Annotated in this window: 58 protein-coding genes and 2 pseudogenes (1 of these 60 cut by a window edge); 35 read left to right on the top strand and 25 right to left on the bottom strand. The window is 71.9% G+C overall.

Going from position 1 to position 54,439, the window contains the following annotated elements:
* A protein-coding gene (locus tag AB0M16_RS11570) for a hypothetical protein (protein ID WP_365341425.1) crosses the window boundary here: on the top strand, positions 1-298 show its end. The gene continues 995 nt to the left of window position 1, outside the view; the window shows 298 of its 1,293 coding nt (coding positions 996-1,293); its start codon lies beyond the left edge, outside the window; it ends in the stop codon at positions 296-298.
* A gap of 77 nt (positions 299-375) precedes the next feature.
* On the opposite strand, the gene AB0M16_RS11565 is transcribed toward AB0M16_RS11570, so the two are convergent.
* Positions 376-777 carry a VOC family protein gene (locus AB0M16_RS11565; RefSeq protein ID WP_365341423.1) on the bottom strand — a complete coding sequence of 134 codons (402 nt, stop codon included), beginning with the start codon at positions 775-777 and terminating at the stop codon, positions 376-378.
* Between the two features lie 105 nt (positions 778-882).
* Entirely contained in the window at positions 883-1,773 is an 891-nt protein-coding gene (locus tag AB0M16_RS11560) for a neutral zinc metallopeptidase (RefSeq protein WP_365341421.1), read from the bottom strand.
* 268 nt (positions 1,774-2,041) lie between these two features.
* On the opposite strand from AB0M16_RS11560, the gene AB0M16_RS11555 reads away from it, so the two are divergent.
* From AB0M16_RS11555 to AB0M16_RS11545, 3 genes are all read left to right on the top strand, one after another.
* Positions 2,042-3,640: an ABC-F family ATP-binding cassette domain-containing protein gene (locus AB0M16_RS11555; protein ID WP_365341420.1), complete on the top strand. Its 1,599-nt coding sequence runs from the start codon at positions 2,042-2,044 to the stop codon at positions 3,638-3,640.
* Positions 3,641-3,983: 343 nt separating this feature from the next.
* A complete protein-coding gene (locus AB0M16_RS11550) occupies positions 3,984-4,205 on the top strand; it encodes a helix-turn-helix domain-containing protein (protein ID WP_006123601.1) in 222 nt (73 codons plus the stop codon).
* A 129-nt stretch (positions 4,206-4,334) separates the two neighbouring features.
* Complete coding sequence (locus tag AB0M16_RS11545; RefSeq protein ID WP_365341418.1) at positions 4,335-5,144, top strand: enoyl-CoA hydratase/isomerase family protein; 810 nt, start codon at positions 4,335-4,337, stop codon at positions 5,142-5,144.
* Between the two features lie 77 nt (positions 5,145-5,221).
* Here AB0M16_RS11545 and AB0M16_RS11540 read toward each other — a convergent pair whose 3' ends face one another.
* Positions 5,222-5,869, bottom strand: a complete 648-nt coding sequence (locus AB0M16_RS11540; RefSeq protein ID WP_365341416.1) for a hypothetical protein — start codon at positions 5,867-5,869, stop codon at positions 5,222-5,224.
* A gap of 89 nt (positions 5,870-5,958) precedes the next feature.
* Between AB0M16_RS11540 and AB0M16_RS11535 the strand changes: the two genes are divergently transcribed.
* The 5 genes from AB0M16_RS11535 to amaP are packed head-to-tail and all read left to right on the top strand — an operon-like array spanning position 5,959 to position 8,190.
* A complete protein-coding gene (locus AB0M16_RS11535; RefSeq protein WP_365341414.1) occupies positions 5,959-6,417 on the top strand; it encodes an Asp23/Gls24 family envelope stress response protein in 459 nt (152 codons plus the stop codon).
* Between the two features lie 30 nt (positions 6,418-6,447).
* A complete protein-coding gene (locus tag AB0M16_RS11530) occupies positions 6,448-6,639 on the top strand; it encodes a hypothetical protein (RefSeq protein WP_365341412.1) in 192 nt (63 codons plus the stop codon).
* Between the two features lie 15 nt (positions 6,640-6,654).
* Positions 6,655-7,005: a hypothetical protein gene (locus tag AB0M16_RS11525; RefSeq protein WP_365341808.1), complete on the top strand. Its 351-nt coding sequence runs from the start codon at positions 6,655-6,657 to the stop codon at positions 7,003-7,005.
* A complete protein-coding gene (locus AB0M16_RS11520; protein WP_365341410.1) occupies positions 7,002-7,598 on the top strand; it encodes a DUF6286 domain-containing protein in 597 nt (198 codons plus the stop codon). The genes AB0M16_RS11525 and AB0M16_RS11520 overlap by 4 nt, the downstream gene beginning before the upstream one ends.
* Before the next feature lie 4 nt (positions 7,599-7,602).
* Entirely contained in the window at positions 7,603-8,190 is a 588-nt protein-coding gene (gene amaP, locus AB0M16_RS11515) for an alkaline shock response membrane anchor protein AmaP (protein WP_365341407.1), read from the top strand.
* Between the two features lie 45 nt (positions 8,191-8,235).
* Here the strand turns inward: amaP and AB0M16_RS11510 are convergent, their stop codons facing one another.
* From AB0M16_RS11510 to AB0M16_RS11485, 6 genes are all read right to left on the bottom strand, one after another.
* The gene (locus AB0M16_RS11510; RefSeq protein WP_365341406.1) at positions 8,236-8,991 is read right to left on the bottom strand and encodes an SDR family oxidoreductase; all 756 of its coding nucleotides are present in this window, start codon (positions 8,989-8,991) and stop codon (positions 8,236-8,238) included.
* 140 nt (positions 8,992-9,131) lie between these two features.
* On the bottom strand, positions 9,132-10,910 hold the full coding sequence (locus AB0M16_RS11505) for a glycoside hydrolase family 15 protein (RefSeq protein ID WP_365341404.1): 1,779 nt from the start codon (positions 10,908-10,910) through the stop codon (positions 9,132-9,134).
* A 62-nt stretch (positions 10,911-10,972) separates the two neighbouring features.
* Positions 10,973-11,776, bottom strand: coding sequence for an SURF1 family protein (locus AB0M16_RS11500; RefSeq protein WP_365341402.1), 804 nt, complete (start codon positions 11,774-11,776; stop codon positions 10,973-10,975).
* An 81-nt stretch (positions 11,777-11,857) separates the two neighbouring features.
* On the bottom strand, positions 11,858-12,091 hold the full coding sequence (locus tag AB0M16_RS11495; protein ID WP_078489738.1) for a hypothetical protein: 234 nt from the start codon (positions 12,089-12,091) through the stop codon (positions 11,858-11,860).
* A gap of 70 nt (positions 12,092-12,161) precedes the next feature.
* The gene (locus AB0M16_RS11490; protein WP_365341400.1) at positions 12,162-13,136 is read right to left on the bottom strand and encodes a DEDDh family exonuclease; all 975 of its coding nucleotides are present in this window, start codon (positions 13,134-13,136) and stop codon (positions 12,162-12,164) included.
* 61 nt (positions 13,137-13,197) lie between these two features.
* Positions 13,198-13,854, bottom strand: a complete 657-nt coding sequence (locus AB0M16_RS11485) for a TetR family transcriptional regulator (RefSeq protein ID WP_365341398.1) — start codon at positions 13,852-13,854, stop codon at positions 13,198-13,200.
* Between the two features lie 103 nt (positions 13,855-13,957).
* Between AB0M16_RS11485 and AB0M16_RS11480 the strand changes: the two genes are divergently transcribed.
* From AB0M16_RS11480 to AB0M16_RS11450, 7 genes and pseudogenes are all read left to right on the top strand, one after another.
* Positions 13,958-14,758 carry an acetoacetate decarboxylase family protein gene (locus AB0M16_RS11480; protein WP_365341397.1) on the top strand — a complete coding sequence of 267 codons (801 nt, stop codon included), beginning with the start codon at positions 13,958-13,960 and terminating at the stop codon, positions 14,756-14,758.
* Entirely contained in the window at positions 14,758-15,642 is an 885-nt protein-coding gene (locus AB0M16_RS11475; protein ID WP_365341395.1) for an SDR family NAD(P)-dependent oxidoreductase, read from the top strand. The genes AB0M16_RS11480 and AB0M16_RS11475 overlap by 1 nt, the downstream gene beginning before the upstream one ends.
* Before the next feature lie 12 nt (positions 15,643-15,654).
* Positions 15,655-16,938: an amidohydrolase family protein gene (locus AB0M16_RS11470; RefSeq protein WP_365341393.1), complete on the top strand. Its 1,284-nt coding sequence runs from the start codon at positions 15,655-15,657 to the stop codon at positions 16,936-16,938.
* Complete coding sequence (locus AB0M16_RS11465) at positions 16,935-18,173, top strand: amidohydrolase family protein (protein WP_365341391.1); 1,239 nt, start codon at positions 16,935-16,937, stop codon at positions 18,171-18,173. The genes AB0M16_RS11470 and AB0M16_RS11465 overlap by 4 nt, the downstream gene beginning before the upstream one ends.
* Before the next feature lie 24 nt (positions 18,174-18,197).
* Positions 18,198-18,911 (top strand): VIT family protein, encoded by a 714-nt coding sequence (locus tag AB0M16_RS11460; RefSeq protein ID WP_365341389.1) that lies wholly within the window; start codon positions 18,198-18,200, stop codon positions 18,909-18,911.
* A 107-nt stretch (positions 18,912-19,018) separates the two neighbouring features.
* Positions 19,019-19,159 (top strand): annotated as a pseudogene (locus tag AB0M16_RS11455) (lysoplasmalogenase); the annotation flags it as partial.
* A 30-nt stretch (positions 19,160-19,189) separates the two neighbouring features.
* Complete coding sequence (locus AB0M16_RS11450; protein WP_365341387.1) at positions 19,190-20,233, top strand: zinc-dependent alcohol dehydrogenase family protein; 1,044 nt, start codon at positions 19,190-19,192, stop codon at positions 20,231-20,233.
* Here AB0M16_RS11450 and AB0M16_RS11445 read toward each other — a convergent pair.
* Both AB0M16_RS11445 and AB0M16_RS11440 read right to left on the bottom strand, forming a co-directional pair.
* Entirely contained in the window at positions 20,223-21,524 is a 1,302-nt protein-coding gene (locus AB0M16_RS11445) for a CoA transferase (RefSeq protein ID WP_365341385.1), read from the bottom strand. The genes AB0M16_RS11450 and AB0M16_RS11445 overlap by 11 nt on opposite strands.
* A 64-nt stretch (positions 21,525-21,588) precedes the next feature.
* Positions 21,589-23,130, bottom strand: coding sequence for a S8 family serine peptidase (locus AB0M16_RS11440; RefSeq protein WP_365341383.1), 1,542 nt, complete (start codon positions 23,128-23,130; stop codon positions 21,589-21,591).
* A 274-nt stretch (positions 23,131-23,404) separates the two neighbouring features.
* On the opposite strand from AB0M16_RS11440, the gene AB0M16_RS11435 reads away from it, so the two are divergent.
* The 3 genes from AB0M16_RS11435 (at position 23,405) to moaA (ending at position 26,557) form a co-directional block, all read left to right on the top strand.
* Positions 23,405-23,779, top strand: coding sequence for a DUF485 domain-containing protein (locus AB0M16_RS11435; RefSeq protein ID WP_365341381.1), 375 nt, complete (start codon positions 23,405-23,407; stop codon positions 23,777-23,779).
* Positions 23,776-25,416 carry a cation acetate symporter gene (locus tag AB0M16_RS11430; RefSeq protein WP_365341379.1) on the top strand — a complete coding sequence of 547 codons (1,641 nt, stop codon included), beginning with the start codon at positions 23,776-23,778 and terminating at the stop codon, positions 25,414-25,416. Before AB0M16_RS11435 ends, AB0M16_RS11430 begins: the two co-directional genes overlap by 4 nt.
* 151 nt (positions 25,417-25,567) lie before the next feature.
* Positions 25,568-26,557: a GTP 3',8-cyclase MoaA gene (gene moaA, locus AB0M16_RS11425; protein ID WP_365341377.1), complete on the top strand. Its 990-nt coding sequence runs from the start codon at positions 25,568-25,570 to the stop codon at positions 26,555-26,557.
* Here the strand turns inward: moaA and AB0M16_RS11420 are convergent.
* The 5 genes from AB0M16_RS11420 to AB0M16_RS11400 form a co-directional block, all read right to left on the bottom strand.
* The gene (locus AB0M16_RS11420; RefSeq protein ID WP_365341375.1) at positions 26,540-26,758 is read right to left on the bottom strand and encodes a hypothetical protein; all 219 of its coding nucleotides are present in this window, start codon (positions 26,756-26,758) and stop codon (positions 26,540-26,542) included. The genes moaA and AB0M16_RS11420 overlap by 18 nt on opposite strands.
* Before the next feature lie 169 nt (positions 26,759-26,927).
* Positions 26,928-27,263, bottom strand: coding sequence for a DUF3099 domain-containing protein (locus AB0M16_RS11415; protein ID WP_365341373.1), 336 nt, complete (start codon positions 27,261-27,263; stop codon positions 26,928-26,930).
* Positions 27,264-27,525: 262 nt separating this feature from the next.
* Positions 27,526-28,794 (bottom strand): tyrosine--tRNA ligase, encoded by a 1,269-nt coding sequence (gene tyrS / locus AB0M16_RS11410; protein ID WP_365341371.1) that lies wholly within the window; start codon positions 28,792-28,794, stop codon positions 27,526-27,528.
* A gap of 68 nt (positions 28,795-28,862) precedes the next feature.
* The gene (locus AB0M16_RS11405; protein ID WP_365341369.1) at positions 28,863-30,254 is read right to left on the bottom strand and encodes a TldD/PmbA family protein; all 1,392 of its coding nucleotides are present in this window, start codon (positions 30,252-30,254) and stop codon (positions 28,863-28,865) included.
* Positions 30,251-31,810 (bottom strand): TldD/PmbA family protein, encoded by a 1,560-nt coding sequence (locus tag AB0M16_RS11400; RefSeq protein WP_365341367.1) that lies wholly within the window; start codon positions 31,808-31,810, stop codon positions 30,251-30,253. The genes AB0M16_RS11405 and AB0M16_RS11400 overlap by 4 nt, the downstream gene beginning before the upstream one ends.
* Before the next feature lie 187 nt (positions 31,811-31,997).
* On the opposite strand from AB0M16_RS11400, the gene fabG reads away from it, so the two are divergent.
* The 3 genes from fabG to AB0M16_RS11385 all read left to right on the top strand — a co-directional run bounded on the left by fabG (position 31,998) and on the right by AB0M16_RS11385 (position 34,067).
* On the top strand, positions 31,998-32,717 hold the full coding sequence (gene fabG, locus AB0M16_RS11395) for a 3-oxoacyl-[acyl-carrier-protein] reductase (RefSeq protein WP_365341365.1): 720 nt from the start codon (positions 31,998-32,000) through the stop codon (positions 32,715-32,717).
* Positions 32,718-32,721: 4 nt separating this feature from the next.
* Positions 32,722-33,498, top strand: coding sequence for an enoyl-ACP reductase FabI (gene fabI / locus AB0M16_RS11390; protein WP_365341363.1), 777 nt, complete (start codon positions 32,722-32,724; stop codon positions 33,496-33,498).
* A 164-nt stretch (positions 33,499-33,662) separates the two neighbouring features.
* The gene (locus tag AB0M16_RS11385) at positions 33,663-34,067 is read left to right on the top strand and encodes a hypothetical protein (protein WP_365341361.1); all 405 of its coding nucleotides are present in this window, start codon (positions 33,663-33,665) and stop codon (positions 34,065-34,067) included.
* Between the two features lie 11 nt (positions 34,068-34,078).
* On the opposite strand, the gene AB0M16_RS11380 is transcribed toward AB0M16_RS11385, so the two are convergent.
* Positions 34,079-34,774 carry a FadR/GntR family transcriptional regulator gene (locus tag AB0M16_RS11380; protein ID WP_365341359.1) on the bottom strand — a complete coding sequence of 232 codons (696 nt, stop codon included), beginning with the start codon at positions 34,772-34,774 and terminating at the stop codon, positions 34,079-34,081.
* Between the two features lie 108 nt (positions 34,775-34,882).
* On the opposite strand from AB0M16_RS11380, the gene AB0M16_RS11375 reads away from it, so the two are divergent.
* From AB0M16_RS11375 to AB0M16_RS11360, 4 genes are all read left to right on the top strand, one after another.
* A complete protein-coding gene (locus AB0M16_RS11375) occupies positions 34,883-36,292 on the top strand; it encodes an MFS transporter (RefSeq protein ID WP_365341357.1) in 1,410 nt (469 codons plus the stop codon).
* 17 nt (positions 36,293-36,309) lie between these two features.
* Positions 36,310-36,426, top strand: coding sequence for an SGM_5486 family transporter-associated protein (locus AB0M16_RS11370; protein WP_365341355.1), 117 nt, complete (start codon positions 36,310-36,312; stop codon positions 36,424-36,426).
* A 148-nt stretch (positions 36,427-36,574) separates the two neighbouring features.
* Entirely contained in the window at positions 36,575-36,796 is a 222-nt protein-coding gene (locus AB0M16_RS11365) for a hypothetical protein (protein WP_365341353.1), read from the top strand.
* Between the two features lie 35 nt (positions 36,797-36,831).
* Positions 36,832-37,350, top strand: a complete 519-nt coding sequence (locus tag AB0M16_RS11360; protein WP_365341351.1) for a histidine phosphatase family protein — start codon at positions 36,832-36,834, stop codon at positions 37,348-37,350.
* 108 nt (positions 37,351-37,458) lie between these two features.
* On the opposite strand, the gene serB is transcribed toward AB0M16_RS11360, so the two are convergent.
* On the bottom strand, positions 37,459-38,691 hold the full coding sequence (serB, locus tag AB0M16_RS11355; RefSeq protein ID WP_365341349.1) for a phosphoserine phosphatase SerB: 1,233 nt from the start codon (positions 38,689-38,691) through the stop codon (positions 37,459-37,461).
* A gap of 222 nt (positions 38,692-38,913) precedes the next feature.
* Between serB and AB0M16_RS11350 the strand changes: the two genes are divergently transcribed.
* Complete coding sequence (locus tag AB0M16_RS11350; RefSeq protein ID WP_365341347.1) at positions 38,914-41,484, top strand: FHA domain-containing protein; 2,571 nt, start codon at positions 38,914-38,916, stop codon at positions 41,482-41,484.
* Positions 41,485-41,563: 79 nt separating this feature from the next.
* On the opposite strand, the gene AB0M16_RS11345 is transcribed toward AB0M16_RS11350, so the two are convergent.
* The 3 genes from AB0M16_RS11345 to AB0M16_RS11335 all read right to left on the bottom strand — a co-directional run bounded on the left by AB0M16_RS11345 (position 41,564) and on the right by AB0M16_RS11335 (position 44,411).
* Entirely contained in the window at positions 41,564-42,334 is a 771-nt protein-coding gene (locus tag AB0M16_RS11345; RefSeq protein WP_365341345.1) for a transglycosylase SLT domain-containing protein, read from the bottom strand.
* A gap of 290 nt (positions 42,335-42,624) precedes the next feature.
* Positions 42,625-43,710, bottom strand: coding sequence for an S-adenosylmethionine:tRNA ribosyltransferase-isomerase (locus tag AB0M16_RS11340; protein WP_365341343.1), 1,086 nt, complete (start codon positions 43,708-43,710; stop codon positions 42,625-42,627).
* Positions 43,707-44,411, bottom strand: a complete 705-nt coding sequence (locus AB0M16_RS11335) for an SDR family NAD(P)-dependent oxidoreductase (RefSeq protein WP_365341341.1) — start codon at positions 44,409-44,411, stop codon at positions 43,707-43,709. Before AB0M16_RS11335 ends, AB0M16_RS11340 begins: the two co-directional genes overlap by 4 nt.
* A 186-nt stretch (positions 44,412-44,597) precedes the next feature.
* Here AB0M16_RS11335 and AB0M16_RS11330 point away from each other — a divergent pair, with 186 nt between their 5' ends.
* The 3 genes from AB0M16_RS11330 to AB0M16_RS11320 all read left to right on the top strand — a co-directional run bounded on the left by AB0M16_RS11330 (position 44,598) and on the right by AB0M16_RS11320 (position 46,758).
* Positions 44,598-45,743, top strand: a complete 1,146-nt coding sequence (locus tag AB0M16_RS11330; RefSeq protein ID WP_365341339.1) for a GAF domain-containing sensor histidine kinase — start codon at positions 44,598-44,600, stop codon at positions 45,741-45,743.
* Positions 45,736-46,383, top strand: coding sequence for a response regulator transcription factor (locus AB0M16_RS11325; RefSeq protein ID WP_365341337.1), 648 nt, complete (start codon positions 45,736-45,738; stop codon positions 46,381-46,383). Before AB0M16_RS11330 ends, AB0M16_RS11325 begins: the two co-directional genes overlap by 8 nt.
* A 129-nt stretch (positions 46,384-46,512) precedes the next feature.
* Positions 46,513-46,758 (top strand): chaplin, encoded by a 246-nt coding sequence (locus AB0M16_RS11320; RefSeq protein ID WP_365341335.1) that lies wholly within the window; start codon positions 46,513-46,515, stop codon positions 46,756-46,758.
* Between the two features lie 168 nt (positions 46,759-46,926).
* Here AB0M16_RS11320 and AB0M16_RS11315 read toward each other — a convergent pair whose 3' ends face one another.
* Positions 46,927-47,718 (bottom strand): hypothetical protein, encoded by a 792-nt coding sequence (locus AB0M16_RS11315; protein WP_365341333.1) that lies wholly within the window; start codon positions 47,716-47,718, stop codon positions 46,927-46,929.
* A gap of 152 nt (positions 47,719-47,870) precedes the next feature.
* Between AB0M16_RS11315 and AB0M16_RS11310 the strand changes: the two genes are divergently transcribed.
* The 4 genes from AB0M16_RS11310 to AB0M16_RS11295 all read left to right on the top strand — a co-directional run bounded on the left by AB0M16_RS11310 (position 47,871) and on the right by AB0M16_RS11295 (position 51,079).
* Positions 47,871-48,668 (top strand): ABC transporter ATP-binding protein, encoded by a 798-nt coding sequence (locus tag AB0M16_RS11310; RefSeq protein WP_365341331.1) that lies wholly within the window; start codon positions 47,871-47,873, stop codon positions 48,666-48,668.
* Positions 48,669-48,738: 70 nt separating this feature from the next.
* On the top strand, positions 48,739-49,167 hold the full coding sequence (locus AB0M16_RS11305) for an NfeD family protein (RefSeq protein ID WP_365341329.1): 429 nt from the start codon (positions 48,739-48,741) through the stop codon (positions 49,165-49,167).
* 96 nt (positions 49,168-49,263) lie between these two features.
* Positions 49,264-50,214: an SPFH domain-containing protein gene (locus AB0M16_RS11300; RefSeq protein ID WP_365341327.1), complete on the top strand. Its 951-nt coding sequence runs from the start codon at positions 49,264-49,266 to the stop codon at positions 50,212-50,214.
* A 91-nt stretch (positions 50,215-50,305) separates the two neighbouring features.
* Positions 50,306-51,079 (top strand): sulfite exporter TauE/SafE family protein, encoded by a 774-nt coding sequence (locus AB0M16_RS11295; RefSeq protein WP_365341325.1) that lies wholly within the window; start codon positions 50,306-50,308, stop codon positions 51,077-51,079.
* A gap of 87 nt (positions 51,080-51,166) precedes the next feature.
* Here the strand turns inward: AB0M16_RS11295 and AB0M16_RS11290 are convergent, their stop codons facing one another.
* From AB0M16_RS11290 to AB0M16_RS11280, 3 genes are all read right to left on the bottom strand, one after another.
* A complete protein-coding gene (locus tag AB0M16_RS11290) occupies positions 51,167-51,673 on the bottom strand; it encodes an HNH endonuclease (protein WP_128976739.1) in 507 nt (168 codons plus the stop codon).
* 170 nt (positions 51,674-51,843) lie between these two features.
* Positions 51,844-52,377, bottom strand: a complete 534-nt coding sequence (locus tag AB0M16_RS11285; RefSeq protein WP_365341323.1) for a YbhB/YbcL family Raf kinase inhibitor-like protein — start codon at positions 52,375-52,377, stop codon at positions 51,844-51,846.
* A 40-nt stretch (positions 52,378-52,417) separates the two neighbouring features.
* Positions 52,418-53,200 (bottom strand): sporulation protein, encoded by a 783-nt coding sequence (locus AB0M16_RS11280; protein ID WP_365341321.1) that lies wholly within the window; start codon positions 53,198-53,200, stop codon positions 52,418-52,420.
* Between the two features lie 80 nt (positions 53,201-53,280).
* Between AB0M16_RS11280 and AB0M16_RS11275 the strand changes: the two are divergent.
* Positions 53,281-54,020, top strand: a pseudogene (locus AB0M16_RS11275) (DNA-3-methyladenine glycosylase).
* The last annotated feature ends 419 nt before the right edge of the window (positions 54,021-54,439 follow it).

The raw sequence follows: 54,439 nt of genomic DNA, 5'->3' as shown, positions 1-54,439 counted from the left end.
CGAGTACGAGGGCACCGATCCGGACGACGCCCCCGAGGTGCTGACCCGCGAGGAGGCGACCTGGCTCTGGGTGGACACCGCGGCCGCCGTCGCCGACCACGGCGAGAGCGCCCTGCTGGTCCGGCACCTCGACTCCGCCGTCCAGGGCACCGTCCCCGCGCTCCTCGACGAGGTCCGGGCCGTCGGCCACCCCCGTACCGTCCAGGTCCTGGTCGCCCTCGCCGCCGCCCACCCCGACCCGTCCCTGGCGAAGGCGGTCCGCCGGGCGGCCTTCCAGGTCCACACGGGCGGCGCCTGAACCCCACCGGGAGCCGCCCCGCGGCTGGCGCCACCCGGCCGGAGCTCCCCCCGGGGTCGGCGCTCCCCCGGTCGGAGCTAACCCGGGGCGCCGGGGGCGTACGTCCCGAAACTCCAGACGTTGCCCTCGGCGTCGCGGGCCATGTAGTCCCGCGAGCCGTAGTCCTGGTCGGTCGGCGGCATCACGATCTCCGCGCCGTGGGCCACCGCCCGGGCGTGGTGCTCGTCGACGTCGGTCACGCGGACGTAGACCCCGGCCGGGCCGGCACCGGTCATCAGCTTGTCGAACTGGCTGCCGGTGCCCTTGCTGCCGAGCATCACCTTCCCGTTCCCGTAGGACAGCTCGGCGTGCACCACGCTTCCGTCCTCACCCTCGTACACGGCGTCGGCCGTGAAGCCGAAGCCCTCGGTGAGCAGCCGGATCGCGGCCTTCGCGTCCTCGTACGTCAGCGTCGGACAGATGTCGGGGGACTCGGCCATCCCGATCACTTCCTCTCTACTGCGGTGTGATCCAGGTCTCAGTCGCAGTCGCCGCTGACCGGGCCGGGGACCGACGGCGCCCGGGACCGCCGGCCCGCTCCACCCTCAGCGGAAGGTGTTGCAGCGCGCCACGTCGCCCGTGGTGTAGCCGGTGCGGAACCACTGCCGGCGCTGCGCCGCCGAGCCGTGCGTCCAGTTCTCCGGGGTCACCCGGCCCTGGAACCGCTCCTGGATCCGGTCGTCGCCCACGGCCGACGCCGCGTCCAGGCCGTCGCGGATGTCGTCGTCCGTGAGCCGGGTGAGCAGCGGGCGGCCCGTCCGGTCGTCGGGCGTCGTCGTGGCGTGCCGGGCCCAGACGCCCGCGTAGCAGTCGGCCTGGAGCTCGACCCGCACCGCGGGGGAGTTCGCGCCGGTCCGGCCGTCCTGGGCGCGGGCCAGTGTCCCCGTCAAGTTCTGCACGTGGTGGCCGTACTCGTGTGCCACCACGTACGCCTGCGCGAAAGGCCCGCCGGTCGCACCGAACGTGGTGCGCAGCTCGTCGAAGAAGCCCAGGTCCAGATAGACCTGCCGGTCACCGGGGCAGTAGAACGGGCCGACCGCCGAGCTCGCCGTGCCGCAGGCGGTCGGGACCTGCCGGCTGAACACCACGGTCGACGCGTCCGCGTACCGCCCGCCCCGGCGCGCGTACTCGGCCCGCCAGAAGTCCTGCACGCTGTTGACCACCGCCACGATCCGGCACTCCTCGCGGGCGTTCGCGTCCGCGCCCGTACGGCAGTTCCGGTCGACCTCGGCGGCCGACGAGGCGGTCGCGGCCGGCTCCTCGCTGCCGGAGGACAGACCCAGCTGTTCGGGTCCCACCCCGAAGAACAGGCCCAGGATCAGGGCGATGACGCCGATGATCCCGCCGCCGACCGTGGCCCTGCCGCCCGGGACACGGCTGCCCCGGACGTCCTTGACCTCCGAGGTGTCCAGGTTGGCGTCGTCGTCGAACTGCATGGCCACCGCCCTCCGCTTTCCTGCCGAGTATTGATCGATTCGGCGGAGGTCACCCCTTTTGGGGTGGCATGCGTGGCATGCCGATTTCGTCGCAACATGGGGGTCATGTCGCGAAGGGTGTGAGATGCGGCACCTGTGATCCGTGGCCTAAAAGCATTTGCGGCCGCCCGTTAGACTGGCCGCATGGCCATTCTCCCCGTGCATTAGCGGCGTCGAAGCCCCCACTCAGCCGTCCTTCCGCCGTTACCCATCGCCCTGGAGTCTGTCCGTGATCACCGCTTCCGGCATCGAGCTGCGCGCCGGCGCCCGTGTCCTCATCGAGTCCGCTTCGTTCCGCGTCGCCAAGGGCGACCGCATCGGCCTGGTCGGCCGCAACGGAGCGGGCAAGACCACCCTCACCAAGTGCCTCGCGGGCGAGGGGCAGCCCGCCGGCGGCACGATCACCCGCTCCGGCGAGGTCGGTTACCTGCCGCAGGACCCCCGCACCGGCGACCTCGACGTGCTCGCCCGCGACCGGATCCTGTCCGCCCGCGGGCTCGACGTGCTGATCCGCAAGATGCGGCAGAACGAGGAGCGCATCGCCACCGGTGCCGGCGCCACCCGTGAGAAGGCCCTGCGGCAGTACGAGCGCCAGGAGACGGAGTTCCTCACCAAGGGCGGATACGCGGCCGAGGCGGAGGCCTCCACCATCGCCGCCGCCCTCGGCCTGCCCGACCGCGTCCTCGGCCAGCCGCTGCACACCCTCTCCGGTGGTCAGCGCCGCCGTATCGAGCTGGCCCGCATCCTCTTCTCCGACGCGGACACCCTGCTCCTCGACGAGCCCACCAACCACCTCGACGCCGACTCGATCGTCTGGCTGCGGGACTACCTGAAGACGTACCGCGGCGGGTTCATCGTGATCTCCCACGACGTCGACCTCGTCGAGACCGTGGTCAACAAGGTGTTCTACCTGGACGCCAACCGCTCCGCCATCGACGTCTACAACATGGGCTGGAAGCTCTACCAGCAGCAGCGCGAGGCCGACGAGAAGCGCCGCAAGCGCGAGCGCCAGAACGCCGAGAAGAAGGCCGCCGCGCTCAACTCGCAGGCCGACAAGATGCGCGCCAAGGCCACCAAGACCGTCGCCGCGCAGAACATGGCCAAGCGCGCCGAGCGGCTGCTGTCCGGCCTGGAGGCGGTCCGCGTCTCCGACAAGGTCGCCAAGCTGCGCTTCCCGGAGCCCGCGCCCTGCGGGAAGACGCCGCTCACGGCGGAGGGCCTGTCCAAGTCGTACGGCTCGCTCGAAATCTTCACCGATGTGAACCTCGCGATCGACAAGGGCTCCCGCGTGGTCATCCTCGGCCTCAACGGTGCGGGCAAGACCACCCTGCTCCGGCTGCTCGGCGGCGTCGAGCAGCCGGACACCGGCGAGGTCACCCCCGGCCACGGCCTCAAGCTCGGCTATTACGCCCAGGAGCACGAGACCCTCGACCCCGAGCGCACCGTCCTGGAGAACATGCGCTCCGCCGCCCCCGACCTCGACCTCGTCGAGGTGCGCAAGGTGCTCGGCTCCTTCCTGTTCTCCGGCGACGACGTCGACAAGCCGGCCGGGGTGCTCTCCGGCGGTGAGAAGACCCGGCTCGCGCTGGCGACCCTGGTCGTCTCGGCCGCGAACGTGCTGCTCCTCGACGAGCCGACCAACAACCTGGACCCGGCCAGCCGCGAGGAGATCCTCGGCGCGCTGCGCACGTACAAGGGCGCGGTCGTGCTGGTCACCCACGACGAGGGCGCCGTCGAGGCGCTCGACCCGGAGCGGATCATCCTGCTCCCGGACGGCGTGGAGGACCTGTGGGGCGCCGACTACGCGGACCTGGTCGCCCTGGCCTGAGCCGGCGAGCGGGTCGGGTGATCACCTCGGGCTGGATCATTCGGCTCATGGGTGATCCTTCATCTGAGTGAGTGCGTCTCGTACCCCCGGCGCGGGCCCTGCGGAATCCTTCCGTCAGGGCCCGCGCCGTACTCGTGTTCGCGTAGGGGCGCTGACCTGCTACTTCCCGGGGGAGTCGGGGGAGCGGCGGGTTTCCGGCCGCGCGGAACGATCAATTCCGGTCGTGGCGGTCCAGGGCGCTCGGTCCAAGCGAATGGCACGGACCTTGTCGAATGGGTGGCCAGGACGTCCGGGAGGGGTGATCATGAGAAGTCCAGAGCGCACTTCCCATGAGGAGGCACGGGTGGCCGAGACTCTGAAGAAGGGCAGCCGGGTGACCGGCGCCGCGCGCGACAAGCTCGCGGCAGACCTGAAGAAGAAGTACGACTCCGGTGCGAGCATCCGGGCGCTGGCCGAGGAAACCGGCCGCTCCTACGGATTCGTCCACCGGATGCTCAGCGAGTCCGGAGTCACGCTGCGTGGACGCGGCGGAGCGACACGGGGCAAGAAGGCGGCCTCGGCCTGACATCGGGGCGGCTCGATCGGTCCACCGGGTCTTTCGGTGGCCACCCGGTCGGTCGTGTGGCCGGCCGGGTGGTTACTGTGCAGTCACTTAGCATCGGATGCAGTGCTGCACCGGAACCGGAGGCGCCCCATGACTTCGCTCCACGACTCTGAGCACGAAGAGCTCGTTTTCGACAAGGACGGTGTACGGCTCACCGTCGAGGACGCCGTTGCCACGGTGACCCTGACCAATCCGGCGAAGCGCAACGCCCAGTCTCCCGCTCTGTGGCGGGCGTTGACGGAGGCCGGCCGGTCGCTTCCGGGCAGCGTGCGGGTCGTGGTCCTGCGCGGTGAGGGCAAGTCCTTCTCCGCGGGCCTCGACCGGCAGGCGTTCACGCCCGAGGGCTTCGACGGAGAGCCGTCCTTCCTCGATCTCGCGCGTGGTTCCGACGAGGACCTCGACGCGGTCATCGCCGAGTACCAGGAAGCGTTCACCTGGTGGCGCCGCAGCGACATCGTGTCGATCGCGGCCGTCCAGGGGCACGCCATCGGCGCGGGCTTCCAGCTCGCGCTCGGCTGCGACCTGCGGGTCGTCGCCGACGACGTGCAGTTCGCCATGCGCGAGACCAGCCTGGGCCTCGTCCCGGACCTGACCGGGACGCACCCCCTCGTCTCCCTCGTGGGTTACGCGCGCGCCCTGGAGATCTGCGCCACCGGGCGGTTCGTCCACGCCGAGGAGGCCGAGCGCATCGGCCTGGCCAACCTCGCGGTGCCCGCGGCCGACCTCGACGGTGCCGTACGCGACCTGAGCGCCGCGCTGCTCGCGGCCCCGCGCTCCGCCGTCATCGAGACCAAGGCCCTGCTGCAGGGCGTCTCCGGGCGCTCGTACGAGGAGCAGCGGGTCGCCGAGCGGGCCGCGCAGGCGCGGCGGCTGCGCGACCTGGCCGGCCTCGGCGACTGAGCCGCCCCGGACCAGTCGGCGCAGCTGCGGCACCGCACCGGACCTGTCGGAGCAGCTCCGACGCCGCTCCGGACCTGTCAGCGCAGCTCCGACACCAGCACCGTGACCGCCGTCGCCCCAGGGGTGGCGGCGGTCACCGCTGTCCGGACGGCGCGGACGACGTCCAGGGCGCGACGGCCCGCGGTGACCGCCAGCTCGATCCGGAGCCGTCCGTCGTCCTGGTGCACGGGTGAGCCGAAGGCGTCGGTCAGCGCCGCGACACCCGGGACCGCCAGCGCGGCGAGCGCGGCGGCGGAGTCGGGGGCCGGCGGCGTCGTTCGCCCGGGTGGCGGAGCGGGGGGCGCCGAATCCGGAGCGGCGTCGAGGAGCTCCGTCACCCGCAGGTTCACCGCGTCGACCGCGAGCCCGAGCGTGTCCTCCGCCGTCCCCAGCAGCGCGGCCCGAAGCCGTTCCGCCAGCGCGGGCAGGGGGCGACCCGCCACCGCCCCGAAGTCCAGCGAGATCTCCAGGAGTCCGGGCGGCAGGCCGCCCGGCGGCACGGAAAAGGGGGTCCCGGCCTCCTCGGCGAGCCGGAACCGCGGGCGCCCGGGCACCACGCCCCGCACCCCTTCCGCGGCCGCCACGAGCAGTGCCCGCACCGCGTGCTCCGCGATCCACGCGCCGTCCGCCGCGCCGCCGAGCGGCAGCAGCCGATCCGTCGTGCGCCACACCTCAGCCGTCGTCATTGCTCCAGCCTGCCGCATACCCGGCGCAAGACAGGGCAACCGGCCGTAGTGTGAGCAAATGAGATGAAAGCGGATGAAAGGGAAGGCTGATGATGGCCGACAGCCCGCGTTCCGAACAGCAGAACCCCGCCCCCGTGAAGCGCGGGGGCGGCGATCCCGCCGCCCGCGGGCGCACCACGATCGCCGACGGCGTCGTCGAGAAGATCGCCGGCATGGCCGCCCGTGATGTCGTCGGCGTCCACGCCATGGGCAGCGGCTTCTCCCGCACGCTCGGCGCCGTCCGGGACCGGGTACCCGGCGGCGGGACGAAGTCCGGCGTCACCCGGGGCGTCAAGGCAGAGGTCGGGGAGTTGCAGACCGCGCTCGACCTGGAGATCGTCGTCGACTACGGCGTGTCGATCTCCGAGGTGGCCGGCGCCGTCCGGGAGAACGTCATCGCCGCTGTCGAGCGCATGACCGGCCTGGAGGTCGTCGAGGTCAACATCGCCGTCAGCGACGTCAAGCTGCCGGAAGAAGAGGAAGAGGAGCCGGAGACCCGGCTCCAGTAACCGAAGGCGGTAGGGCGGAAGGGGCTCAGCATGAGCATGGCGGTGGTCGGCCTGGTGGCCGGCATGGCGCTCGGCTTCGCCGGGTACTTCGGCGGCTTCGGAGCATTCGTGCTGGTCGCGGCTCTCGGCGCGATCGGCTTCGTGGTCGGGCGGTTCCTGGAAGGGGACCTGGAGCCCGGCGATCTGTTCCGAGGCCGCGACCGCGGCGACCGACGGCGGTGACCGCGGGTGCCGGACCTGGTGAAGGACCGGGTGGGGGCGGCCACCCGGGGCGCGACGACGATCGCCGACCGGGTCGTCGCGAAGATCGCCGCCCAGGCGGCGCGCGAGGCGATCGACGCGGTGCCCAAGGAGGGTTCCGCGCCGCACGCCTCGGTGGTGGTGCACCGTGACGTCGCCCGGGTCTCGGTCACCCTCGAACTCGACTACCCCGCCGACATCGGCCGCCAGTGCGGCGCCGTCCGCGGACGCGTCCGCACCCGGGTGGAGTCACTGGTCGGCATCGAGGTCCACGAGGTCGCCGTCCACGTCGAGCGGCTGCACTCCGTCCACACCGCCCACGACCACAGACGGGGGCGCCTGAAATGACCACCGAGACCGGCCCCGTCCCCGAGGACGACGCGCCGCCCCCCGCCCAGGCCCCTCGACGCTTCTGGGCCGTGCGGCGGATCCCCGCCGCGCTCCTCGCCGCCGTCCTTCTCGGCGGGACCGGACTGCTCCTCTACGACGTGGCCGCCGTCCGCGCCGAGCACACCGCCATGGCCTGGCGCAGCTCCCTCGCCGACGACCTCGCCACCCGGCCCCTCGACAACGCCTGGGTGCTCGCCAGTGCCGCGCTCGCGGTGGTGCTCGGACTGTGGCTCCTCGTCCTGGCGGCCACCCCGGGCCTGCGGCAGGTGCTGCCCATGCGGCGCGAGCACGCCGACGTACGGGCCGGGCTGGACCGGGACGCCGCCGCGCTGGCGCTGCGCGACCGGGCCATGGAGGTGTCCGGTGTGCAGTCGGTGCGGGTGCGGATGGGCCGGGCCAAGGTGGGGGTCCGGGCGGTCTCCCACTTCCGCGAACTCGACGTGGTCCGCGCCGACCTGGAGACCGTCCTCGGCGTCGGCATCGACGAACTGGGGCTCGCCCACCCGCCGGCCCTGACGGTGCGGGTGGCCCGGCCGCCCAGGAAGGGGTGACGCGGTGACCGTCGTGCTCCGGCGCGTCAACCGGATCGTGCTGGCCCTCGTCGGCCTGCTGCTCGTGGTGGGCGGCGGCGCCGTCCTGGCGGCCGGGTTCGATCTGCCCGTGCCCTCCTGGTGGCCCTGGTCCGGGCCGGGCGACGTGCTGCTCACGCGCTCCCAGCGCCAGCACTGGCGCGCCGAGAGCTGGTGGTGGCCGGTGGTCATCGCCGTGCTCGGGGTCGTCGTGCTGCTCGCCCTGTGGTGGCTGATCGCCCAGTTCCGGCGGGCCCGGCTCCGCGAGGTCCTCGTCGACAGTGGCGACGGCGAGGAGGCCGTGGTGCGCGGCCGGGCCCTGGAGACCGTCCTGGAGGCCGACGCCGCCGCCCAGGAGGGCGTGGCCCGGGCCCGGGTGGCGCTCACCGGTCGGCGCACCGCGCCGCGGACGAGGGTCGCGCTGCTCCTGGAGCCGTACGCCTCCCCGGCCGACGCCCTGACCGCGCTGTCCGCGCAGGCGCTCGGCAACGCGCGTACGTCCACCGGGCTGCCCGCCCTGCCCACCGAGGCCCGGCTGCGCGCGGTCAAGCACCGGGCCCGGCGCGTGACCTGAGCGGGAGGAGACCCCGGGGCCTGTCCGGCCCTCGCCGGACACGACCTAGAAGCCGCTCCGCGCCCCGCCGTCCACCGGGAGCATCACGCCCGTGAGGTACGAGGCGGCGGGGGAGAGCAGGAACGCGGCCGTGCGCCCGAACTCCTCGGGGGTGCCGTAGCGGCGCAGCGGGATCCGCGCCTCGTTGGCCACGCGGGTCGCGTCCGCGTCCCCGGACAGGCCGTCGAGGTAGCGCACCCGGTCGGTGTCGATGCGGCTCGGCAGCAGGCCGACGACCCGGATGCCGCGCGGGCCCACGTCGTTGGAGAGGGACTTGGCGAAGCCGGCCAGACCGGGGCGCAGGCCGTTGGAGATGGCCAGCCCGGGGATCGGCTCGTGCACCGACCCGGACAGCACGAGGCCGATGACCCCGCCCTCGGTCAGCCTCTCCGCCGCCTCGCGGGCCAGCCGCACGGCGCCCAGGAAGACCGTGTCGAAGGCGGTCGCCCACTCGTCGTCGGTGTTGTCGGCGCCGAAGCCCGGCGCCGGGCCGCCCACGCTGATGAGGATGCCGTCGAAGCCGCCGAACCGGGACCGCGCCTCCGCGACCAGCCGGGCCGGGGTCGCCGGGTCGGCGTTGTCGGCGGCGATTCCCGCCGCGTTCGGGCCGAGTTCGGCCGCCGTCTCGGCGACGGTCTTCTCCTCGCGCCCGGTGAGCAGCACCTTCGCTCCCTCGGCGAGCAGCGCCTCCGCCGAGGCCCGGCCGAGCCCCCGGGTCGCGCCGGTCACCACGTACACACGGTCCTTCAGCCCAAGATCCATGGCCCGATTCTAGGTCGCGCGCCCAGCGCCGCAGGAAGATCCGCACCGCGGGCGTTCACCCGCGACGTGGCCACCGGCCGTGCCGTTCCGGTCCGCCGACGGGGACCGCTGGGGGGCGCCGTGCCGCCGCGTCAGGGCGCTCAGGGGTCCTCCGCGGCCAGTTCGACCGCGGTGCCCACGAGCCCGATGTGACTGAAGGCCTGCGGGAAGTTCCCGAGCTGCCGCCCGGTCGCCGGGTCGTACTCCTCGGCGAGCAGCCCCACGTCGCTGCACAGTCCGACGAGCCGCTCGAACAGCTCGCGCGCCTCCTTCACCCGGCCGGTCATCCGCAGCGCGTCCGCCAGCCAGAACGAGCACACCAGGAACGTGCCCTCCTGCCCCGGCAGGCCGTCGACCGAGGCGCCCTCCGTCGAGTAGCGGCGTACGAGACCGTGCTGCGTCAGCTCCGCCCGGACCGCGTCGACCGTGCCCGTCACCCGGGGATCGTCCGGCGGCAGGAAACCGACCCGCGGGATCAGCAGGGTCGCCGCGTCCAGCTCGACCGAACCGTAGGACTGGGTGAAGGTGTTCCTGACCGGGTCGTAGCCCTTCGCGCACACCTCCGCGTGGATCGCGTCCCGCAGCGTCCGCCAGCGCGCCGCGTCCCCCGGCAGCGAGGGGTCGTCCTCCAATGTGCGCACCGCCCGGTCGGCCGCCACCCACGCCATCACCTTGGAGTGCACGAAGTGCCGGCGCGGCCCCCGCACCTCCCACAGCCCCTCGTCGGGCTCGCGCCAGGTCGACTCCAGGAAGCCGAGCAGGCTCAGCTGCAGGTTCCAGGCGTGCCGCTGCGCCGGGATCCCGGCCTCCCGCGCCCGGAAGAGGGAGTCCAACACCTCTCCGTACACGTCCAGCTGGAACTGCTCGACGGCCGCGTTGCCGATCCGTACGGGCGCCGAGTCCGCGTAGCCGCGCAGCCAGGGCAGGGTCATCTCGGGCATCCGGCGCTCCCCGGCGGGCCCGTACATGATCTGCAGGTCGGCCGGGTCGCCGGCCACCGCGCGCAGCAGCCAGTCGCGCCAGGCCGCCGCCTCCTCGTCGTACCCGGCGGAGAGCAGGGCGTTGAGGGTGAGGGAGGAGTCGCGCAGCCAGCAGGCCCGGTAGTCCCAGTTGCGCACCCCGCCGAGCTCCTCCGGCAGGGAGGTGGTGGGGGCGGCGACGATCCCGCCGGTCGGTGCGTAGGTGAGCGCCTTCAGGGTGATCAGGGAGCGCACCACCGCGTCCCGGAAGGGCCCCTCGTACGTGCAGCGGGCGGCCCACGCCCGCCAGTCGGCGAGCGAGTGCTCCAGGGCGTCGAAGGGGTCCACCAGCTCGGGGCGCGGTTCGTGGGAGGGGTGCCAGGTGAGCACGAAGGCGACCTTCTCGCCGGCGGTGACGGTGAACGCCGAGCAGGTCGCGAACTGCTGGCCCCAGGTCTTCACCGGCGGATCGCTGCGCAGCCAGGCCGAGTCGGGCCCGGCGACCGCCACCCGGTGCCCGTCGGAGCGGCGCATCCACGGCACGATCGAGCCGTAGTCGAAGCGCAGCCGCAGCACCGCGCTCATCTCCACGTGCCCGCTGACCCCTTCGACGATCCGCATGACGTCGGGGGCCTGGTCGCGCTGCGGCATGAAGTCGACGACCTTGACCGTGCCGGTGCGCGTCTCCCACACGGTCTCCAGGACCAGGGTGTCCTCGACGTAGCGGCGGCTCGTGCAGGTCGTGGCGCCCTTGGGGGCGATCCGCCAGTGCCCGTTGTCCTCGTCGCCCAGGAGGGCGGCGAAGCAGGCGGCCGAGTCGAAGCGGGGCAGACACAGCCAGTCGATCGACCCGTCGCGGCCGACGAGTGCGGCGGTCTGGAGATCCCCGATGAGGGCGTAGTCGTCGATACGTTGCGTCACGCTTTGGGCTGTTCCCGGAAGCGGCGACGGTCAATCAGGTCCGGGCGGCGGCGCGGACGGGTTCAGGCGGTCGCCCCGGCGGGCTCGGGGGTCCCCTCCGACGCCTCGGCCTCGCCGGCCGCGGCCTCCCGGTCGCGCCTCTCGCGCCGCACGAGGACCACCCAGCCGACGGGAACGCCGGCCGAGAAGAGCCACCACTGCACGGCGTACGCCATGTGCGCGCCGATCGAGTCGTGGTCGGGGTCGGGGATCAGCTCGGGAGCGCCGCCGGCCGGCTCGGGGGCGGTCTGCTCCAGGTAGCCGCCGAGGACGGGGCGGCCGACGAGCTCGGTCTGCTGGGCGCTGTTGATCAGCATGACCTGACGGTCCGGCAGGCCCTTGAGGTCCTTGATGCCGCTGGCGCCGGTGGTCTCGTCGGTCATCAGCCGGCCGGTGACGGTGACCTCGCCCCGGGGGGCGGGCGGCACCTCGGGGTAGGCGCGCTGGTCGGTCGCCGCCTCAATCCAGCCGCGGTTCACCAGGACGACCTTGCCGTCCTTCAGCACCAGCGGGGTCAGCACGTGCACGCCGACCCGCTCGTCGGACGAGACCCGCCGGCGGACGACGACCTCGTGCGCGGTGTCGAAGGTGCCGGTGGCGGTCACGTGCCGCCAGTAGTCGGCGCGCGGGACGGTGTGCCCGGGGGAGGTGAGCTCCTCGACGGGGACGGGCTTCGCCGTGAGGTTGTCCGCGATCAGGGTGTTCTGGGCGACCCGGCGCTCGTGCCGGTGGAACTGCCAGAAGCCCAGCTCGATCATCACGGGGATGAGGACGAGGGCCAGGAGGGTGAGGATCACCCACTGCCGGGACAACAGGAAGCGGTACACCCCACGACCGTACATCCGAGGCCGTGGGGTGACCGCACGGGGGTTCCGGTCACCGGGGTGAGCGACCAGAGGATCGTTTCGTCACACCTTGTCGACGATGCCCACCTTCCCCTCCGCGCGGGCGCAGTGGCCGCCGCAGTACCAGCTGCCCTCGACCTCCACGCCCTGTCCGATGATCTGGACCCGGCAGTGCTCGCAGATGGGCGCCATGCGGTGGATGGCGCAGGCGAAGCAGTCGAAGACGTGCACCGCGCCCTGCGCGTGCACCTCGAAGGACATGCCGTAATCGTTTCCGCAGACCTCACAACGTGCCATGCGCCACAGGGTGGGGCCAGGCGTGGACGAAGGCCGGGCGGCGCGCCCGGCCGTCACCCGTCTGCCGCCGTCAGGCGTCGGCCGGGGCCACGTCCCGCAGCAGCTGCGTATAGGCGGCCTCGTCGACGACCGGCGTGCCGAAAGCCTTCGCCTTGACGGTCTTGGAGGTGGCGGAGTCCGGGTCGTTGGTGACGAGCAGACTGGTGAGCCGCGACACACTCGTCGCCACGTGCAGCCCGGCCTCGACCGTACGGTCCTCCAGGAGCTCGCGGTCGACGGAGGTGTCGCCGGAGAACGCCACCCGCATGCCCTGCTTGAGTGGTTTGTTCGACTCGTACCGTCCGGGATTCGGGTACGGGCACGCGGGCCGCTTCCGCGAGGGCCGCCAGCCGTTCGTCCGGTACGAGGCCTGGTAGCCGATCCGCGGCTGCGCCGGCGCCGAGGCCCACTCGGTCAGTGGCCGGCACTCCAGCAGCGGCAGCCGCACGTTGCGCTCGGCGGCGGCGTGGAGGCTCGGCCGGAACGCCTCCGCGAGCACCCGGGCGTCGTCCAGCGCGTTGTGCGCCCGCTGCTGCACCACGCCGAAGTGCGCGGCGAGCGACTCCAGCTTGTGGTTGGGCAGCGGCAGCGACAGCTCCTTGGACAGCGCGATCGTGCAGAGCCGCTGCCGCACGGGCGCGGCGCTCTCGGCCCGCGCGTACTCGCGGGCGATCATCTGCCAGTCGAACATCGCGTTGTGCGCGACCAGCACCCGGCCGTCCAGCCGCGCGGAGAACTCCTCGGCGATCTCCGGGAACAGCGGAGCCCCCGCGAGCACGTCGCTCGTCAGGCCGTGGATCCACACCGGCCCCGGGTCCCGCTCGGGATTGACCAGCGTGTACCAGTGGTCCTCGACGTTCCCCTGCGCGTCCAGCCGGTAGACGGCAGCCGACACTATCCGGTCGTCGCGGGCGAGTCCGGTGGTCTCCACGTCGACGACCGCGTACCCCTGTGGGTAGGCGGCCGGCCACGTCGCTGCTGTCGTACGGTCGTCGAGCATGGTCACTGAGAATACGGGCCCTCGCCGACAGCCGGACCCCCGGTGCCCGATCGGTGGCCGGAACCGGTCATCCCGTTGACGGCCCGGGGGTCGCCGGACCGGCCAGCAGCCCCGTCACCAGAGCCCGTACGGACGTGGTGAAGAGCACGTCGGTGTCGACCGGTGCGGCCAGGGCGTGGGCCAGGGCCGGGTCCGCCCCCGCCGTCCCCGCGGCCGCGTCCGCGGCCCAGAGATCGGTCTCGGCGGGGGACTGGGCGGGCGCGCGTTCCCGGTTGCGCTCGACCAGGACGTGCCCGACGACCTGGAACTGGACCGCCCGGACCAGTTCGGCCGCGCGGGCGCCGCGCAGGCCTGCCTCGTGGGCCTCGTGCACCAGGGCGCGCTGGGCGGGCAGGAACATGCGTTCCGTCAGGCCGCGTTCGTGGACCATCGCGACGAGGTGCGGCCGCTCGCGCAGGGCGCGGCGCAGCAGGACGGCCACCGAGACGATCCGGGCGGCCGGGTCGGCGCCGCGGGGGCGGAGGGTGCCGAGGTCGGCGACCGTGCGCTCGACGAGGGCGTCGAGGAGCGACTCGCGATTGCCCACGTGCCAGTAGATCGACGTCACCGCGGTGCCGAGTTCGGCGGCGAGGCGGCGCATGGTGAGGGCCGCCGGGCCGTGCTCCTTGACCAGGGCGGCGGCGGTGTCCAGGACCTCGTCGCGGGTCAGCGCGGTGCGTGCCATCGGATCGATCCCCCAACTCGCTCGTGTGCCACGCCTCTTTACCCTTCCGGGCCATCGGTGTAACTGTGTTACAGGCCGATACGTTCCCGGAAGGTGGTACGTCATGGCACGAGTACGGTACGGGGCGCGCACCGAGGCGGAGATCGCCGCGACCCGAGAGAAGAGCGCCGGAATCCCCGACATCTGGTCCACCGGAGTCGTCGCCGTCTGGGAGACCGATCCCGACGTCGTGGCGGCCGTCCTGCCGCCCCCGCTCAAGCCCACCGGGCGCCCGCTCGTGCGGGCCAACATCAGCAAGGTCGACCTGCCCGGCTACCCGCTGGGCGCGGGCTCCGTCGCCGTCGCCGCCGCCCACGGCGACCAGGAGGGCTGGTACCCGCTGGTCATGCCGATGACCCACGAGCGCGCCCTGACCGGCGGGCGCGAGGTCTTCGGCGAGCCGAAGAAGCTCGGCGAGGTCCTCGTCGAGCGGGACGGACTCGTCGTGACCGCCTCCCTCGCCCGGCACGGCATCGCCTTCGTCGAGGTGCGGGGCGCCGTCTCGGGCGCGCTGCCGCTGCCCGAGCCCGTCGAGAAGACCGACTTCTACTTCAAGTTCCTTCCCGCGGTGGACGGTTCGGGCTTCGACGGCGACCCCGTCCTGGTGCACTGCGTGCGCAACGAGAAGGTGCGCAGGCTGGAGAGGATCACCGGCGACGTCGTCCTGCGCGAGTCGATGTACGACCCGGTCGCCGACCTCCCGGTCCGCCGGCTCGTCGAGATCACCATCGGGGAGAAGACCACCGACCAGAAGGGCCGGGTCGTCGAACGGGTCAGCGCCCAGGGCCTGCTGCCCTATCTGCACCAGCGGTACGACGACCCGCAGCAGGCGCTCGACGCGCCGCCGGAAGGGAGCCGGTCCTGATGGAGCTTCGTGAGGGACAGGTCGCCGTCGTCACCGGCGCGGCCAGTGGCATCGGTCGCGCGATGGCCCGCCGCTTCGCCGCCGAGGGGCTCGCCGTCGTCATGGGGGACGTGGAGGAGGGCCCGCTCGCCGAGGCCGCCGAGGAGCTGATGGAAGGCGGGGCGCAGGTCCTCGCCCGGATCGTCGACGTGAGCGAGCCCGACTCCGTGCGGGCCTTCGCCGACTCCGCGTACGAGACCTTCGGCGCGGTCCACGTGCTGTGCAACAACGCCGGCGTCGGCTCCGGCGCCGAGGGCCGCATGTGGGAGCACGAGCCCAACGACTGGAAGTGGGCCTTCGCCGTCAACGTGTGGGGCGTCTTCCACGGCATCCAGGCCTTCGTGCCACGGATGATCGCGGGCGGCGAGCCCGGCCACGTCGTCAACACCTCCTCCGGCGACGGCGGCATCGCCCCGCTGCCCACCGCCTCCGTGTACGCCGTCACCAAGTCCGCCGTCGTCACCATGACCGAGTCGCTGTACGCGCACCTGAAGGCGGAACGCGCCCGGGTCGGCGCCTCCGTGCTGTTCCCCGGGCCCCACATGCTGCGCACCGGCCTGTGGGAGTCGCACCGCAACCGGCCCGAGCGGTACGCCAAGCAGCGCCCCCGCAAGACCCCGTACCGCAGCCTCGACCAGTGGGAGGCCGCGATGAAGGAGGCCGGGCACGAGGTCGCCTTCACCCCGGTCGAGGAGGTCGCCGGGCACGTCGTCGAGGGGATCAGGGCCGACCGGTTCTGGATGCTCCCGCCGAGCGAGCACAGCGACCGGCAGATCAGGGCGCGTTCGCAGTCGATGCTCGACCGCGCCGAACCGTCGTACCTGGAGAGCTTCATCCTCGACTGAGAGGCCTTGGCCATGAGCCATGAGGACCCGTACCTGATCATCTCCTCCGACTGCCACGCCGGGCTCCCCACCGAGGAGTACCGGCCCTACCTGGAGTCCCGCTTCCACCGCGCCTTCGACGAGTTCCTCGCCGGACGCGAGGCCCGCCGCGAGGCCATGACCCGGCTCGGGGTGCGCAACGAGGACTTCGCGAACAAGTGGTTCAGCGAGAACGAGGAAGGCCTGCGGGGCGGCTGGGACGCCGCCCAGCGGATCAAGGAGCTCGACGGCGACGGAGTGGCGGCCGAGGTCGTCTTCCCCGACGCGGACGCCGTCGACAGCCAGACCGCCGCGCCCTTCGGCGTGGGCCTGGGGCTCTCCGGCGACCAGGACCCCGAGCTCGGCATGGCGGGCGCCAAGGCGCACAACCGCTGGCTCGCCGAGTTCGTGGCCCAGCACCCCGAACGCCACTGCGGGGTGGCCCTGTTGCCCGTCACCGCCGATCCGGCCGAGGTCGTCGCCGAGATCCACCGTGCCAAGGAGTCCGGGCTCGGCGCGCTGATGATCCCGTCCATGTGGGTGGACAAGGAGCCGTACCACGACCCGCGCTACGACCCGGTGTGGGCCGCCGCCGCCGAGACCGGGATGCCGGTGGTCACCCACTCCGGTGCCGCGCCGCGCCAGGAGTACGGCGACCACCTGGGGATCTACGTCTCCGAGGTCACCTGGTGGCCCGCCCGACCGCTGTGGTTCCTGCTCTGGTCCGGGGTCTTCGAGCGGCACCCGGGGCTGCGCTTCGGCGTCGCCGAGTCCGGCTGCTGGTGGCTGCCGAACCTGCTGTGGTTCATGGACCGGCTCTACCTCGGCGCGCACGGCGGCAAGAAGCTCTCTCCGTTCGCCGAACTGAAGCGCCCGCCCAGCGAGTACCTGGACCGCCAGGTGTTCGTCTGCGCCACCAACACCAAGCGGCGGGAGCTGGCCCAGCGCTACGAGATCGGCGTCGACAACATCCTGTGGGGCTCCGACTTCCCGCACCCGGAGGGCACCTGGCCCAACACGCGCGCGTGGCTGCGGAACACCTTCCACGACATCCCGGTGGCGGAGACCCGGCGGATGCTGGGGCTCGCGGCCGCCGAGGTCTTCGGATTCGACGTCCAGAAGCTGGACCCGATCGCCCGGCGGATCGGCCCCACCCCGGCCGACCTGGGGCAGCCCGCCGACCAGGCCGCGGTCGAGGCCTCCTGGGCCCGCTCGCGCGAGGTCGGCCGGCACTGGCTCACCGAGCACGACTTCCCCGTCCTGGGGGTGACGTCGTGACCGCCGGGGCGAACGAGCGCTACACGGTCATCTCCGCCGACTGCCACGCCGGCGCCGACCTGCTCGACTACAGGCCGTACCTGGAGAAGAAGCACCACGACGACTTCGACGCCTGGGCGGCCACGTACGTCAACCCGTACGAGGACCTGCTCGCCGACACCGCCGACCGCAACTGGAACTCGGGGCGCCGGCTCCGGGAGCTGGAGGCGGACGGCATCGTCGCCGAGGTCGTCTTCCCCAACACCATCCCGCCGTTCTTCCCCAAGGCCTCGCTGATGGCCCAGCCGCCGGGCCGGGCCGAGTACGAGCAGCGCTGGGCCGGGCTGCAGGCGCACAACCGCTGGCTCGCCGACTTCTGCGCGGACGCGCCGGGCCGCCGGGCGGGCGTGGCGCAGATCCTCCTCAACGACGTGGACGCGGCGGTCGCGGAGATCCGCCGCGCCCGCGAGGCCGGGCTCACCGGCGGCATCCTGCTGCCCGGCGTCCCGCCCGGTTCACCGGTGCCCGAGCTGTACGCGGAGGCGTACGACCCGATCTGGGCGGTCTGCGCCGAGCTCGACGTGCCGGTCAACCACCACGGGGGCTCGGCGTCGCCGCCGCTCGGCGACGAACCGGCCGCGCGGGCGGTGTTCATGGTGGAGACCACCTGGTTCTCGCACCGGGCGCTGTGGCACCTGATCTTCGGCGGCGCCTTCCGGCGCCACCCGGGGCTCAAGCTGGTCCTGACCGAGCAGGGCTCGGGCTGGATCCCGGGCGTGCTCGACATGCTGGACTACTACCACGGGCGTCTGGTGTCGGCGGCGACGAAGGCCGCCACGGCCGAGTCCAAGTTCGGCGCGGGGCTCGCCGAGTCCATGGGGAAGGGCCCGCGCGAGGTCTGGCGGGACAACTGCTTCGTCGGCGCGAGCTTCATGCGCCCGCACGAGGTGCCGCTGCGCGAGCGGATCGGCCTCGACAAGATCATGTGGGGCAGCGACTACCCCCATGACGAGGGCACGACGCCGTACTCCCGCGAAGGCCTCCGCATCGCCTACGCGGGCCTGCCGCGCGACGAGGTCGCCGCCATGGTCGGCGGCAACGCCGCCCGCGTGTACGGCTTCGACCTCGCCCACCTCGACACGCTGGCCGCCGTGCACGGCCCGACCGTCGAGGAGACCGCCGAACCGCTGAAGGAGGTGCCGGCGGGCGCGACGAGTCCCGCGTTCGCGCCGGGCGGGTCGGTCCGCGTGTGGTGACGCCCCGGGTGCGACCCTCCTGGGGTGACTGAAGTCCCCGCACACGACGAGGCCCACGGCGGCGGCCTCGGCTCCCGGCTCAACTGGCTCCGGGCCGCCGTGCTCGGAGCCAACGACGGAGTCGTCTCCACCGCGGGCCTCGTCGTCGGCGTCGCCGGCGCGTCCGACTCGCGGTCCGCGCTGCTCACCGCGGGCCTCGCCGGACTCCTCGCCGGCTCGATGTCGATGGCGGCGGGGGAGTACGTCTCCGTCTCCACCCAGCGCGACTCCGAGAAGGCCGCGCTCGCCGAGGAGCGCCGCGAGCTGCGCGAGCAGCCGGAGGCCGAACTCGCCGAACTCACCGCCCTCCTGGCCCGGCGCGGGCTGTCCCAGGACGTCGCCCGCGAGGCCGCCGTCCAGCTCACCGAACGCGACGCCCTGCGCGCCCACGCGCGCGTGGAGCTGGGCATCGACCCGGACGACCTGACCAACCCCTGGCACGCCGCCGGCGCCAGTTTCCTCGCCTTCACCGTCGGTGCCCTGCTCCCGCTCCTGGCGATCGTCCTGCCCCCGGCCGCCCACCGCCTCTGGATCACCGTCCTGTCGGTCCTCGCCGCCCTCGCCTTCACCGGCTGGTGGTCCGCCCGCCTCGGCGCCGCCCCACCCGCCCGCGCGGTGCTGCGCAACGTCGGCGGCGGTGCACTCGCGATGGCGGTGACGTACGCGGCGGGGTCGCTGCTGGGGGCGGCCGGGGTCTGACGGACCTGCCCGGGTCTTGTCGGAAGGTGCCGGCACCCCCCAGGCCGGCGGCACCGCGCCCGAGCCCGCCGCGTGAGCCGCGCCTCCCGCGTCCTGCTCGCGCCTTCCTCCTCGCCACCGGTGTCGCCGGACCGCCCCAGCTGCCCGCGCCCGACTTCTGGGTCATGCTGACCTACATCGCGGCGCAGTACCTGCTGACCGAGGGAGCCCTGCGCTCGATGTACGGTGAACGTCGTACAACCCTCTGAGCGCAGCTCAGCACAGCACAGCGAGGACCCATGCGCGCCACCACCATTCACGCCCCCTTCGACATGCGCGTGGAGGACGTGCCCGACCCGGTGATCCAGGACGCCACCGACGTCGTCGTCCGTGTGCTCCGCGCCTGCATCTGCGGCAGCGACCTGTGGGCCTACCGCGGCGAGTCCGCCCGGCAGCCCGGCCAGCGCATCGGCCACGAGTTCCTCGGCGTCGTGGAGGCGGCCGGCGCCGACGTCCGCGGCTTCCGGGCGGGCGACCTCGTCGTCGCGCCCTTCGTCTGGTCCGACGGCAGCTGCGACTACTGCGCCGAGGGCCTCCAGACCTCCTGCCCCAACGGCGGCTTCTGGGGCTCCGTCGGCTCCGACGGCGGCCAGGGCGAGGCCGTCCGCGTCCCGTACGCCGACGGCACCCTCGTCAAGCTGCCCGCCGAGGCCGCGGCCGACGACCGCCTGCTCACCGCACTGCTCGCGCTGTCCGACGTCATGGGCACCGGCCACCACGCCGCCCTCGGCGCCGGCGTGACCAGGGGCTCCACCGTCGCCGTCGTCGGCGATGGCGCCGTGGGCCTGTGCGGCGTGCTCGCCGCCAAGCGGCTGGGCGCCGAGCGGATCATCGCGCTCGGCCGGCACACCGCCCGCACCGACATCGCCCGCACCTTCGGCGCCACCGACGTCGTCGCCGAGCGCGGCGAGGCCGCCGAGGCCGCCGTGCGCGAGCTCACCGGCGGCCAGGGCGCCCACGCCGTCATCGAGGCCGTCGGCACCGAGCAGTCCATGCGCACCGCCGTGAACATCACCCGCGACGGCGGCTCCATCGGGTACGTCGGCGTCCCGCACGGCAGCGGCACCGGCCTCGACCTGTCCGTCATGTTCGACCGGAACATCGCCCTGCGCGGCGGCGTCGCCCCGGTCCGCGCCTACATCCCCGAGCTGCTCCCGGACGTCCTCGACGGGACGATCGACCCGTCCCCCGTCTTCGACGTCACCGTCGGCCTGGACGGCGTCCCCGGCGGCTACCGCGCGATGGACGAGCGGACCGCCCTGAAGGTCCTCGTCAAGCCGTGAGCCAGGCGGGGGCGTCCGCCCCCGCGACGCCCGGCGGGCGCGTCCAGCCCGTCGGGCCGCCCTCGTACGACACCGGTGACAGCGCGTGCCGCAGCCGGCCCAGCGGGCCCTGCGTCTGCGCGAGATACCGCTCCGGTTCGTACCGGGGGAGCGCGTGCGTCAGCCAGTGCCCGGTCTGGGCCAGCGCGAGCCGTACGAGCCGGGTGCCGCCGTCCCGGTCCTGCTCGGTCAGCGACCGCAGCACGGCAGCCGCCAGGAGATAGCCGGTGCCGTGGTCGAGGGCCTGCGCGGGCAGCGCGGCCGGCTCGGCAGCCGAGCCCTCCAGGGCCGCGATCCCGGTCGCCACCTGCACCAGACTGTCGAAGCCGCGCCGTTCTCCCCAGGGCCCGTAGTCGCCCCAGGCCGACAGCCGGGCGATCACCAGACCGGGCCGGTGCGGGTCGAAGCGGTCCAGGGCGCCCGGCCGGTAGCCGGTCACCAGCACGTCGGCCGCGTCGAGGAGTTCGTCGAAGGTGCGCCGGTCGGAGGGGCTGTCCAGGTCCAGGGCGGCCGTCCGCTTGCCGATGTCCGTGTCGGCGTGCTGGTCCGGCAGCTCCGGGTTGCCCGGCGGGTCGATCCGCAGGACGTCCGCGCCGAGCAGCGCGAACGTCCGGGTGGCGACCGGGCCGGCCAGCACCCGGGTCAGGTCGAGCACCCGCAGCGGCCCGCCCGCACGCCGCCGGGGCGCGGTCTCGTCGAGCCGCTCCCGGGTCAGCAGGGGGCGCGCCGCCACCTCCCGGCCCTGCTCGTGCGCCGCCCACTCCTCGGGCGTGCGCAGGGCCACCGCGAGGCCCCCGGCCGCGTACACCGCCGTCTCGACCTCGACCGCCTCGCGCTCGGCGATCGCCGCGGCCACGTCCTCCACGGAGTCGGCCGTGCCCAGGGCGGCGAGCAGGGCGGACCGGTGGTGCGGGTAGTTGGCGTGGGTGCGGACCCAGCCGTCGGCGGCCCGCCAGAAGCGCGACAGCGGCGCGAAGCTCACCGGGGCCCGGCCGTCCACCCGCAGATGCCGCTCGCTCACGAAGGCCGTGGCCACCGCCCCGTCGTCCACCCGGACCGGCCCCGCGGCCCCCGCCCGCTCCGCCGCGGCCAGCGAGCAGACCGCGACGGTCGCCCGTGCCAGGTCCATCACCGGAAGCCGCGCGGGCAGCAGCCCCGAGACCCCGCCGTACGCCACCCGGTCGAGCAGGGCGGGATCGCCGCCCAGGGCCGACCACAAGGACTCCGTACCCGTTCGCACTGTCGTGTTCATGGACCAACTATGAACCGCCCGTGGCACTCAGTGCCACGGGCGGTTCGGTCACGCGCGGATCCGGCTACTTGCGGACAGCGGCGAGCGCGTCCACGATGCCGGCCCCGTAGAAGCCGTTCTTCTTGTCGGCGCCTTCCTCGCACACCGCGTCGACGGTGCCGTTGCCGTCGATGTCGTACGGGTTGGTGCACGCGTGCTCGTCGGCCTGCGCGTACAGCAGCGCCTTGAGGGCAGCCGGGCTGGCCTTCGGGTGCGTCGACTTCAGCAGCGCGAGGACGCCCGCCACGTGCGGCGAGGCCATCGACGTGCCGGCCTTGTAGTTGTAGCCGCCGTTGACCGTGGTCGACAGGATGCGGCCGTTGACCGCCGGGGCGTCCGGGGTCTGGTACTCGGTGCGGTCGCCACCGGGCGCCGCCACGTCGATGACGTCGTAACCGTAGTTGGAGTACGACGCCTTCAGGCCCTTGGCGCCGGTCGCGGAGACCGTCACCACGCCCGGCAGCATGCCCGGGTAGTCGAAGCACTGCTTCGGGTCGATGACCCGGTCGCCCGGCGTGGTGTCGTTCGGGCTGCTGTTGTCGAGGATCGAGTCGGCCGCGAGGTCGAACTTCGAGTTGCCGGCCGCCGCGACGTTGACCGTGCCCTTGCGCTCCGCGTAGCGGGTGGCGCGGGTGACCGCCTCGATGAGGGCCTTCTGGTCCTCGTCGTTCTTGCAGGCGAACATCCACGGGTCGGTGTAGTAGCTGTTGTTCGTGACGTCGACACCGTGCTCGGCCGCCCACACGAAGCCGCAGACCACGGCCTCGGTGTAGAAGAAGCCGTCCGGGGTCGAGACCTTGATGCCCGCGAGCTTGACGCCCGGCGCGACGCCGGTGACGCCGATGCCGTTCTTGGCGGCGCCAATGGTGCCCGCCACGTGCGTGCCGTGGTCGCTCTCGCCCGCCTGGGGACGCCACGAGCCGGGGGTCGTGTCGGCCTTGCCGCTGACGCAGTTGGCGGAGGCGGCCGCGTCGAAGTTCGGCGCGAGGTCCGGGTGGGTGTCGTCCACGCCGGTGTCGATGATGCCGACGGTGACGTTCTTGCTGCCGAGGGTCTTCTGGTGGGCCTTGTCGGCCTTGATCGCCGGGAGGTCCCACTGCAGGGGCTCCAGCGGGTCCTGCTCGTCCGAGGCCGCGGCCGCGGCGGCCTTGATCTCGGCCGGGGTCAGCGCCTGGGCGCTCTCGCCGACGGAGTCGTCGGACTGCACGGTCAGCGGGGCCGTACGGGTCGCGCCGGCCGAGATCACGCCGCGCGCCTGGCGGATCGTCTTCGCGAACTCCGGGTTCTGCGAGTGGACGACGATGACGCCTATCTGGTCGTAGGACACGACCACCTCGCCGCCGGCGGCGGCTATCGCCTTCTTCACCGACGCGGCCGACCAGCGACCGTTGTCGACGTTGACCACGTACGACAGCTTCGGGCCGTTGGTGGCCACGGTCGCCGTCGGGGCATCGCTCAGTTCCGCGGCGGAGGCGGCGCCGGAGGGAAGGAAGCCGAGCGAGGCCGTGAGCGCGAGACCGGCCGGCAGAGCGAGTACTCGGCCGCGCCTCGATCCCAGATGAGCCATGGGTTCTCCACATCATCCGTATGTACTGTCCGCGCGCCGATTGCGCGTGAACAGGTGCATGACGAGTGAAGTTATCGCCGATCTTCCCCGGTCATCAATGAGTTGAGAAGACTTCATGAAGATCCGGGCAAAGAAATCCACCCGCGTGAACCACTTCGCCGCCGGCTCCGTGCCGTTGAGCAGGGGAGGAGCTCCGTTCCGGGCTCCGTTTCCCGCACCCCTGGTGAGGCCCCCCTTGACCATGCCGTCCGTCCCCGCGTCACGAGGAGAGTCCGTGGCTACCGAAGCACCGCCGCCGCCGAGAAACGGAACGGAGACCGACACCGGTCCCGTCCAGCCCACGACGGAGCAGTTCATCGAGGTCCAGGAAAGCGAGGAATTCGGCGAACTGCGCCGTACATACCGTTCCTTCGCCTTTCCGCTGACGATCGCCTTCATCGCCTGGTATCTGCTGTACGTACTGCTCTCCAACTACGCGGGCGATTTCATGGGGACCAAGGTGTTCGGCAACGTCAACGTGGCGCTCGTCCTCGGCCTCGGCCAGTTCGCCACGACGTTCCTCATCGCCTGGCTCTACTCGCGGCACGCGGCGAACCGCCTCGACCCGAAGGCCGACGCCATCAAGCACCGTATGGAGGCCGACGCATGAGCAGCACCTTCCAGGCGGTGGCCGTACCCCTCGCCGCCGGCAACGCCACCAGCGAGCACCGCCCCCTGATCATCACGCTCTTCGCGGCCTTCGTCGTCGCCACGCTCGTCATCACCGTGTGGGCCGGCCGGCAGACCCGCAGCGCCGCCGACTTCTACGCCGGCGGACGCCAGTTCACCGGCTTCCAGAACGGCCTGGCGATCTCCGGCGACTACATGTCCGCCGCGTCCTTCCTCGGCATCGCCGGAGCCATCGCCCTCTTCGGATACGACGGCTTCCTCTACTCGATCGGCTTCCTCGTCGCGTGGCTGGTCGCCCTGCTCCTGGTCGCCGAACCGCTGCGCAACTCCGGCCGGTTCACGATGGGCGACGTCCTCGCGTACCGGATGCGTCAGCGCCCCGTCAGGACCGCCGCCGGCACCTCCACCATCGTGGTCTCGATCTTCTACCTGCTCGCGCAGATGGCCGGCGCCGGCGTCCTGGTCTCGCTGCTGCTCGGCATCACCAGCGACGGCGGGAAGGTCGCCATCGTCGCCCTCGTCGGCATCCTGATGATCGTGTACGTGACCATCGGCGGCATGAAGGGCACCACCTGGGTGCAGATGGTCAAGGCCGTGCTGCTCATCGCCGGCACGCTCCTGATCACCTTCCTCATCCTGCTGAAGTTCCACTTCAACATCTCGGAGCTGCTCGGCGCGGCCGCCACCAACAGCGGCAAGGGCGACGCCTTCCTCAAGCCCGGTCTCAAGTACGGCGCCACCGGCACCTCGAAGCTGGACTTCCTGTCGCTCGGCATCGCGCTCGTCCTCGGCACGGCCGGCCTGCCGCACATCCTCATCCGCTTCTACACGGTGCCCACCGCCAAGGCCGCCCGTAAGTCCGTCAACTGGGCCATCGGCATCATCGGCGCCTTCTACCTGATGACGATCGTCCTCGGCTTCGGCGCCGCCGCCCTGCTGAAGAACACCGACATCATCGCCTCCAACAAGGCCGGCAACACCGCCGCCCCGCTCGCCGCCCTGGAGATCGGCGGCGGCTCGGACTCCACCGGCGGCGCGATCCTGCTCGCCGTGATCTCCGCCGTCGCCTTCGCCACCATCCTCGCCGTCGTCGCCGGCCTCACCCTGGCCTCGTCCTCGTCCTTCGCGCACGACATCTACGCCAACGTGATCCGGCGCGGGCAGGCCACCGAGAAGGAGGAGGTGCGGGCCGCCCGCTGGGCCACCGTCCTCATCGGCATCGTCTCCATCGCGCTCGGCGCCCTCGCCCGCGACCTCAACGTCGCCGGCCTGGTCGCCCTCGCCTTCGCGGTCGCCGCCTCCGCCAACCTGCCGACGATCCTCTACAGCCTCTTCTGGAAGCGGTTCACCACCCGTGGAGCGCTCTGGTCGATCTACGGCGGCCTGGTCTCCGCGGTCGTCCTGGTGCTGTTCTCGCCGGTCGTCTCCGGCAAGCCCACCTCGATGTTCAAGACCGTCGACTTCTACTGGTTCCCGCTGGAGAACCCCGGGATCGTCTCCATCCCGCTCGGCTTCCTGCTCGGCTGGCTCGGCACCGTCCTCTCCAAGGAGGAGCCGGACAAGGGCAAGTACGCGGAGCTGGAGGTCAAGTCCCTCACCGGCGTCGGAGCGCACTGAGTCGTATACGTTCCGCTTCGAACCACCGGCCGCGTCGTAGAGTTCTACGACGCGGCCGGTCCCGTCCTCGTGACAATCGGCCCGTGCACCGTGTCCGACGGGTCACGTAGGCTCGAACGAGAAGCGAACCGGAAGAAGGGGAGGGGGCCAAGTGCTCATCGACACCTATGGCCGCGTGGCCACCGACCTGCGGGTCTCCCTCACCGACCGGTGCAATCTGCGCTGCACGTACTGCATGCCGGAAGAGGGCCTGCAGTGGCTGGCCAAGCCCGACCTGCTCACCGACGACGAGATCGTCCGCCTGGTCCGGGTCGCCGTCACCGAGCTCGGCGTCACCGAGGTCCGCTTCACCGGCGGCGAGCCGCTGCTCCGCCCCGGCCTCGTCGGCATCGTCGAGCGCTGCGCCGCCCTGACCCCCCGCCCCCGGATGTCCCTGACCACCAACGGCATCGGGCTCAAGCGCACCGCCGCCGCCCTCGAGGCGGCCGGCCTCGACCGGGTCAACGTCTCCCTCGACACCCTGCGGCCCGATGTCTTCAAGACCCTCACCCGCCGTGACCGGCACCAGGACGTCATCGACGGCATGGCCGCCGCCCGCGAGGCAGGCCTCACCCCCGTCAAGATCAACGCGGTCCTGATGCCCGGGCTCAACGAGGACGAGGCCCCCGACCTGCTCGGCTGGGCCATGGAGCAGGGTTACGAGCTCCGCTTCATCGAGCAGATGCCGCTCGACGCCCAGCACGGCTGGAAGCGGGACGGCATGATCACCGCCGGGGACATCCTGGAGTCGCTGCGCACCCGCTTCGAGCTGACCCCCGAAGGCTCCGACGAGCGCGGCTCCGCCCCCGCCGAGCGCTGGGTCGTCGACGGCGGCCCGCACACGGTCGGCGTCATCGCCTCCGTCACCCGCCCCTTCTGCCGGGCCTGCGACCGCACCCGGCTCACCGCCGACGGCCAGGTGCGCACCTGCCTCTTCGCCACCGAGGAGACGGACCTGCGCGGGGCGCTCCGCTCCGAGGCGTCGGACGCGGAGATCGCCGGCATCTGGAAGAAGGCCATGTGGGGCAAGAAGGCCGGCTCGGGCCTGGACGACCCGAGCTTCCTCCAGCCCGAGCGCCCGATGTCAGCGATCGGCGGCTGAGTCCCACTCGCTCAGCAGGACGACGTCCTTCAGGAAACCCCGTACGCCCAGGAACTGGGAGAGGTGCTCGCGGTGCTCCTCGCACGCGAGCCAGGTCTTGCGCCGCTCGGGCGTGTGCAGTTTCGGGTTGTTCCAGGCGAGGACCCAGACGGCGTCGGCCCGGCACCCCTTCGCGGAACAGATCGGCTTCTCGTCACTCACCCGATCATTGTCCAGCAAGGGCGATGCCGAGCAGCCACGGGGGGAGCTGCCCGGCATCGGTCCGTCGCTCCGACGGGGGATGCGGAGCGCGTAGGCAGTATGTCACGGGGAATGGGGTGCGGTGCACCGGAACTTCATGATTGATCTGAGCATTTCTTGAGCTTCGCGCTCACGCTGCGTGATCGTTTCCGTCGTCCCGGCGTTCCGCATCGGCTTCCAGCTCGGGCCGCACCGGATGGGGGATGAAGCTGGAGGGAAGGGACGGCGCGGACTCGCGGCCCGCGTTGGCGATCACCACCGCGATGTAGGGCAGGACCGCCCCGGCCACGAGCGCCACGATGGCCACGTGCCGCTCCACGTTCCACAGCGCGACGGCGGCGATCACGGAGAGCGTGCGGATCGTCATCGACACGACGTACCGCCGCTGTCGGCCGCGGACGTCCTCGGCCAGGCCCTGCCGGGCGCCGGTGATCCGGAACACCTCGGTTCCGCCATGCTTCCGCATCACATTCCACCACCCACGATCCGTGCCGGACTCTCCCCGGTCCGTACCTGATTCCACGGTACGCCCGTCGTTCCCGGCGCAGCGGGGCGGGGCACGCACGGCGCCGTCCGGCATGCGCCGTACGGCCGATGCGCCGAGACCGGGCACACGGGCGCACGCGGAGTCCCTGACCGCCCACCGCCGACACACCGGAGGCCCGGTACGGCGCACCGCGCGCCTACCGGGCCTCCGGTCGTGCCCGCCCGGGGGCGGCCGTACGACGTCAGCCGGCGGCCAGTTCGATCGCGGCCAGGTTCTTCTTGCCCCGGCGCAGCACCAGCCAGCGGCCGTGCAGCAGCTCGTCCGCCGACACCTCGGCGTCCTCGGCGGTCACCTTGACGTTGTTCACGTAGGCGCCGCCCTCCTTCACCGTGCGACGGGCCGCCGACTTGCTCGGCGCGAGACCGACCTCGGCGAACAGGTCCACGACCTGGCCCAGCTCCGTCACCCGCGCGTGCGGCAGCTCGGACAGGGCCGCGGCCAGCGTCGCCGCGTCCAGGTCACCCAGCTCGCCCTGGCCGAAGAGCGCCTTGGAGGCGTCGATGACCGCCTGGCACTGCTCGGCGCCGTGCACCAGGGTCGTGAGCTCCTCGGCGAGGGCCCGCTGGGCCGTCCGCGCCTGCGGCCTCTCGGCCGTCAGGGCCTCCAGCTCCTCCAGCTCCGCGACGGACTTGAAGGAGAGGATCCGCATGTAGGTGGAGATGTCCCGGTCATCCACGTTCAGCCAGAACTGGTAGAACGCGTACGGCGTGGTCATCTCCGGGTCCAGCCAGACGGCGCCGCTCTCGGTCTTGCCGAACTTGGTGCCGTCCGCCTTCACCATCAGCGGCGTCGCCAGCGCGTGGACCTGCGCCTCCGGCTCCAGCTTGTGGATCAGGTCGAGCCCCGCCACCAGGTTGCCCCACTGGTCCGAGCCGCCCTGCTGGAGCGTGCAGCCGTGCCGCCGGTACAGCTCCAGGAAGTCCATGCCCTGCAGCAGCTGGTAGCTGAACTCGGTGTAGCTGATGCCCTGCTCGGACTCCAGGCGCCGGGCCACGGAGTCCTTGGTCAGCATCTTGTTGACCCGGAAGTGCTTGCCGATGTCCCGCAGGAACTCGATCGCCGACATTCCGGCGGTCCAGTCCAGGTTGTTCACCATGACCGCGGCGTTCTCGCCCTCGAAGGACAGGAACGGCTCGATCTGCGAACGCAGCCGGTTCACCCAGTTCGCGACCGTCTCCGGGTCGTTCAGGGTGCGCTCGGCGGTCGGCCGCGGGTCACCGATCTGGCCGGTGGCCCCGCCGACCAGCGCCAGCGGCCGATGCCCCGCCTGCTGGAGCCGGCGCACGGTGAGGACCTGCACCAGGTGACCCACGTGGAGGCTCGCCGCGGTCGGGTCGAAACCGCAATAGAACGTGACGGGACCGTCCGCGAGCGCCTTGCGCAGGGCCTCTTCGTCGGTGGACTGGGCGAAGAGCCCACGCCACTTCAGCTCGTCGACGATGTCCGTCACGTCGTCCGTCTCCTCGTGATGATCACTGGTGCGTACGGGAAAAAGTTGTCGCGATCAGTCTATGGGGGTCAGACCCCTTGGCTGACCGAGCTCATGTTGAAGTCCGGCACCCGCAGGGCCGGCATCGCGGCCCTGGTGAACCAGTCGCTCCACTCGCGCGGCAGCGTCTTCTCCGTGCGGCCCGCCTCGGTGGCCCGCGACAGCAGGTCGACCGGGGACTCGTTGAACCGGAAGTTGTTCACCGCGCCGACCACCTCGCCGTTCTCGACGAGGTAGACGCCGTCCCGGGTCAGCCCGGTGAGCAGCAGCGTCGCCGGGTCGACCTCGCGGATGTACCAGAGGCAGGTGAGCAGCAGGCCGCGCTCCGTGGCCGAGACCATCTCCTCCAGGGACCGCTCCCCGCCGCCCTCCAGGATCAGGTTCCCCGCTCCCGGGGCCACGGGCAGGCCGGTGAGCCCCGCGGTGTGCCGCGTGGTGACCAGGTGGGCCAGCTTCCCGTCCCGTACCCAGTCCACGGGGGAGATCGGCAGGCCGTTGTCGAAGACGGAGGAGTCGTCGCCCGAGGAGTGCGCGATCACGAACGGAGAGGACTCGAGACCCGGCTCGTGCGGGTCGCTGCGCAGGGTCAGCGGCAGCGGCGAGAGCGTCTCGCCGATCCGGGTGCCGCCGCCGGGCTTGGAGAAGACCGTCCGGCCCTCCACCGCGTCCCGGGCCGTCGCGGACCACATCTGGTAGATCAGCAGGTCGGCGACGGCGGTCGGCGGCAGCAGCGTCTCGTACCGTCCGGCCGGCAGCTCGATCCGCCGCTCCGCCCAGCCGAGCCGGGTGGCGAGATCGGCGTCCAGCGCCGCCGGGTCGACGTCCTTGAAGTCCCGGGTCGAGCGCCCCGCCCACGCGGAGCGGCTGCGGTCCGGCGACTTGGCGTTGAGCTCCAGGGTGCCGTTCGGCTGGTCGTGGCGCAGCCGCAGCCCGGTCGACGTGCCCAGGTAGCTGGACGTCAGCTCGTGGTTGGCGAACCCGTACAACTCGCGGCCGCCGGAACGGGCCCGGGCGAAGGCCTCGCCGAGGGCCGGCGCGAAGGCGTCGAAGACGGCGGAGGAGGTCTCCGCCGGGGCGTCGGTGAAGTCGGGCGACGTGGCCACGCCGTCCACCAGCGGCTGGGCGTCCTCGGCGGGGCCCGCGGCCCGCGCAGCGGCCTCGGCGGCCCGCACCAGCGGCTCCAGGTCGTCGGCGGTCACCGCCGATCGCGAGACCACACCGGAGGCGGTGCCCTGGGCGCCGTCCACGGTGGCGATCACCGTCAGCTGCCGGCCCCGGGTGACCCCGTTGGTGGTGAGCGCGTTCCCGGCCCAGCGCAGATTGGCCGAGGACTGCTCGTCGGCGATGACGGCACACCCGTCGGCGCGGGACAGCTCCAGGGCCCGCTCGACGATCTCGTACGGCTTGCTGACGCGGCTCATCGACCGGCCTCCTGCGTCGTGTTCAGAATGTTGACGCCCCGGAACAGGGCGGAAGGGCAGCCGTGCGAGACCGCGGCGACCTGGCCCGGCTGGGCCTTGCCGCAGTTGAACGCGCCGCCGAGGACGTACGTCTGGGGCCCGCCGACCTGCTCCATGGAGCCCCAGAAATCCGTGGTCGTCGCCTGGTAGGCGACGTCCCGCAGCTGGCCGGCCAGGCGCCCGTTCTCGATGCGGAAGAAGCGCTGGCCGGTGAACTGGAAGTTGTAGCGCTGCATGTCGATCGACCAGGAACGGTCGCCGACCACGTAGATGCCCCGCTCCACGCCGCCGATCAGGTCCTCCGTGGAGAGCCCGCCCGGGTCCGGCTGCAGCGACACGTTCGCCATCCGCTGCACCGGCACGTGGGCGGGGGAGTCGGCGAAGGCGCAGCCGTTGGAGCGCCCGAGGCCGGTCAGCTTCGCGATCCGGCGGTCCAGCTGGTAGCCGACGAGCGTGCCGTCCTTCACCAGGTCCCAGGACTGCGCCTCGACGCCCTCGTCGTCGTAGCCGATGGTCGCGAGCCCGTGCTCGGCGGTCCGGTCGCCCGTCACGTTCATGATCGAGGAGCCGTACGCCAGCTTGCCCAGCTGGTCGAAGGTGGCGAAGGAGGTGCCCGCGTAGGCCGCCTCGTAGCCGAGCGCACGGTCCAGCTCGGTGGCGTGGCCGATCGACTCGTGGATGGTCAGCCACAGGTTGGAGGGGTCGACCACCAGGTCGTAGCGCCCGGCCTCGACGCTCGGCGCCCGCATCTTCTCGGCGAGCAGGGCCGGGATCTCCTCCAGCTCCTTGTCCCAGTCCCAGCCGGTCCCGGTCAGGTACTCCCAGCCGCGCCCCACCGGCGGCGCGATCGTCCGCATCGAGTCGAACTCGCCGGTCGTCCCGTCCACGGCGACCGCGGTGAACTGCGGGTGGAGCCGTACGCGCTGCTGGGTGGTGACGGTGCCCGCCGTGTCCGCGTAGAACTTGTTCTCGAAGACCGTCAGCAGCGAGGCGTCCACGTGCGCCACGCCCTCCGCCGCCAGCAGCCGCGCGCTCCACTCGGCGAGCAGCCCGCTCTTCTCCTCGGCGGAGACGGTGAACGGGTCGATCTCGTACGAGGAGATCCACACCTTGTCCGCGTGCACCGGCTCGTCGGCGAGCTCCACGCGCCCCCAAGGACTCCCAGGGGGTGCCCCCACGTCCGACCCGGCCGCCGCGATCACCTTCGCCGAGAGCTTCGCCATGGCCACCGCCTGCGAGGCGACCCGCGCGGCACCGTCCATGGTCAGGTCGACGCCGGAGGCGAAGCCCCAGGCCCCGCCGTGCACCACGCGCACCGCGTAGCCGAGGTCGGTGGTGTCGGAGGAACCCGACGGCTTGGCGTCCCGCAGCCGCCACGCGGCGCTGCGCACCCGCTCCAGGCGGAAGTCGGCGTGCTCGGCGCCGAGCGCCCGCGCCCGCGCGAGCGCCGCGTCGGCCAGTGCCCGCAACGGGAGCTGGGTGAAGGCTTCGTCGAGGGAATGCGGCCCAGATTGCACAGCTGTCTCCTGTCGTGTGAGACCGGTCGCCCCCGATCATGTCGTGCTTTCGGCCGCGATGCCCAGACCTTTCTGTAGGGACCCGACAGTGACATCCGTACGCCACTGTCAGGGCCCGATTCTCCGTATCGCGGAAGGGACCGATAGGTTTTCGACGTACCAGACCGCTTATCGAAAGGGTGATCCGTTGAGCCGCTCGGTTCTCGTCACCGGAGGCAACCGGGGCATCGGCCTCGCCATCGCCCGCGCGTTCGCCGAGGCAGGCGACAAGGTCGCGTTCACGTACCGCTCCGGCGAGCCGCCGGTCGCCCTGACCGATCTCGGTTGCCTGGCCGTCAAGTGCGACATCACCGACGGCGAGCAGGTGGATCAGGCGTACAAGGAGATCGAGGAGCAGCACGGTCCGGTGGAGGTCCTCGTGGCCAACGCCGGCGTGACCAAGGACCAGCTCCTCATGCGCATGTCCGAGGAGGACTTCACGTCCGTCCTCGACACCAACCTCACCGGCACCTTCCGGGTCGTGAAGCGCGCCAACCGCGGCATGCTGCGCGCCAAGAAGGGCCGCGTCGTGCTGATCTCCTCGGTCGTGGGTCTGCTCGGTTCCGCGGGTCAGGCGAACTACGCCGCCTCGAAGGCCGGCCTGGTCGGTTTCGCGCGATCCCTCGCCCGGGAGCTCGGCTCGCGCAACATCACCTTCAACGTCGTCGCGCCCGGCTTCGTCGACACCGACATGACCGCCGTGCTGACCGACGAGCAGCGCGCCGGCATCGTGTCCCAGGTGCCGCTGGCCCGTTACGCGCAGCCGGAGGAGATCGCCGCCGCGGTGAAGTTCCTCGCCTCCGACGACGCCTCGTACATCACTGGAGCCGTCATCCCGGTTGACGGCGGATTGGGCATGGGTCACTGATCACATGAGCGGAATTCTCGAGGGCAAGCGCATCCTGATCACCGGTGTGCTGATGGAGTCCTCCATCGCCTTCCACGCCGCGAAGCTGGCCCAGGAGCAGGGTGCGGAGATCATCCTCACCGCCTGGCCCCGGCCCACGCTGACCGAGCGCATCGCCAAGAAGCTCCCCAAGCCCGAGAACGTGAAGGTCCTGGAGCTCGACGTCTCCAACGACGAGCACCTCGCGCGCCTCGAGGGCCAGGTCCGCGAGCACCTGGGCGACCGCATCGACGGTGTCGTGCACTCCATCGGCTTCGCGCCGCAGGACGCGCTCGGCGGCAACTTCCTCAACACGCCGTTCGAGTCGGTCGCGACCGCCATGCACGTCTCGGCCTTCTCGCTGAAGTCCCTGACGATGGCGCTGCTGCCGCTGATGAGCGAGGGCGGCTCGGTCGTCGGCCTCACCTTCGACGCGAAGTTCGCCTGGCCGCAGTACGACTGGATGGGCCCGGCCAAGGCCGCCCTGGAGGCCACCAGCCGCTACATGGCCCGCGACCTGGGCAAGCAGGACATCCGCTGCAACCTGGTCTCGGCCGGTCCGCTCGGCTCGATGGCCGCGAAGTCCATCCCCGGCTTCTCCGAGCTGGCGAGCGTCTGGGACAGCCGCTCCCCGCTGCAGTGGGACCTGTCCGACCCGGAGCCGGCCGGCCGTGCCATCGTGGCGCTGCTCTCCGACTGGTTCCCGAAGACGACCGGCGAGATCGTCCACGTGGACGGCGGCCTGCACGCCATCGGCGCGTAAGCGTCCCGGGCAGTTGTACGAAGGGCCGGGCGCCCGCCATCACGGCGGGCGCCCGGCCCTTGTCGTTCCCGGGGTCCGCCGTCCCGACTCGAAAAGTCTGGCGAACAACCCCAGACTGGGTCAGAGCGTGACATTCCGGCTACTGATGGGGAGGAGGTACGGGTATGCCCGCGCCGCACTTCAGGGCCCCCGCGTTCGTCTCGGCCGCCGCGCTCCTCGCGGGCCTGGCGGGCCTCGCCGTGGCCGCCGAGGTCCGTGCCGCCCCCGCCCCCGCCGCGGACGCCACCACGGGCGCGGCGTACGCCCCCGGGGCCGGATCGGACGAGAACGTCGGCGCCTCCTGCCGCACCCTCGTCCAGGGCTCCGTCGTCACCGCCCACTGCCAGAACCCGTACCCCCGCACCGACCGAGTCCGCCTCCACGTGGAGTGCGACCGCTGGTGGGACATAGACAGCGACAGCGCCCCGGTCGAGGTCGGCCCCGCCGACTACGCCCAGGTCACCGGACGCTGCTGGAAAGAGGTCCGCTCGGCCTGGATCACCCACGAGCCGGCGGCGCAGGGCTCCTGAGGCGCGGTCGGTCAGGGCTTCTGGGGCGCGGTCGGCTCCGGGCTCCTGAGGCACAGGAACGGATAGCTCGCCGCCTCCGTCGCCGCCCGCTCGGCGTCGCCCGCGCGGATCGCCTCCACCAGGCGCGCGTGGTCCATGTGGTTCTCCGGCCGCAGCTCCCGGCCCACGTCGCCGCGCAGCCACTCGCGCAGGACGTGCCCCAGGTCCGCGTAGAGCTCGGTGAGCACGTCGTTGTGCGAGGCCACCACCACCGCGTGGTGGAAGACCGCGTCCGCCGTCACGAACGCCTCGGCGTCCCCCGACCGCCACGCCTCCTCGCGCTTCAGGAGCAGGGCGTCCAGCTGCTTCATGTCCCGGTCGGTGCGGCGCTGGGCGGCGAGCCGGGCCGCCGAGGACTCCAGGGTGGAGCGCAGCTCCGCCACGTCCCGGGGGTCGGAGCCGGCGAACCGCCGGTGCATGACCCCGGCCAGCTCGCTCGTCGCCACGACGTACGTGCCGGAGCCCTGCCGGATGTCGAGGAGGCCGTTGTGCGCGAGCGCGCGGACCGCCTCGCGCACGGTGTTGCGGGCGACGCCCAGTTGTTCGACGAGCTCCGGCTCCGTCGGGATCCGCGAGCCCACCGGCCATTCGCCGGACGTGATCTGGTTCCGCAGCTCGGCGATCACCTGATCGGAGAGCCCGGTACGCCGGGGGTGGCCGAGCGCCATGGCCGCACCTTTCGTTCGTTTCTCGGGCGGCCGGGACGAGGTGACGGCCGCGAAGATCGATTGTTCGAGATTGGACAACCAATCATCCCATGATTCTATGATGACCCCATGCCTGACGAGCCGCAGACCCTCGACCCCGCCACGAAGCAGCCCGGCCACGTCGCGAGAACGGCCGGGTCCTCCGCCCCCGCGGGACCCGCCCGCTGGGTCACCCGGCTCGTCGTCGTCGGACTCGTCCTCGCCGCCCTCAACCTGCGCCCCGCCATCACCAGCCTCGGCGCGCTGCTCGAAGAGGTCAGCGAGAGCCTCCGCATGAGCGGCACCGTGGCCGGCGTCCTCACCTCCGTGCCGCCGCTGTGCTTCGCCGTCTTCGGCATCGCCGCCCCCCGCCTCGCCCGCCGCTTCGGCCCCGCCACCGTGGTTTGCGCCGGCATGGCCGCGATCTTCGCCGGCCTGCTGCTGCGCCCCTTCGCGGGCGGCACGGCGGGCTTCCTCGCCGCCAGCGCCCTCGCCCTCATGGGCATCGCGCTCAGCAACGTCCTCATGCCCGTCCTGGTCAAGAAGTACTTCCCCGACCGCATCGGCAGCATGACCGGCCTCTACTCGATGGCCCTCGCCCTGGGCACCTCCGTGGCGGCCGCCGCGACCGTCCCCATGACCGAGGCCCTCGGCGGCAGTTGGCGGCTGGGCCTCGGCATCTGGGCGGCCCTCGCCGCCGTCGCCGTCCTCCCCTGGCTCCCGCTGCTCCGCGGCCGCGCCGCCGCGGCGGGCACGGGCCCCGACTCGGGCGCCCGTGCGGGCACCGGCTCCGGCGCGGGTACGCGTACGGCCGGGGGCACGGGCACGGGCGGAGGAACGCGTACGGCCGGGGGAGCGCGTACGGCCGGGGGACCGCGTACGGCCGGGGGAGCGGCCTCCGCCGCCGAGCCCGCCGCCGCGCCCAAGGTCACCCGTAGCCGCACCGCCTGGGCCCTCGCCGCCTTCTTCGGCCTCCAGGCCACCGGCGCCTACATCACCATGGGCTGGATGCCGCAGATCTTCCGCGACGCCGGCGTCCCCGCCTCGACCGCGGGCGTGCTCCTCGCCGTCACCATGGTCATGGGCGTGCCGCTCGCCTTCGTCATCCCCGGCCTCGCCACCCGCCTGAAGAACCAGGGCCCCATCGTCGTCGCCCTCGGCCTGTGCGGCCTCACCGGCTACACCGGCCTCTTCCTCGCCCCGGCGGGCGGAGCCTGGATCTGGGCCGTGCTCCTGGGCGTCTCCAACTGCTCCTTCCCGCTCGCCCTCACCATGATCGGGATGCGGTCGCGCACCGGCGCCGGCGTCGTGAGGCTGTCCGCCTTCGCGCAGAGCGCCGGCTACCTGATCTCCATCCCCGGACCGCTCCTCGTCGGCGTCCTCTACCAGCACAGCGGCGGCTGGGGGCTGCCCATCGTCCTCATGGGCGGCCTGATGATCCCCCAGATGATCGTGGGCAGCCTGGCGGGCAGGGACCGCGTCGTCGAGGACGAATGCTGAGATGCGAGACTGATCCCATGCCCGTACTCGAACCGAACCCCCCGAACGGCCAGAAGAAGCTCCTCATCGTCTTCGGCGCGATGATCGGCATCACCGTCGTCATCGGCATCATCGCCTCCATCGCCTCGCCCTGAGCCCGGCGCGGTAGGGCTGTCCCCCCCGTCCCCTAGGGGGCGGGTATCAGGGTGAAGTGGGTGGATCACCTGATGGGCCGGAAGGTCCGCGCTCCGTACGGTGGAATCACCGAAGCAGAACCGGAGATCCCATCCCACGGAGGCGGCCATGACGGCGCGAACCCCCACCGGCGCCCAGGCGGTCCGGACGGCCCCGACGATGTACTCCGGTGTCGACACCCGGCTGCCCTGGTGGGCGCTCACCCTGCCGGTGGCCGCCTTCATCGCCCTCTTCCTCCTCATCACGGGACCGGGAGACGCCCAGGCACTGGGCGGTGAGGCAGGGCTGGGACGCGTTCTGGAGCAGGTCCAGCAAACGCTCTCACTCTGAGTCGGGTCCGCCCGATCCGTGCGAAGCTGTGGTACATGAGCGTCGACACACCCCGCAGGATCGTGCTGCTCCGACACGCCAAGGCGGACTGGCCCCAGACCTCCGACCACGAGCGCCCGCTCGCCGAGCGCGGCCGTACGGACGCCCCCGTCGCGGGCCGCAGGCTCGCCGACACCGGCATCGCCTTCGACCTGGCCCTCTGCTCGACCGCCGTCCGGACCCGGGAGACCTGGAAGCTCGCCGTGCAGGAGCTGCCCGAGCGCCCCAGGACCGTCTACGAGGAGCGGATCTACGAGGCCTCGCCGGGCGAGCTCATCGCCGTGATCAACGAGACGCCCGAGGACGTGCGGGACCTCCTGCTCATCGGCCACAACCCCGGGATGCACGGCCTCGCCGACGTCCTCGCCGGTGACTCCGAGGGCGACAGTCTCGTCCGGATGAACCGGGCCGGCTTCCCGACCTCCGCCTTCGCCGTGCTGACCGTCAACGGCTCCTGGAAGTCCGTCGAGCCCGGCGTGGCCACCCTCGTCGACTTCTGGACCCCGCGCGCCTGAGCCGTCCGCTCGCGCTCGTGCGCGGGTGCCCGCCGCCCGGCCGCGGTGCCACCCGGCGCGCGGAAGGGCCCGGCCGTCACCCGACGGCCGGGCCCTTCCGCGTACCGGTCAGTGCAGCAGCTCGCCCGTGCCGCCGTCCGCCGCCTCGACCTCCTCGCGGGTGATGCCCAGCAGGTAGAGGACGGTGTCCAGGAACGGCACGTTGACCGCCGTGTCCGCGGCCCGCCGCACCACCGGCTTGGCGTTGAACGCCACCCCGAGACCGGCCGCGTTCAGCATGTCCAGGTCGTTGGCGCCGTCGCCGATCGCGACCGTCTGCTCCAGCGGCACCCCGGCCTCCTCGGCGAACCTGCGCAGCAGCCGTGCCTTGCCCGCGCGGTCCACGATCATCCCGGTGACCCGGCCGGTCAGCTTGCCGTCCACGATCTCCAGGGTGTTCGCCTGGGCGAAGTCGAGCCCCAGCTGCTCCTTGAGGTCGTCGGTGACCTGGGTGAAGCCGCCGGAGACGATGCCCACCTGGTAGCCGAGCCGCTTGAGCGTCCGGATCAGGGTGCGCGCCCCCGGGGTCAGCCGCACCTCGTCGCGGACCTTGTCCACCACCGACGCGTCGAGACCCGCCAGCAGCTCCACCCGGGCGTGCAGCGACTGCTCGAAGTCCAGCTCGCCGCGCATGGCCGCCGCCGTCACCTCGGCGACCTTGTCCTCGCAGCCGGCGTGCGCCGCGAACAGCTCGATGACCTCGTCCTGGATGAGCGTCGAGTCGACGTCCATGACCACGAGCCGCTGGGCCCGCCGGTGCAGTCCGGCGGAGACCACGGCCACGTCGACGCCGACCGAGTGCGCCTCGGTGGCGAGGGCGGTGCGCAGCGGTTCGGTCTCACAGCCCGAGACGGCGAACTCGACCGCCGTCACCGGGTACTTGGCCAGGCGGAAGATACGGTCGATGTTGCCGCCGACCTCGGCGATCCTGGCCGCTATGGCCGCCGTCTGCTCGGCGGTCAGCGGGTGGCCGAGCACGGTCACGTGCGAGCGTCCCTCACCGCGCGGACGGTTGTCGCCCGTGCCCGAGATGATCTCGGCCTGCAGCTTCATGGACTCGGCCCAGCTGTGCACGGTCGCGCGCAGCTCGCCCTGGGGGGCGACGGTCGGCTCGGTGACGAGCGCGCACAGGACGAGCCGGCCGCGGGACACGACCTGCTCGATGTCCACGACGTCGACCGAGAAGGCGGCGAGGGTGTCGAAGAGTCCGGCGGTGATCCCGGGACGGTCCTTCCCGAAGATCTTGACGAGAAGAGTGGGAACGTCCGCGGTGGGAACGTCCGATGTCTGCGATGCGCTCATGGTGCTTCCACCGTATCGGGCACCGGGTGCCACCCGACTCCCCGTCCCGACTGACGGACACCCGCCTGGCCCCGGACGTGCCACGTACGGGTGCTCCGCGCGGGCATACGCAAGCTCTTCACGCGGCCCGACTTTCGGATACGGGCCGGGGCCTGAAATAGTTCCCCCGGATGTTCACCATCCCTGGGCTCCCGAAGACGGGGGTGCATCGGGGGACAAGTAGTGGGGCATGGAGTGCCAGAACTCGTACTGGAATTGAATGGAAGGACCTGGACCCTCGATCCGTCCAGGTCGTACACCCTGGGCCGTGATCCCCAGGGCGACCTGGTGATCGACGACGCCAGGGTCTCGTGGCGGCATGCCACCATCAGCTGGGGCGGCCGGAGTTGGGTCATCGAGGACCACGGCTCCACCAACGGCACGTTCGTACAGGGCCAGCGGGTCCACCAGGTGGAGATCGGTCCGGGCTCGGCCGTCCACCTCGGCAACGCGACCGACGGCCCGCGGCTGAATCTCGCCGCCACCGGTGCGCCCGCGGCGCAGCAGGCCGTCCCGCAGCAGCAGCCGGCGCCGCACGCCGCGCAGCAGCCCGCGCACCTCGGGGTGCACCAGGAGGTCACCCACCAGGGCCCGCCGCAGCAGCAGGCCTGGAAGCAGCAGGCGCCGCAGCAGGGCCAGGCCCCGCAGGCGGTTCCGCACCAGCAGCCGCACCAGGGGCCGCCGCAGGTCCCGCACCAGCAGGCCGGCCCGCAGGGCGCCTACCCGGTCCACGGCGACCGCAGCCCCACGACCTTCCACCAGCTGAACCTCGGCCGGGTGATGCGCATCGGCCGTGCGCTGGAGAACGAGCTGGTCGTCTCGGACCTCCAGGTCTCGCGTCTGCACGCGGAGTTCCACGCGACGCCCGACGGGCGCTTCGAGATCCGCGACCTGGGCTCGCACAACGGCACCTACGTCAACGGTCAGCCGATCGCCAAGAACGGCACCGTGCTCATCGGCCCCAACGACATCGTCGGTGTCGGCCACTCGACCTTCCGGATCGTCGGCAACCAGCTCGAGGAGTTCGTCGACACCGGCGAGGTCTCCTTCTCCGCGCGCCACCTCACGGTCACCGTCGACGGCGGCAAGCAGATCCTCAAGGACGTCACCTTCGGCGTCCCCGAGAAGTCGCTCATCGGCGTGATCGGCCCCTCCGGCTCCGGCAAGTCGACCCTCCTCAAGGCGCTCACCGGTTACCGGCCCGCCGACCAGGGTGACGTCCTGTACGACAACCGCAGCCTCTACAAGCAGTTCGCCGAGCTGCGCCAGCGCATCGGTCTGGTCCCGCAGGACGACATCCTGCACAAGGAGCTGACCGTCCAGAAGGCGCTGCGCTACGCGGCCAAGCTCCGCTTCCCCGGCGACACCGCGGAGGCCGAGCGCGAGGCCCGGATCGGCGAGGTGCTGCGCGAGCTGAAGCTCGACATCCACAAGGAGAAGAAGGTCACCTCGCTCTCCGGCGGCCAGCGCAAGCGCGTCTCGGTCGCCCTGGAGCTGCTGACCAAGCCCTCGCTGATCTTCCTGGACGAGCCGACCTCCGGCCTCGACCCGGGTATGGACCGCGACGTCATGCAGCTGCTGCGCGGCCTCGCCGACGACGGCCGCACGGTCCTCGTCGTCACCCACTCGGTGGCGGAGCTGGGCCTGTGCGACAAGCTGCTCGTGATGGCGCCCGGCGGCTCGGTGGCGTACTTCGGTCCGCCGGAGGAGGCGCTGAACTTCTTCGGCTACTCCACCTGGGCCGACGTGTTCTCCGCGTTCGAGAACTACCGCGACTACGACTGGGCGGGCCGCTGGAAGGGCTCGCAGCACTACCAGATGTACGCGGCGGAGATCGACGCCGTCGCCGCCCAGCCGGTCCAGCTGCCGCAGCAGGCCCAGCAGGCGCTGGCCCGCCCGCCCAAGCCGCAGGGCTGGGGCTCGCAGCTGTGGACCCTGATCCGCCGCTACGTGTCGGTGATCGCCTCGGACAAGGGCTTCCTCGCCCTGATGGTGATCCTGCCGGCGGTCCTCGGCGCGGTCTCGGTGGTCATCCCCGCCGACTTCGGTCTCGGCCGGCCCACGCCGCCGTCCCGCTTCAACGGCGACGCCGGCACGATCATGCTGATCCTCGCGGTCGGCATGTGCTTCTCGGGTGCGGCCAACTCCGTACGAGAGCTGATCAAGGAACGGGTCATCTACGAGCGGGAGCGCGCCACCGGCCTGTCCCGCTCCGCGTACCTGATGTCCAAGGTCATCGTGCTCGGCGTGATCACCGCCTTCCAGGGCGTGATCATCTGCGGCATCGGCTTCTCCACCCGTGAGCTGCCCGCAGAGGGCCTGTTCATGCCGCCGGCGGTCGAGCTCTGCGTGCAGGTCATCGCGCTCGGCCTGACCTCGATGATGGTGGGCCTGGTCATCTCCGCCCTGGTGAAGACCGCCGAGAAGACCATGCCACTGCTGGTCATGTTCGCGATCATCCAGGTCGTGTTCACCGGCATCCTCTTCCAGGTCTACGGCTCGCCCGGCCTGGAGCAGTTCGCCTGGCTGATGCCCTCCCGCTGGGGCATCGCCGGCGCCGGCACCACGCTCGACCTGGCGCACCTCATGCCGCCGTGGGACCACAAGAACCCCGGCAACACCGACGCGCTGTGGGAGCACACCGTCGGCCAGTGGAGCCTCGACCTCGGCATCCAGCTGCTCATGGCCACGGTCTGCTGCGTCCTCGTGGCGCGGCTGCTGCGCCGCCACGAGCCGGAGGTCATGCGCAAGTAGGCACGGCTCGCCGAGCCGTACGACGCCCGAGGGCGGCACCCCTGCACGGGGTGCCGCCCTTCGGCGTGTCCGAGGCGACTCAGTACGCGCTGTTGACGTTGTCGATCGAGCCGTAGCGGTCGGCCGCGTAGTTGCAGGCGGCGACGATGTTGGCGACCGGGTCGTACTGGTCGAACTTGGTACCGGCGATGTGGTACGCCTTGAAGGTCGGGTAGATGACCTGCAGCAGACCCTTGGACGGGACGCCGTTGATGGCGTTGATGTCCCAGTTGTTGATCGCGTAGGGGTTGCCGCTGGACTCGCGCATCACGTTCTTGTAGATGCCGTGGTAGGTGCCCGGGATGTCGTGCTTGTCCATGATGAACAGCGCCTCGCGGATCCAGCCGTCGAGGTTGTTCGCGAAGACCGGCTTGCGGGCGGCGGCGCGGCTCGCGGCCGCCTTCGCCTCGGCGCGCTTCTTGGCGTCGGCCTTCGCCTTGGCCGCGGCCTTCGCCTTGGCGTCGGCCTTGGCCTTCGCGGCGGCCTTGGCCTTGGCGTCCGCCTTGGCCTTCGCGGCGGCGGCAGCGGCCTTGGCCTTGGCGTCGGCCTCCTGCTGCGCCTTGAGGGCGAAGGCGGAGCTCTGCTCGGCAAGGCCGGCGGCGAGCGCCTTGGCCTGCGGGCTGTTCGCGTCGTACGACCACGCGACCTGCTGGGGGTGCGCGAGGGCCTGGGGCTCGGTCTCGGTGGAGCCACCGTTGCCCTGGACGAGAGAGAAGCCGAGCGCTGCGGCGCTCAGAGCGGCGACGCCGGCGATCGTGGCCTTGTGGGTCTTCTTCAGACCACGACTGTGGCCAGGGGTGTTCGCAGACATGCAGGACTACCTCTTCGAATCGCTGGGGGTCGCTCAGGCCGGGGCGGCGCTGCGCCTGCTCGGCGGCGACGGACGCAATTCTTAGCGGCAGCAAAATCCCGTGGCAAAGGTGTGACGTACGATCCCCGGTAGTGGATCAGGGGTCGCACGACGAGGCCGCCGAACCGGTCCGTGACCAGTTCTGGCGGCCCTCATCTGCCCTTTATCTGTCCACTAGGGGGATTCGTAAGTGACGTGCGCCCTATGCGCGGGCTCACATCGGGCCCGTAACGGTCTCACCCGACGTTGCATCAGTGATGCGCACAGTGAGGACCCTCCTCCGGGAGGATGAGGTGGACGTCCCCGAACTCGTGCCAGAGGTAGCGCTCCCGCACCGCCTCGGCGTACGCCCGCCGCAGCGCGGGCCGCCCCGCCACCGCCTCCAGCATCAGCAGATGCGAGGCCGCCGGCTCGTGCAGCCCGGTCAGCAGCCCGTCCACCACCCGCACCCCCCGCTCCGGCGTGACGACGAGATCCGTCCACCCCGAGGCGGCCCGCACCACCCCCTCGTCGGCTGCCGACTCCAGCGCCCGCACGGCCGTCGTGCCCACCGCCATGACCCGCCCCCCGCCCGCCCGCGCCGCGTTCACCAGCCACGCGGTCGCCGCCGGCACCGCGAAGCGCTCCGGGTACGGCGGCTCGTGCGCCTCCGTCGACGCCACCCCCGTGTGCAGCACCACCGGGGCGAACTGCACCCCACGGCGCACCAGGTCCGCCACCAGCCGCGCCGTGAACGGACGCCCCGCGCTCGGCATCTCCGCCGAGCCCGCCCCGTCCGGCGACGGCAGCGCGAACACCGTCCGGTACGCGGCCACGGGCTGGTCCCGCTCCGTATAGGCGTAACGGATCGGCCGCCCGTACCGGGCCAGCAGCCCCGGCACCTGCGTGTCCGGCCGCGCCCACCACAGCCGCGCCGCCCCCGGCGCCAGCGGTTCCTCGAGGACCAGCCGCGCCCCGCCCGGCAGCCGCACCACCGCCCCCACGGGCCCGCCCGGCCGCGGCCGGGTCGTCCCGGCCCCGACCGGCTCCCGCAGCTCCACCGCCCACCGGCCGTCGTCACCCCGCGTCGAGAAGTGCACGACCACCGGCTCCCCTCCCGGCTCCGCGCCCAGCCGCCCGTCCACCGCCGCCGCCAGCGTCACCGAGGTGTTCACCACCAGGACGTCGCCGGCCCGCAGCAGCCCCGGCAGCTCTCGGAACACCCGGTGCGCCACCTCCGTACCCCGCGACACCAGGAGCCGTACGTCGTCCCGGCCGCGCCGCGGCCCCCGCTGCTCGGCCGGCACCCGGGCCGACAGTTCCTCCGGGACGGACAGTCCGTCGAGCAGCACGGTCACCGTTCCACCACCCCGAGCAGCCCCCCCGCCGCGTACCGACCGCTCGGCGGGCGCTCGTCGAGCAGCCGCAGGAACGCCGGGGCGACCTCCTCCGGGGTCGGCGTGCCCGTCAGGTCCTCGCCCGGCTCCGCCGCCGCCAGCATGTCCGTGCGCATGCCACCCGGATCCACCCACCACACCCGCAGACCGGGCTCCTCCACCGCGAGCACGGCCGACAGCAGGTCGAGCGCCGCCTTCGTCGCCCCGTACGCGCCCCAGGTGCGGTACGCCACCGCCGCCGCGTCCGAGCTGACGTCGACCACCGCCCCCGCGGGCGACTCGCGCAGCAGCGGCAGCGCCTCCTGGACCAGACCCAGTGGGGCCACCACGTTCGTCTCCAGGGCCGCCCTGAACCGGTCCAGCGGATGCGCCTCCAGCGGCACCAGCGGCTCCACTCCCAGGATCCCCGCGTTGTTCACCAGCAGATCGACCCCGCCGAGCCCCTCCGCCGCGGCCACCAGGTCCTTGCGGTGCCCCGCGTCCGTGACGTCACCCGGCACCGCCGCCACCCGGACCCCGAGCCCCCGCACCTCACGCGCAGCCTCCTCCAGCACGGACGGCGTACGGGCGTCCAGGACCAGGTCCCAGCCCCTCCCTGCCAGCGCGAGGGCCAGCGCACGCCCCAGGCCCCTCGACGCCCCCGTGACGATCGCGACAGGCATGTGCCCCATCCCCTTCTCAGCCGTGCCCCGTGAACCGATGCGATCCAGCCTCGTCGCCCCTTCCGCCCGGCCGCCTCGTCCGCCGGCCCCGACCGCCCAGGGAACTTCGACCTAGGCCCCCGGTCCCGGTCCACCGCCGTCCCCGGGCGGATACGGACCGTCACACCCCGCCGGTACGGTGAACACATGAGCCATCGACCCAGCTCCGGACTGGCCGCCGTGAGCAGCGCCCTGCTGGCGATGAACCGCCAGATGGAGGTCCGCGACGTCCTCAAGACGATCGTCGCCTCGGCCCGCGAGCTGCTCGACGCCGAGTACGCGGCGCTCGGCGTCCCCGACGACCACGGCGGCTTCGCCCAGTTCGTCGTCGACGGCGTCAGCGACGCGCAGTGGCGCGCCATCGGCCCGCTGCCCCGCCAGCACGGCATCCTGGCCGCGATGCTCCACAAGGCCGAGCCCGAGCGGCTCGTCGACGTCCGCGAGGACCCCCGCTTCGAGGGCTGGCCCGACGCCCACCCCGAGCTGTCCGACTTCCTCGGCCTCCCCGTCCGCGACGGGGACGAGATCCTCGCCGCCCTCTTCCTCGCCAACAAGCGCTGCCCCAAGCCGTACGGCAGCTGCGGCTTCACCGCCGAGGACGAGGAGCTCCTGTCGATCCTGGCCCAGCACGCCGCCATCGCCCTCACCAACGCCCGGCTCTACGAGCGCAGCCGCGAGCTCACCATCGCCGAGGAGCGCTCCCGGCTCGCCCACGAGCTGCACGACGCCGTCAGCCAGAAGCTCTTCTCCCTCCGTCTCACCGCCCAGGCCGCCGCCGCGCTCGTCGACCGCGACCCCGGCCGCGCCAAGGACGAGCTGCAGCAGGTCGCCGAGCTCGCCGCCGAGGCCGCCGACGAGCTGCGCGCCGCCGTCGTCGAGCTGCGCCCCGCAGCCCTCGACGAGGACGGCCTCGTACACACCCTGCGCACCCAGATCCAGGTCCTCGACCGCGCCCACACCGCCCGGGTCAGCTTCGACAGCGCCGGCGTCCGCGCCCTGCCCTCCGCCCAGGAGGAGGCCCTGCTCCGGGTCGCCCAGGAGGCCCTCCACAACGCGCTGCGCCACTCCGGCGCGGAGCGCGTCACCGTCTCCCTCGGCCGCAGCGGCCAGGGCGCCCGGCTCACCGTCACCGACGACGGCAAGGGCTTCGACCCCACGACCGTCCGCAGCGCAGGCCGCCACCTCGGCCTGGTCTCCATGCGCGACCGGGCCGGCGGGGTCGGCGGCACGCTCACGGTGACGTCGGCCCCCGGCCGGGGCACCACGATCGAGATGGAGGTCCCCGGTGGCTGAGAAGATCCGTGTCCTGCTGGTCGACGACCACCAGGTCGTCCGCCGCGGCCTGCGCACCTTCCTGGAGGTCCAGGACGACATAGAGGTCGTGGGGGAGGCCTCCGACGGCGCGCAGGGCGTCGCCGCCACCGAGGAGCTGCGGCCCGACGTCGTCCTCATGGACGTCAAGATGCCCGGCACCGACGGCATCGAGGCGCTGCGCCGCCTGCGCGAGCTCGGCAACCCCGCGCGCGTCCTCGTCGTCACCAGCTTCACCGAGCAGCGCACCGTCGTCCCCGCGCTGCGCGCGGGCGCGTACGGATACGTCTACAAGGACATCGACCCCGACGCCCTCGCCGGCGCGATCCGCTCCGTCCACGCCGGCCACGTGCTGCTCCAGGCCGAGGTCGCCGGCGCCCTGCTCAGCCAGGACGAGCACGGCCAGGGAGGCGGCTCGGGCCGCGGCTCCACCCTCACCGAGCGCGAACGCGAGGTCCTCGGCCTGATCGCCGACGGGCGCTCCAACCGGGAGATCGCCCGCGCGCTCGTCCTCTCCGAGAAGACGGTCAAGACGCACGTCTCGAACATCCTCATGAAGCTGGACCTCGCCGACCGGACCCAGGCCGCGCTCTGGGCCGTACGGCACGGCCTGACCTCGTAGGTACGACTGTTCCCCTTTTCATACCGTCGTGTGTATGTCCCCCGTTCGGCGCAACCCGGCGGGGGCGGCGGCGTTCTCCAAGGCGTGCTGCGGCGGACCGGCCGCAGCCACGACCAGGAGGAACCCGAAGTGAACAAGCTCAAGAAGGCCGCTGCCCTCACCATGGTCGCCGGTGGCATCGTCGCCGCCGGTGCCGGTGTCGCCTCCGCCCACGGCGGTGCCGACGCCCACGGGCAGGCCCTCAACTCGCCGGGCGTCGCCTCCGGCAACCTGGTGCAGGTCCCGGTCCACGTCCCCGTGAACGTCTCCGGCAACACGATCAACGTGATCGGCCTGCTCAACCCGGCCTTCGGCAACGTCGCCGTCAACCACTGACGCGACAGCCGAACCACCGGCCCCCGGACGATCCCCCGGGGGCCGGCCCGTTTCCTCTCGCCCCCGCGGCTCACGCCGCTCGGCGCCGCGGCGCCTCTCGGGCACGCCCCGCCGGGGCGGACTCCGCCCGGCGGGCGGGGACACGCGGGCGTGGGCGTGGTCAGGTTCCTAGACCTCCCGTTCCCGCTCCCTCTCCTCCACGTAGGCGTTGTACGCGGCCACCTGCGCGCGTCGCGCGACCCGCTCCACCGGGCGCAGTGCCGCCCCGCGCGCCGCCATCTCCGCGGCGCTCACCGCACCGCCGTGGCCGTGGTCGTAGGCCAGGTCCACGAGGAGGCCGATCCGCTGGGCGAGCTCCAGGACGCGGACCGCGCGCGCCGGATACCCCGGGGCCAGGACCTCGCGACCGACCTCCGCGCGGGCGCGGTAGGCGTCGCGGGCCGCGTCGGCGGCCGGGCCCGAGGCGGCGACGTCGAGCCGGGTCAGCACGGTCGTCGCCTCGCGCAGCGCGTCCGCCAGCTCCCGCTCGGCCTCGCTCAGCGACGGCACGTCCGCCGGCGGAGCCTCCCGCACCGCCAGGCAGTGCCAGACCACCTCGACGTGCAGATCGCCCGCGGGACCCGCCTCCGAGACCGCCGGCACCAGCCCGTACGGCGCGCCGAAGCCGACCACGGCCTCCTCCGCCTCCAAGGCCCGGGCGTTGAACTCCGGCGGACCGCTCAGCCCCAGCGGATGCCCCGGCGCGGGCAGCGCCACCCGCCAGCCGGTCACCCCGAGCCGCCGCAGCCGCCCGAGCGCCAGCGTCAGGCCCACCGGCCCCGCCTCGCCCGGCAGCCCCTCCACGCGGTGCACCGCGTCCTCCCCGACAATGGCGAGCGCCGCGTCGTCCGGCGACACCGCCCCGGCCAGCAGGGCATTGCCCCAAGCGGCCAGACGTCCTGAGCGTGGTTCCGAAAGCATGCCCCCAGCGTAGGGACTCGCACGGGCCCCGAGGCGCAAAGCAAGCCCTAAGGACCGGCCCGGCCCGCCGGTGGCGTAGGTTTTCCCTGGACGCCGCGCCCACTGGCGCAAGGCGGTGACACGACTCGACCGCAAGGGGAGACAACGCGACCATGAGCGATGTACTGGAGCTGGTGGACGTATCAGTGGTCCGCGACGGACGCGCTCTGGTGGACGAGGTCTCCTGGTCGGTCAAGGAGGGCGAGCGCTGGGTCATCCTCGGCCCCAACGGCGCCGGCAAGACGACGCTCCTCAACATCGCCTCCAGCTACCTCTTCCCCACCAAGGGCACCGCCACCGTCCTCGGTGAGCGCCTCGGCGGCGTCGGCACCGACGTCTTCGACCTGCGCCCCCGCATCGGCGTGGCCGGCATCGCCATGGCGGAGAAGCTCCCCAAGCGCCAGACCGTCCTGGAGACCGTCCTCACCGCCGCGTACGGCATGACCGCCACGTGGCACGAGGACTACGACCCGGTCGACGAGCAGCGCGCCAAGGCCTTCCTCGACCGCCTCGGCATGACCGACTACCTGGACCGCAAGTTCGGCACCCTCTCCGAGGGCGAGCGCAAGCGCACCCTCATCGCCCGCGCGATGATGACCGACCCCGAGCTGCTGCTCCTCGACGAGCCCGCCGCCGGCCTCGACCTCGGCGGCCGTGAGGACCTGGTCCGCCGCCTCGGCCGGCTCGCCCGCGACCCGATCGCGCCGTCGATGATCATGGTGACCCACCACGTCGAGGAGATCGCCCCGGGCTTCACCCACGTCCTGATGATCCGTCAGGGCAAGGTCCTCGCCGCCGGCCCCATGGAGACCGAGCTGACCTCCCGCAACCTCTCCCGCTGCTTCGGCCTGCCGCTCGTCGTCGAGCACGTCGGCGACCGCTACACCGCGCAGGGCCTGCCGCTGAAGTGACGGTACGGGCGTCGTCACCGCACAGGACCGCGCCCTGTCCCGTATTGCCCCACCGCCCTACCATGACCATGTGGACATCGACGCATGGGTCTGGTGGTTGATCGGCGCGGTGGGGCTCGGCATTCCCCTCGTTCTCACCGCGATGCCCGAGTTCGGCATGCTGGCCGTCGGCGCGGTCGCCGGAGCCGTCACCGCGGCCCTCGGCTTCGGCGTCGTCGCCCAAGTCGTCGTGTTCGCCGTCGTGTCCGTCGCCCTCATCGCCGTGATGCGCCCCATCGCCGCCCGGCACCGCGACAGCCGCCCCCGGCTCGCCACCGGCATCGACGCCCTGAAAGGACGTCAAGCCGTCGTGCTGGAACGGGTCGACGGCTCCGGCGGGCGCGTCAAGCTGGCCGGCGAGGTCTGGTCCGCCCGCACCCTCGACTCCGGACAGACCTTCGAACCCGGCGAACAGGTCGACGTCGTCGACATCGACGGAGCCACCGCCGTCGTGATGTGACCGAACCTCGCCCATGACCCTCCGCGGTCTGGGAAACTCGATCATCGAGATCATCCTCTGGTCATCTACCCGGCAGCGAAGGGCACAGGGAACACGATGTCAGCAGTCATCATCGTCCTGATCATTCTGGTGGTGCTTGTCTTCATCGCCCTGATCAAGACCATCCAGGTCATCCCGCAGGCGAGCGCCGCCATCGTGGAGCGCTTCGGCCGCTACACCCGCACGCTCAACGCAGGCCTGAACATCGTCGTCCCGTTCATCGACCGCATCCGCAACCGGATCGACCTGCGCGAGCAGGTCGTCCCCTTCCCGCCGCAGCCGGTCATCACGCAGGACAACCTGGTCGTCAACATCGACACCGTCATCTACTACCAGGTGACCGACGCGCGCGCCGCCACCTACGAAGTCGCCAGCTACATCCAGGCCATCGAGCAGCTCACCGTCACCACCCTCCGCAACATCATCGGCGGCATGGACCTGGAGCGGACCCTCACCTCGCGCGAGGAGATCAACGCGGCCCTCCGCGGCGTCCTCGACGAGGCCACCGGCAAGTGGGGCATCCGCGTCAACCGCGTCGAGCTCAAGGCGATCGAGCCGCCCACCTCCATCCAGGACTCGATGGAGAAGCAGATGCGCGCCGACCGCGACAAGCGCGCCGCGATCCTCACCGCCGAGGGCATCCGCCAGTCGCAGATCCTGACCGCCGAGGGCGAGAAGCAGTCCGCGATCCTGCGCGCCGAGGGTGAGGCCAAGGCCGCCGCGCTCAAGGCCGAGGGCGAGGCCCAGGCCGTCCGTACGGTCTTCGAGGCCATCCACGCCGGCGACCCCGACCAGAAGCTCCTCTCGTACCAGTACCTCCAGATGCTCCCGAAGATCGCCGAGGGCGACGCCAACAAGCTCTGGATCGTGCCCAGCGAGATCGGCGACGCCCTCAAGGGCCTCTCCGGCGCATTCGGCAACGTCGCCCCGGGAGTTCCCGGCTTCAACACCAAGGGCGGCCCGTCCGTCGACATCCCCGCCCGCCGTGAAGAACCCCCCGTTGACTGACACGTACACGTAATCTCGGGCATGATCGGTACGAGCCCCTCGACTCCGGCGCGCACGGGGCGGGGAGGCGACTCACCGAACCCGTAAGGAGATGGCTTTGTCCATCTGGGAAATGCTCGCGGTCTTCGCGGCAGGCACCGCCGCCGGAACCATCAACACCATCGTGGGATCGGGAACGTTGATCACGTTCCCGGTCCTCCTCGCCACCGGCCTCCCCCCGATCACCGCGAACGTCTCCAACGCCCTCGGCCTCGTCCCCGGATCCATCAGCGGCGCCATCGGCTACCGAAGCGAACTCAAGGGCCAGACCGCCCGCGTCCTCCGCCTCGGCACCGTCGCCCTCCTCGGCGGACTCGTCGGCGCCGTCCTGCTCCTCGCCCTGCCCTCCGACGCCTTCGACGCGATCGTCCCCGTCCTCATCGGCATCGCCCTGGTCCTCGTCCTCCTCCAGCCCCGCATCGCCGCCGCCGTCCAGCGCCGCCGCGAGGCCAGCGGCACCGAGGCCCACCCCCACGGCGGCCCCGCCCTCCTCGTCGGACTCTTCCTCGCCAGCATCTACGGCGGCTACTTCGGCGCCGCCCAGGGCGTCCTCTACCTCTCCCTCATGGGCCTGCTGCTCCACGACACCCTGCAGCGCATCAACGCCGTCAAGAACATCCTCGGCGCCGTCGTCAACGGCGTGGCCGCGGTCTTCTTCCTCTTCGTCGCCGACTTCGACTGGACCGCCGTCCTCCTCATCGCCGTCGGCTCCACCATCGGCGGCCAGATCGGAGCCAAGGTCGGCAAGCGCCTGCCCCCCACCGTCCTGCGCGGAGTGATCATCGCCGTCGGCATCGTCGCCATCCTTCAACTCACCCTGAGGTGACGCTGACGCCGAGGACATGACGGAGGGCCCGCCCCGGACGGGGGCGGGCCCTCACGACACACGCGAACCGGCACGCACGGCACAGGCCTACGCGGCCTGCCCGGCCAGCCAGTCCGGAAGCTCCGACCGCTCCGCCGCCTTCAGCGCGAGCAGCATCGCGTCCTGCGGCGTCGGCACGAACGGCTGGTGCAGCAGCGGCATCCCCGCCTGCTCCGGAGTCCGGTCCGCCTTGCGGTGGTTGTCCTCCGCGCACGAGGCGACCGTGTTCAGCCAGTGGTCCCCGCCCCCCTGCGCCCGCGGCACCACATGGTCCACCGTCGTGGCACGCTTCCCGCAGTACGCGCACCGGTGCTGGTCCCGCACCAGCACACCCCGCCTCGACCACGGAGCCTGTCTTCGGAACGGCACCCGTACGTACCGGCAGAGCCTGATCACCCGAGGCACCGGCATGTCCACGGCGGCCGCCCGCACACGAAGACCAGGGTGTTCCTGTTCCACGACGGCCTTGTCCTGCAGGACAAGCACCACCGCACGGTTGAGTGTCACCGTCGAAAGCGGCTCGAAGCTCGCGTTCAGTACCAGCGTGTCCCGCATTGTGCCCACCTCCCGTGTGCCGGCCCCAGCCCCCCGTGTAGAGGCTCCGGGCTTGGATCAACTCTGGCCGGGCGCGCCGGGTAGGACAACGCAATATCCGCGCAAAGAAAGATGCCCGCTTCTGATCTCTCCAAGACCAGAAGCGGGCAAACAACGGGCGAAGCTCAGCCTTACGCGGGGATCTCGTACTCCGCGACGAGTTGGGCACGCCCGAGGGTGTGGAAGCGCAGGTTGAAGCCGACCGCGGCCGGCGAGGTGTCGGCATCGGGACCGAGCTTCTCCTGGTCCACCGCGTACACCGTGAAGACGTACCGGTGCGGACCGTCCCCGGGCGGCGGGGCGGCCCCGCCGAAGTCCTTCGAGCCGTAGTCGTTACGGGCGTGCACGGCACCCGCCGGCAGCCCCTCGAACGCACCCGAACCGGCTCCTACGGGCAGCTCGGTCACCGACGCCGGGATGTCGAACACCACCCAGTGCCAGAAACCGCTGCCGGTCGGGGCGTCCGGATCGAAGCACGTCACCGCGAAGCTCTTCGTCTCCGCCGGGAAACCCTCCCAGCGCAGCTGCGGTGAGGTGTTCCCCTCGGCGTACACCTGAGCGTCCTTGAGCACCCCACCCTCCACGACGTCGTCGCTCACGACCGTGAACGACGCCACCGGCGGATGAAAGTCATGGGGAAGCGGCGCCCTCTTGCCCTCGGCCACGTCTCAACCTCCTGTCGCTGCCTGCCCTACGGCACCGAGCCTAGAGCCAGTTGCGACGCCCACCGACCTCAGCCAGCCACTGGTTCAGGTACGCCGCCCAGTCGGTCGTGTGGAAGTCGTGCAGGCCGACCGTGAAGGAGCGGTACGAGTCGCTGCCCTCGGTGAACAGGCCCGGCTTCTTGTCCATCTCCAGGACGACGTCCATCTCCCGGTCGTCCGCGACGAAGCTGACCTCGACCTGGTTCAGACCCCGGTACTGCGCCGGCGCGAAGAACTCGATCTCCTGGTAGAACGGCAGCTTCTGCCGCGTCCCGCGGATGTGACCGCGCTCCATGTCCGCGTTCTTGAAGCGGAAGCCCAGCTGGATGAACGCGTCCAGGATCGCCTGCTGCGCCGGCATCGGGTGCACGTTGATCGGGTCCAGGTCGCCCGAGTCCACCGCGCGCGCGATCTCCAGCTCGGTCGTCACCCCGATGTGCATCCCGCGCAGCTGCTGGCCGGCGATCGCGGTGACCGGCGTCTCCCACGGGATCTCCAGACCGAACGGCACCACGTGCACGGCACCGGCCTGCACCTCGAAGGCCCCGCCGAGGCGCACCTTCACGAACTCGATGTCCTGCTTGTACTCCTGGTCGTTGCCCTCGACCTCGACGCGCGCCTGCAGTCCGACGGAAAGCCCCTCGATCTGCTGGGCGACCGAACCGCCCTGGATCCGCACCTCACCCTGGACGACGCCACCCGGGACGACGTTCTCCTCGGTCAGTACGGTCTCCACGGACGCCCCGCCCGCACCCAGGCTCGCGAGCAGCTTCTTGAACCCCATGTCCTGCGTCCTCTCCTTGTTGGTCTGTCCCTCTCCATACGCGCCACGAAGGTAGCCGGTTCCCCGTACCCTCGAACGCCATGAGCGAGAGCCCCGACCGTACGCCGCTCCCGCGGAGCCCCCTCGACCGCCCCGCACGGGAGGTCGCCCCGGATCCGCTCGGCCGCACGGCCCGCAACGGCACCTCCGGCATGTCGGGGCCGCGGGCATGAACGTCGACCGCCTCTCCCGTCCTGCTGAGGAGGTCGCCCCCGTACTGCTCGGGAGCGTCCTCACCTGCGAGACCCCCGAGGGAACCGTGAGCATCGCCATCACGGAGACCGAGGCGTACTCCGGTACGGCCGACCCCGCCTCGCACGCCTACCGGGGCCGGACACCCCGCAACGCCGTCATGTTCGGACCCGCAGGACACCTCTACGTCTACCGGTCCCACGGGCTCCACTGGTGCGCGAACATCGTCACCGGGACGGAGGGCACCGCCTCTGCCGTCCTCATCCGGGCCGGCCGGGTTATCGAGGGGGAGGACCTGGCCCGCGAGCGGAGAGGTGAGGGCGTCGAGAGCCCGCGCCTCGCCCGGGGTCCGGGGAACTTCTGCCAGGCACTCGGCATCACGGGAGAGCACGACGGGGCAGATCTCCTGACAGGCACCTCGGTCAGGTTGTCCGAGGGCGACCCGGTTCCCACCGCGCTCATCCAGGTCGGTCCTCGGGTGGGCGTGAGCAGGGCCCACGACTGGCAGCACCGCTTCTACCTCGCCGGTGATCCCACGGTCTCGGCGTACCGACTGAGCCCGAGGGCCAAGCCGTCCCCCGGAGCATGAGCCACCGCGCAACCCTCGCGCCCACGGCCACACGCCGAGGGGACACGCGGGTCAGGGCTCGGCTTGACTCGGGTCACAGAGATGCGTAATGTAGCCCGAGCCGCATGAGACGGGCAGTGCTTACTGAGCCTCCCGTAGCGGCCATCCACTCCATCACAACGATTCCCAACCGGGCTTTTTTCGGCATGCCGAAATCTGTTCCAAATGGCTCGATTATGAGTCGCCAGGGAAATCCGCTAAAGTAGTGGACACGCCGGAAGGCCTCGGAAAAGAAGACGAAAGTCGGAAAGCCGGGACCGGAAAGCACCGAGGAAATCGGATCGGAAAGATCTGATAGAGTCGGAAACGAAGGAAGCGCCCGGAGGAAAGCCCGCGAGGGTCGGTACGAAGGAAGCGTCCGCACCTTGAGAACTCAACAG

This window comes from Streptomyces sp. NPDC051921, assembly GCF_040680975.1.
GTDB lineage: Bacteria > Actinomycetota > Actinomycetes > Streptomycetales > Streptomycetaceae > Streptomyces.
Note: the sequence above shows the minus strand (reverse complement) of the source record. Positions and strands in the feature narration are given on the sequence as shown.

Coding starts and splice junctions, on each gene's coding strand:
- AB0M16_RS11565 (WP_365341423.1), bottom strand. CDS start 777: ATGGCCGAGTCCCCCGACATCTGTCCGACGCTGACGTACGAGGACGCG.
- AB0M16_RS11560 (WP_365341421.1), bottom strand. CDS start 1,773: ATGCAGTTCGACGACGACGCCAACCTGGACACCTCGGAGGTCAAGGAC.
- AB0M16_RS11545 (WP_365341418.1), top strand. CDS start 4,335: ATGACTTCGCTCCACGACTCTGAGCACGAAGAGCTCGTTTTCGACAAG.
- AB0M16_RS11540 (WP_365341416.1), bottom strand. CDS start 5,869: ATGACGACGGCTGAGGTGTGGCGCACGACGGATCGGCTGCTGCCGCTC.
- AB0M16_RS11535 (WP_365341414.1), top strand. CDS start 5,959: ATGATGGCCGACAGCCCGCGTTCCGAACAGCAGAACCCCGCCCCCGTG.
- AB0M16_RS11530 (WP_365341412.1), top strand. CDS start 6,448: ATGAGCATGGCGGTGGTCGGCCTGGTGGCCGGCATGGCGCTCGGCTTC.
- AB0M16_RS11520 (WP_365341410.1), top strand. CDS start 7,002: ATGACCACCGAGACCGGCCCCGTCCCCGAGGACGACGCGCCGCCCCCC.
- AB0M16_RS11510 (WP_365341406.1), bottom strand. CDS start 8,991: ATGGATCTTGGGCTGAAGGACCGTGTGTACGTGGTGACCGGCGCGACC.
- AB0M16_RS11495 (WP_078489738.1), bottom strand. CDS start 12,091: ATGGCACGTTGTGAGGTCTGCGGAAACGATTACGGCATGTCCTTCGAG.
- AB0M16_RS11485 (WP_365341398.1), bottom strand. CDS start 13,854: ATGGCACGCACCGCGCTGACCCGCGACGAGGTCCTGGACACCGCCGCC.
- AB0M16_RS11480 (WP_365341397.1), top strand. CDS start 13,958: ATGGCACGAGTACGGTACGGGGCGCGCACCGAGGCGGAGATCGCCGCG.
- AB0M16_RS11475 (WP_365341395.1), top strand. CDS start 14,758: ATGGAGCTTCGTGAGGGACAGGTCGCCGTCGTCACCGGCGCGGCCAGT.
- AB0M16_RS11470 (WP_365341393.1), top strand. CDS start 15,655: ATGAGCCATGAGGACCCGTACCTGATCATCTCCTCCGACTGCCACGCC.
- AB0M16_RS11450 (WP_365341387.1), top strand. CDS start 19,190: ATGCGCGCCACCACCATTCACGCCCCCTTCGACATGCGCGTGGAGGAC.
- AB0M16_RS11445 (WP_365341385.1), bottom strand. CDS start 21,524: ATGAACACGACAGTGCGAACGGGTACGGAGTCCTTGTGGTCGGCCCTG.
- AB0M16_RS11440 (WP_365341383.1), bottom strand. CDS start 23,130: ATGGCTCATCTGGGATCGAGGCGCGGCCGAGTACTCGCTCTGCCGGCC.
- AB0M16_RS11430 (WP_365341379.1), top strand. CDS start 23,776: ATGAGCAGCACCTTCCAGGCGGTGGCCGTACCCCTCGCCGCCGGCAAC.
- AB0M16_RS11415 (WP_365341373.1), bottom strand. CDS start 27,263: ATGCGGAAGCATGGCGGAACCGAGGTGTTCCGGATCACCGGCGCCCGG.
- AB0M16_RS11405 (WP_365341369.1), bottom strand. CDS start 30,254: ATGAGCCGCGTCAGCAAGCCGTACGAGATCGTCGAGCGGGCCCTGGAG.
- fabI (WP_365341363.1), top strand. CDS start 32,722: ATGAGCGGAATTCTCGAGGGCAAGCGCATCCTGATCACCGGTGTGCTG.
- AB0M16_RS11385 (WP_365341361.1), top strand. CDS start 33,663: ATGCCCGCGCCGCACTTCAGGGCCCCCGCGTTCGTCTCGGCCGCCGCG.
- AB0M16_RS11380 (WP_365341359.1), bottom strand. CDS start 34,774: ATGGCGCTCGGCCACCCCCGGCGTACCGGGCTCTCCGATCAGGTGATC.
- AB0M16_RS11375 (WP_365341357.1), top strand. CDS start 34,883: ATGCCTGACGAGCCGCAGACCCTCGACCCCGCCACGAAGCAGCCCGGC.
- AB0M16_RS11370 (WP_365341355.1), top strand. CDS start 36,310: ATGCCCGTACTCGAACCGAACCCCCCGAACGGCCAGAAGAAGCTCCTC.
- AB0M16_RS11365 (WP_365341353.1), top strand. CDS start 36,575: ATGACGGCGCGAACCCCCACCGGCGCCCAGGCGGTCCGGACGGCCCCG.
- AB0M16_RS11360 (WP_365341351.1), top strand. CDS start 36,832: ATGAGCGTCGACACACCCCGCAGGATCGTGCTGCTCCGACACGCCAAG.
- serB (WP_365341349.1), bottom strand. CDS start 38,691: ATGAGCGCATCGCAGACATCGGACGTTCCCACCGCGGACGTTCCCACT.
- AB0M16_RS11345 (WP_365341345.1), bottom strand. CDS start 42,334: ATGTCTGCGAACACCCCTGGCCACAGTCGTGGTCTGAAGAAGACCCAC.
- AB0M16_RS11335 (WP_365341341.1), bottom strand. CDS start 44,411: ATGCCTGTCGCGATCGTCACGGGGGCGTCGAGGGGCCTGGGGCGTGCG.
- AB0M16_RS11330 (WP_365341339.1), top strand. CDS start 44,598: ATGAGCCATCGACCCAGCTCCGGACTGGCCGCCGTGAGCAGCGCCCTG.
- AB0M16_RS11315 (WP_365341333.1), bottom strand. CDS start 47,718: ATGCTTTCGGAACCACGCTCAGGACGTCTGGCCGCTTGGGGCAATGCC.
- AB0M16_RS11310 (WP_365341331.1), top strand. CDS start 47,871: ATGAGCGATGTACTGGAGCTGGTGGACGTATCAGTGGTCCGCGACGGA.
- AB0M16_RS11300 (WP_365341327.1), top strand. CDS start 49,264: ATGTCAGCAGTCATCATCGTCCTGATCATTCTGGTGGTGCTTGTCTTC.
- AB0M16_RS11295 (WP_365341325.1), top strand. CDS start 50,306: ATGGCTTTGTCCATCTGGGAAATGCTCGCGGTCTTCGCGGCAGGCACC.
- AB0M16_RS11290 (WP_128976739.1), bottom strand. CDS start 51,673: ATGCGGGACACGCTGGTACTGAACGCGAGCTTCGAGCCGCTTTCGACG.
- AB0M16_RS11280 (WP_365341321.1), bottom strand. CDS start 53,200: ATGGGGTTCAAGAAGCTGCTCGCGAGCCTGGGTGCGGGCGGGGCGTCC.